The organism is Homoserinimonas sp. A520 (assembly GCF_054489245.1).
In genome coordinates this window covers 791602-833634 of record NZ_JBTMWX010000002.1, presented here as the reverse complement: position 1 = coordinate 833634, position 42033 = coordinate 791602, and the positions used below count along the sequence as shown (strand labels likewise).

At 63.7% G+C, this 42033-nt stretch carries 43 protein-coding genes and 1 pseudogene; 13 read left to right on the top strand and 31 right to left on the bottom strand.

Annotation, left to right across the window (positions count from 1 at the left end):
* Window positions 1–233: 233 nt before the first annotated feature.
* The 10 genes from aroB to ACX3PH_RS08580 form a co-directional block, all read right to left on the bottom strand.
* Window positions 234–1319 (bottom strand): 3-dehydroquinate synthase, encoded by a 1086-nt coding sequence (aroB, locus tag ACX3PH_RS08625; protein WP_459091418.1) that lies wholly within the window; start codon window positions 1317–1319, stop codon window positions 234–236.
* 46 nt (window positions 1320–1365) lie between these two features.
* Window positions 1366–1899, bottom strand: a complete 534-nt coding sequence (locus ACX3PH_RS08620) for a shikimate kinase (protein ID WP_459091416.1) — start codon at window positions 1897–1899, stop codon at window positions 1366–1368.
* Window positions 1900–1906: 7 nt separating this feature from the next.
* Window positions 1907–3115, bottom strand: coding sequence for a chorismate synthase (gene aroC, locus ACX3PH_RS08615; RefSeq protein ID WP_459091414.1), 1209 nt, complete (start codon window positions 3113–3115; stop codon window positions 1907–1909).
* A gap of 30 nt (window positions 3116–3145) precedes the next feature.
* Window positions 3146–4015, bottom strand: coding sequence for a shikimate dehydrogenase family protein (locus ACX3PH_RS08610; protein ID WP_459091412.1), 870 nt, complete (start codon window positions 4013–4015; stop codon window positions 3146–3148).
* 4 nt (window positions 4016–4019) lie between these two features.
* A complete protein-coding gene (mltG, locus tag ACX3PH_RS08605) occupies window positions 4020–5414 on the bottom strand; it encodes an endolytic transglycosylase MltG (protein ID WP_459091410.1) in 1395 nt (464 codons plus the stop codon).
* A 2-nt stretch (window positions 5415–5416) separates the two neighbouring features.
* On the bottom strand, window positions 5417–5881 hold the full coding sequence (ruvX, locus tag ACX3PH_RS08600) for a Holliday junction resolvase RuvX (RefSeq protein WP_459091408.1): 465 nt from the start codon (window positions 5879–5881) through the stop codon (window positions 5417–5419).
* Window position 5882: 1 nt separating this feature from the next.
* Window positions 5883–8537: an alanine--tRNA ligase gene (gene alaS / locus ACX3PH_RS08595; protein WP_459091406.1), complete on the bottom strand. Its 2655-nt coding sequence runs from the start codon at window positions 8535–8537 to the stop codon at window positions 5883–5885.
* Window positions 8538–8603: 66 nt separating this feature from the next.
* Window positions 8604–8834 (bottom strand): hypothetical protein, encoded by a 231-nt coding sequence (locus ACX3PH_RS08590; RefSeq protein WP_459091404.1) that lies wholly within the window; start codon window positions 8832–8834, stop codon window positions 8604–8606.
* A gap of 146 nt (window positions 8835–8980) precedes the next feature.
* Window positions 8981–9610, bottom strand: a complete 630-nt coding sequence (gene rpsD / locus ACX3PH_RS08585) for a 30S ribosomal protein S4 (RefSeq protein ID WP_459091402.1) — start codon at window positions 9608–9610, stop codon at window positions 8981–8983.
* A gap of 211 nt (window positions 9611–9821) precedes the next feature.
* Entirely contained in the window at window positions 9822–11153 is a 1332-nt protein-coding gene (locus ACX3PH_RS08580) for a replication-associated recombination protein A (protein WP_459091400.1), read from the bottom strand.
* A gap of 138 nt (window positions 11154–11291) precedes the next feature.
* Here ACX3PH_RS08580 and ACX3PH_RS08575 point away from each other — a divergent pair, with 138 nt between their 5' ends.
* The 3 genes and pseudogenes from ACX3PH_RS08575 to ACX3PH_RS08565 all read left to right on the top strand — a co-directional run.
* Complete coding sequence (locus tag ACX3PH_RS08575; RefSeq protein WP_459091399.1) at window positions 11292–12086, top strand: peptidylprolyl isomerase; 795 nt, start codon at window positions 11292–11294, stop codon at window positions 12084–12086.
* A gap of 79 nt (window positions 12087–12165) precedes the next feature.
* On the top strand, window positions 12166–13398 hold the full coding sequence (locus ACX3PH_RS08570; RefSeq protein WP_459091397.1) for a DUF349 domain-containing protein: 1233 nt from the start codon (window positions 12166–12168) through the stop codon (window positions 13396–13398).
* A 94-nt stretch (window positions 13399–13492) separates the two neighbouring features.
* A pseudogene (locus ACX3PH_RS08565) lies at window positions 13493–13885 on the top strand (type IV toxin-antitoxin system AbiEi family antitoxin); the annotation flags it as partial.
* A 162-nt stretch (window positions 13886–14047) separates the two neighbouring features.
* On the opposite strand, the gene ACX3PH_RS08560 reads toward ACX3PH_RS08565, so the two are convergent.
* The 13 genes from ACX3PH_RS08560 to ACX3PH_RS08500 form a co-directional block, all read right to left on the bottom strand.
* Window positions 14048–16294 carry a RelA/SpoT family protein gene (locus ACX3PH_RS08560; protein ID WP_459091395.1) on the bottom strand — a complete coding sequence of 749 codons (2247 nt, stop codon included), beginning with the start codon at window positions 16292–16294 and terminating at the stop codon, window positions 14048–14050.
* Between the two features lie 56 nt (window positions 16295–16350).
* Complete coding sequence (gene secF / locus ACX3PH_RS08555; protein WP_459091393.1) at window positions 16351–17334, bottom strand: protein translocase subunit SecF; 984 nt, start codon at window positions 17332–17334, stop codon at window positions 16351–16353.
* 5 nt (window positions 17335–17339) lie between these two features.
* On the bottom strand, window positions 17340–19079 hold the full coding sequence (gene secD, locus ACX3PH_RS08550) for a protein translocase subunit SecD (protein WP_459091391.1): 1740 nt from the start codon (window positions 19077–19079) through the stop codon (window positions 17340–17342).
* 116 nt (window positions 19080–19195) lie between these two features.
* Window positions 19196–19606 carry a preprotein translocase subunit YajC gene (yajC, locus tag ACX3PH_RS08545; protein WP_459091389.1) on the bottom strand — a complete coding sequence of 137 codons (411 nt, stop codon included), beginning with the start codon at window positions 19604–19606 and terminating at the stop codon, window positions 19196–19198.
* Window positions 19607–19676: 70 nt separating this feature from the next.
* Window positions 19677–20723 (bottom strand): Holliday junction branch migration DNA helicase RuvB, encoded by a 1047-nt coding sequence (gene ruvB, locus ACX3PH_RS08540; protein ID WP_459091387.1) that lies wholly within the window; start codon window positions 20721–20723, stop codon window positions 19677–19679.
* Window positions 20720–21343, bottom strand: coding sequence for a Holliday junction branch migration protein RuvA (gene ruvA / locus ACX3PH_RS08535; RefSeq protein ID WP_459091384.1), 624 nt, complete (start codon window positions 21341–21343; stop codon window positions 20720–20722). The genes ruvB and ruvA overlap by 4 nt, the downstream gene beginning before the upstream one ends.
* Window positions 21340–21930: a crossover junction endodeoxyribonuclease RuvC gene (gene ruvC / locus ACX3PH_RS08530; protein ID WP_459091382.1), complete on the bottom strand. Its 591-nt coding sequence runs from the start codon at window positions 21928–21930 to the stop codon at window positions 21340–21342. The genes ruvA and ruvC overlap by 4 nt, the downstream gene beginning before the upstream one ends.
* A gap of 12 nt (window positions 21931–21942) precedes the next feature.
* The gene (locus ACX3PH_RS08525; protein WP_459091381.1) at window positions 21943–22701 is read right to left on the bottom strand and encodes a YebC/PmpR family DNA-binding transcriptional regulator; all 759 of its coding nucleotides are present in this window, start codon (window positions 22699–22701) and stop codon (window positions 21943–21945) included.
* Window positions 22702–22752: 51 nt separating this feature from the next.
* Entirely contained in the window at window positions 22753–23379 is a 627-nt protein-coding gene (pdxT, locus tag ACX3PH_RS08520; protein WP_459091379.1) for a pyridoxal 5'-phosphate synthase glutaminase subunit PdxT, read from the bottom strand.
* Window positions 23369–24298 carry a pyridoxal 5'-phosphate synthase lyase subunit PdxS gene (pdxS, locus tag ACX3PH_RS08515; RefSeq protein ID WP_459091378.1) on the bottom strand — a complete coding sequence of 310 codons (930 nt, stop codon included), beginning with the start codon at window positions 24296–24298 and terminating at the stop codon, window positions 23369–23371. The genes pdxT and pdxS overlap by 11 nt, the downstream gene beginning before the upstream one ends.
* Before the next feature lie 60 nt (window positions 24299–24358).
* Entirely contained in the window at window positions 24359–24910 is a 552-nt protein-coding gene (locus tag ACX3PH_RS08510; RefSeq protein ID WP_459091377.1) for an HIT family protein, read from the bottom strand.
* A gap of 1 nt (window position 24911) precedes the next feature.
* Window positions 24912–26900, bottom strand: a complete 1989-nt coding sequence (gene thrS / locus ACX3PH_RS08505; RefSeq protein WP_459091375.1) for a threonine--tRNA ligase — start codon at window positions 26898–26900, stop codon at window positions 24912–24914.
* Between the two features lie 40 nt (window positions 26901–26940).
* On the bottom strand, window positions 26941–27204 hold the full coding sequence (locus ACX3PH_RS08500) for a hypothetical protein (RefSeq protein WP_459091373.1): 264 nt from the start codon (window positions 27202–27204) through the stop codon (window positions 26941–26943).
* Between the two features lie 248 nt (window positions 27205–27452).
* Between ACX3PH_RS08500 and ACX3PH_RS08495 the strand changes: the two genes are divergently transcribed.
* Complete coding sequence (locus ACX3PH_RS08495; protein WP_459091371.1) at window positions 27453–28622, top strand: tyrosine-type recombinase/integrase; 1170 nt, start codon at window positions 27453–27455, stop codon at window positions 28620–28622.
* Between the two features lie 712 nt (window positions 28623–29334).
* Here the strand turns inward: ACX3PH_RS08495 and ACX3PH_RS08490 are convergent.
* A complete protein-coding gene (locus tag ACX3PH_RS08490) occupies window positions 29335–30420 on the bottom strand; it encodes a hypothetical protein (protein ID WP_459091369.1) in 1086 nt (361 codons plus the stop codon).
* A gap of 117 nt (window positions 30421–30537) precedes the next feature.
* Between ACX3PH_RS08490 and ACX3PH_RS08485 the strand changes: the two genes are divergently transcribed.
* On the top strand, window positions 30538–31356 hold the full coding sequence (locus ACX3PH_RS08485) for a hypothetical protein (RefSeq protein ID WP_459091367.1): 819 nt from the start codon (window positions 30538–30540) through the stop codon (window positions 31354–31356).
* A gap of 312 nt (window positions 31357–31668) precedes the next feature.
* On the opposite strand, the gene ACX3PH_RS08480 is transcribed toward ACX3PH_RS08485, so the two are convergent.
* The 4 genes from ACX3PH_RS08480 to ACX3PH_RS08465 form a co-directional block, all read right to left on the bottom strand.
* Window positions 31669–31980 carry a hypothetical protein gene (locus tag ACX3PH_RS08480; protein ID WP_459091365.1) on the bottom strand — a complete coding sequence of 104 codons (312 nt, stop codon included), beginning with the start codon at window positions 31978–31980 and terminating at the stop codon, window positions 31669–31671.
* 106 nt (window positions 31981–32086) lie between these two features.
* Window positions 32087–32569: a hypothetical protein gene (locus tag ACX3PH_RS08475; protein WP_459091363.1), complete on the bottom strand. Its 483-nt coding sequence runs from the start codon at window positions 32567–32569 to the stop codon at window positions 32087–32089.
* A complete protein-coding gene (locus ACX3PH_RS08470; RefSeq protein ID WP_459091361.1) occupies window positions 32566–32949 on the bottom strand; it encodes a helix-turn-helix domain-containing protein in 384 nt (127 codons plus the stop codon). The genes ACX3PH_RS08475 and ACX3PH_RS08470 overlap by 4 nt, the downstream gene beginning before the upstream one ends.
* Window positions 32950–32969: 20 nt before the next feature.
* The gene (locus ACX3PH_RS08465) at window positions 32970–33473 is read right to left on the bottom strand and encodes a hypothetical protein (protein ID WP_459091359.1); all 504 of its coding nucleotides are present in this window, start codon (window positions 33471–33473) and stop codon (window positions 32970–32972) included.
* 1163 nt (window positions 33474–34636) lie between these two features.
* Here ACX3PH_RS08465 and ACX3PH_RS08460 point away from each other — a divergent pair.
* The 4 genes from ACX3PH_RS08460 (at window position 34637) to ACX3PH_RS08445 (ending at window position 37276) form a co-directional block, all read left to right on the top strand.
* Window positions 34637–35212, top strand: a complete 576-nt coding sequence (locus tag ACX3PH_RS08460; protein ID WP_459091357.1) for an RNA polymerase sigma factor — start codon at window positions 34637–34639, stop codon at window positions 35210–35212.
* Window positions 35212–36003, top strand: a complete 792-nt coding sequence (locus ACX3PH_RS08455; RefSeq protein WP_459091355.1) for a hypothetical protein — start codon at window positions 35212–35214, stop codon at window positions 36001–36003. The genes ACX3PH_RS08460 and ACX3PH_RS08455 overlap by 1 nt, the downstream gene beginning before the upstream one ends.
* A 195-nt stretch (window positions 36004–36198) precedes the next feature.
* Window positions 36199–36549, top strand: a complete 351-nt coding sequence (locus tag ACX3PH_RS08450; protein ID WP_459091353.1) for a hypothetical protein — start codon at window positions 36199–36201, stop codon at window positions 36547–36549.
* A 118-nt stretch (window positions 36550–36667) separates the two neighbouring features.
* Window positions 36668–37276: an RNA polymerase sigma factor gene (locus tag ACX3PH_RS08445; RefSeq protein WP_459091351.1), complete on the top strand. Its 609-nt coding sequence runs from the start codon at window positions 36668–36670 to the stop codon at window positions 37274–37276.
* A 482-nt stretch (window positions 37277–37758) separates the two neighbouring features.
* On the opposite strand, the gene ACX3PH_RS08440 is transcribed toward ACX3PH_RS08445, so the two are convergent.
* Window positions 37759–38016 (bottom strand): hypothetical protein, encoded by a 258-nt coding sequence (locus ACX3PH_RS08440; protein WP_459091349.1) that lies wholly within the window; start codon window positions 38014–38016, stop codon window positions 37759–37761.
* 369 nt (window positions 38017–38385) lie between these two features.
* Here ACX3PH_RS08440 and ACX3PH_RS08435 point away from each other — a divergent pair, with 369 nt between their 5' ends.
* The 4 genes from ACX3PH_RS08435 (at window position 38386) to ACX3PH_RS08420 (ending at window position 39722) form a co-directional block, all read left to right on the top strand.
* The gene (locus tag ACX3PH_RS08435) at window positions 38386–38547 is read left to right on the top strand and encodes a hypothetical protein (RefSeq protein ID WP_459091347.1); all 162 of its coding nucleotides are present in this window, start codon (window positions 38386–38388) and stop codon (window positions 38545–38547) included.
* Window positions 38544–38909 (top strand): hypothetical protein, encoded by a 366-nt coding sequence (locus ACX3PH_RS08430; protein WP_459091345.1) that lies wholly within the window; start codon window positions 38544–38546, stop codon window positions 38907–38909. Before ACX3PH_RS08435 ends, ACX3PH_RS08430 begins: the two co-directional genes overlap by 4 nt.
* A gap of 266 nt (window positions 38910–39175) precedes the next feature.
* On the top strand, window positions 39176–39484 hold the full coding sequence (locus ACX3PH_RS08425) for a thioredoxin domain-containing protein (RefSeq protein WP_459091343.1): 309 nt from the start codon (window positions 39176–39178) through the stop codon (window positions 39482–39484).
* A 25-nt stretch (window positions 39485–39509) separates the two neighbouring features.
* On the top strand, window positions 39510–39722 hold the full coding sequence (locus ACX3PH_RS08420; RefSeq protein WP_459091340.1) for a hypothetical protein: 213 nt from the start codon (window positions 39510–39512) through the stop codon (window positions 39720–39722).
* A gap of 180 nt (window positions 39723–39902) precedes the next feature.
* Here the strand turns inward: ACX3PH_RS08420 and ACX3PH_RS08415 are convergent, their stop codons facing one another.
* Complete coding sequence (locus tag ACX3PH_RS08415; protein ID WP_459091338.1) at window positions 39903–40979, bottom strand: COG1361 family protein; 1077 nt, start codon at window positions 40977–40979, stop codon at window positions 39903–39905.
* A gap of 55 nt (window positions 40980–41034) precedes the next feature.
* The gene (locus ACX3PH_RS08410; RefSeq protein WP_459091336.1) at window positions 41035–41556 is read right to left on the bottom strand and encodes a hypothetical protein; all 522 of its coding nucleotides are present in this window, start codon (window positions 41554–41556) and stop codon (window positions 41035–41037) included.
* Window positions 41557–42033 lie beyond the last annotated feature (477 nt).

Below are 42033 nucleotides of genomic sequence, written 5' to 3'. Positions count from 1 at the left end.
TGGCCAACAGTTCCTCTTCGGGCAGGCCGGCCAGGGTCGCCGAATCCCGCGGCAGTAAGGCGGCGGCCGCCGCGATGCTGCTGAGGGAATCGGTGAACTGGGACATGCCACTATTCTCTCACATTCGAAGATTTATTCTAGCGAATGTGAGTACTTCTTCTCCACAGATTTGCTGTGGATAAAGGGAAGCGAGCGGGTTGTGGAGGAGAAGACGACGGAGTGGGCGCGGGCGCTCAGACGCCGATCTCCTGGTAGGCCGCGAAGAGGAGGCTCTGGTCGGGCCCCGCCAGCACTGTCGGCTTCGCGAGGTCGTCCAGCACGATGAACCGGAGCAGGTCTCCCCTGGCCTTCTTGTCGCGCTTCATGACGCTGAGGAGCGTGTTCCACCGGCCAACCGGGTAGGTGGTCGGCAGCTGGAGGGACTCCAGGATGCTCCGATGCCGGTCAACGACCTCGTCAGACAGCCGCCCGGTCAGCCGAGCCAGTTCTGCGGCGTACATCATGCCCACCGCGACCGCTGCACCGTGGCGCCACTGGTAGCGCTCGGAATATTCGATGGCATGGCCGAGAGTGTGACCGTAATTCAGGATTTCACGGGCGCCGTGGTCCCGGAAATCCTCACTGACCACTTTCGCCTTCACGCCGATCGACAATTCGATCACCCTGAGGAACTCGTCGCTGTTGGCGTCGGTCACCGTGTCGACATCCCGCTCGATCAGGTCCAGGATTTCGGGCTCAGCGATGAAGCCGCACTTGGCGATCTCGCCGAAGCCGGCCAGAATCTCCATCCGGCTGATCCCGTCGAGCGTGTCGAGGTCGACGAGTACGCCCACCGGCGCGTGGAAGGCTCCGACCAGGTTCTTCCCCTCATTGGTGTTGATGCCGGTTTTCCCCCCAATGGCGGCGTCAACCATGCCGAGCGGCGTTGTGGGCACCTGAATGACCCGGATGCCACGAAGCCAGGTGGCAGCGACGAACCCCGCAAGGTCAGTGGTCGCGCCGCCGCCGAGGCCGATGATCACATCCGACCTGGTGAAGTCGGACTGCCCCAGCACCTGCCAGCAGAAGGAGGCGACTTCGATTCGCTTCCCCGCCTCAGCATCCGGGATCTCGGCGAGGAGTGCCTCGTAGTGTTCGTTCAGCGACTCCCGCACTTCGGCGGCACGCGCAGCGAGCGTTGGTGGGTGGACGATCAGGACCTTTCGAGCATCCGGCCCGATCAATTCGGCGAGCTGGGACAGGATGCCACGGCCGATCAGCACGTCGTAGTCTTGCGCTCCCCCGGCCGTCGTTCCCGCCACGGTGATGGTTTTCGTCATCGGTCTGTCATTCCTGTCATCTCGGCCCCTGTAATCTTTGCGTTCGTCATACGTGTGTTTGCATGTCCGCGTTCGCCCACTCCGCGACCTCGTGGGCGATCGCCGTGATGGGCCTCGCCGATGTGTCCCAGGTTTTGTTCGCCAGCGCTTCGTAGATACTGCGCCGTGAGTCGACGAGGCGTTTCCAGGCAGCCAGCCGATCCTCGGTGATGTCGGCAGCGAGCAACGGACGAGCGCTCTGACCGCCGATTCGCCGCGCTGCAGCCTCCGCAGTGACCATGAGCAGGGCGACCCGGTGGGAGCGCAATGCCTGTTGCGTTCCTTCGTCCATCACGGCCCCGCCGCCCAGCGACACGACGCCGTCCGTCTCCAGCGACCGGGCGACCACTGCCCGCTCGATCCGGCGGAACGCCGCCTCGCCGCTGGTCTCGAAAATGCCGGCGATCGGTCCATGTTCGGCCACGATCGCGCTATCGGTGTCAACGAACCCTAGCTGCAGGTATTTGGCGATTTTCCGGCCAATACGCGATTTTCCGGCTGCCGGCGGGCCGATCAGTACGACAACGGGACGGGGCGACATGGTGCGGTTACGCGAACGGGCCGGTCGAACCGGTCGTCTTCACGGCATCCGGAATGGCTGCCAGGTATCCGTCGAGGTTGCGTGCCGTCTCGGCAACGGAGTCTCCGCCGAATTTTTCCAGCACCGCGTTGGCCAACACGAGCGCCACCATGGCCTCTGCCACAACGCCGGCTGCAGGAACAGCGCAGACGTCTGACCGCTGGTGGTGAGCCTCCGCCGCCGTTCCGGTTGCCACGTCAACGGTGCGCAAAGCACGCGGAACCGTCGCGATCGGCTTCATGCCTGCGCGCACCCGAAGCACGGTGCCGGTGCTCATACCGCCCTCGGTGCCACCCGCCTTGTCCGTTGACCGCATGATCCCCCCTTCGCTCTGGAAGAGTTCATCGTGCGCCTCTGAGCCGCGCCTGGTCGTGGTGAGGAACCCGTCCCCCACCTCGACGCCCTTGATTGCCTGGATGCCCATGAGCGCCGCTGCCAGCTGAGAATCGAGCCGTCGGTCCCAGTGGGTGTACGAACCGAGGCCGGGCGGCAGGCCGTAGGCAAGCACCTCCACGACCCCACCGAGGGTGTCGCCGTCGTCGTGCGCCTGATCGATTTCGGCAACCATGGCCGTCGTCGTGGCCGCATCGAAGCAGCGCACCGCATTGGCGTCCAGGGCCGTGACGTCGGCTGCGGTGGGCAGGCGGGCGCCTTCCGGGACCCGCACGGTACCGATTGCCAGGGTGTGACTGACCAGGCGGATGCCCAACTGGATCAGGAACTGGCGCGCCACAGCCCCCAGGGCGACTCGTGCCGCTGTCTCCCGGGCGCTCGCACGCTCCAGGACGTTGCGCGCCTCATCGAACCCGTACTTCTGCATGCCGACCAGGTCGGCGTGGCCGGGGCGAGGCCTGGTAAGCGCCGCTCCGCGCCCCTTGGGCAGCGTTTCGGGGTCGACCGGGGACGCGCTCATGACATCGACCCAGCGTGGCCACTCGGTGTTGCCGATGCGAAGGGCGATCGGGCTGCCCATGGTCGCCCCGAAGCGCACCCCTCCGGAGATGGTGAGTTCGTCTTCCTCGAACTTCATCCGAGCGCCGCGGCCGTAGCCGAGCTTGCGGCGGGCGAGGTCGGCCCTGATGTCGTCAATGGATACCGGAACGCCGGCAGGGAGCCCCTCGAGGATGGCCACCAATTCCGGGCCGTGCGACTCACCTGCGGTTAACCAACGAAGCATGTATGAATCCTCCCACAGGCGCGATGAGGCTCAATCCTGCGCGAGCGGCCCCATACTGGCTCGCATGGCTCCCAGCACCTTCTGCTCGTCAGGCAGTTCGGTTTCCGGGTCTCCGGTGACGAAGATGCGCACCTGGACGAGTGCCTGCTCGATCAGCAACTCGGCGCCCGAAATGACCGGGGCGGAGACGCTGGTCCAGGTCTGCGCCAGCGTGGTCGGCCACGGGTCGTAGGCGACATCGAACAGGACCGATCCGCGCCGAACGTCCTCGGGAAACATCACGTTGACCACTGCACCGTTCGGGATGGTGCTGATCACAGCATCCGGATGCCCGACATCAGCCGTGACGTCGGAGAACGACCACAACTGCACGTCCATGTCCAGCTCGGCTGCCAGGTGTTCGAGAGCCGTCGCCTTCGACGGGGTGCGAAGCCAGAACCGGGCGGAGGCGGCACCCAGCCGGGCCGCCGCAACCAGGGCGGACGCCGCAGTCGCACCGCCGCCCAGGATCACGACATGGTCCAGCCGGTCAATGTGACTCGCCGTGAAGGCCCTGGTCATGCCGGCTACGTCGGTGTTGAACCCGCGACGGGTCCCACCGTCGAGAAGAACGGTGTTCACCACGCCGGTCAACTCAGCGACCTCGTCGAGGGTGTCGAGAAGCGGGATCACCTCGCGTTTCAGCGGCATTGTCAGCGAGACGCCCCGCCATTGCTGGTCCCGGGTGTCCAGGAACTCGGCCAGCCGGTCGCCGGTCAGCTCGATCGCCTGATACTCCCAGGGAAGCCCGAGCGTGTCGTAAGCGGCCGATTGCAGCCGCGGAGACAGTGAATGGGTGATGGGGCTGCCCAGTACCGCGAGCTGCCTCGGCGTCCCGCTGAAACCAGTTTGGATACTCACGGGCCTAGTCGCAGTTCGGGCTCTGGGTCTCGCGGCACCACTTGCGCAGTTCCTCGACGGCCGCATTGTGTTGGGCATTCGTGTTGGTGAATTTGGTCTCCCCGGTCTCCAGGTTCACGGTGACGAAGTACAGCCAGTCTCCAGCGACTGGGTTCATCGCTGCTTCGATCGCCTGATCACCGGAAGCCCCGATCGGCCCGATAGGCAGCCCAGGATGCTTGTAGGTGTTGTACGGGTTGTCATCCGCGAGTTCTTCCTTCGACGTGAAGACGGAACTCTCCAGCCTCTCGCCGTGCTTCCAGGCGTAGCCGTAGTGCGAGGTGGAATCGAATTGGAGCAGCATGCCCTGGTCGACGCGGTTCTGGATGACTCGCGACACCTTGTAGAAGTCGTCCGGGTTGGAGCCGGCTTCTCGCTGGATCAACGATGCGATGGTCAGTACGCGGTGGCGGTCTTCCGCCGCAACACCGGCCGCGTCCAGGGACTGGAAGGTGCGCGCGACCAGCGTGTTGATGACGCTGGCCGTATCCACTCCGGGGTCGAAGGTGTAGCGGGCGGGGAAGAGGTAGCCTTCGAGGCTCGGCGCCTCGGCCGGAACACCGTAGGCAGCGGGGTCTGCCACTGCAGCCTCGTAGTCTTCGCGCGCCAGCCCGGTCCCCTCAATCAGCGCGTCGATCGTCTGGTCGACACTCCAGCCTTCCTTGATGAGAACGGATGCCTCGATCTTGTTGGCCGGGTCCTGAAGGGCTGCCAGCGCGGCTTTGGCGCTCATCTCCTGTTTGAGCTGGTAGTGCCCGGGGAAGAACACCACTTGGGGGTCCTGTGCCAGCAGCAACGTGTAGAACGCCTCGCTGGTACGCGTCACGCCCGCCTCTGTGAGCGCTGCCGAGATCTCTTGTCCACCGTCGCCGCTCTTGATCACCACGGTCGCCTCGCCGTGGCCAGGGCCCTCATAATCGATCGGCAGTTCCCAGCCCATGACTTTACGGATCTGGTCTTCGTAGTTGGCCCAGGCCCAGGATGTCGCCACTGCGGCACCGCCGAGCAGCACCACGACGATGCTGAGCGCGATTATCCAGCCCCTGCCTCGTCTTTTCTTCGGGGCACCCCTGCCATCGCGCCCGCCCGATCCTCGACGCGGCTTCGCTGCGGGTCGATCCGGCCGCGCAGCCGGCTGACTCGGCGGTGCTTCCGGTGCCCTGCGGCCTTCTGCCTCCCGCAATTGCCGGCGGCTCTGGGGCTGCTCCGTCCCCGCAGGAACCGGCTGCTGGTCAATCGGCTGCTGGTCAATCGGCTGCTGGCTGGGCGGCTGCTGGCTGGGCGGCTGCTGGCTGGGCGAGGGGTCGGCTGTGAAGATGTCGTCCCAGTTGTCACCGGGTCCGTTCGAATCTGGCGCCACGCTTATGATCCTTCGTCCGGGTCAGCGAGCTCTCCGGGGGGACTTCCCGCCGAGCGCTCGAAGTCGAGGGCATGCTGCAAAATTATCACTGCGGCGACCTGATCAATCACTGGGCGCGAACTCCTGGAGTTGCGTCCGGAGGCGCGCAAAGCCTGCTGGGCGGTCACCGTCGACAATCTCTCGTCAACAAGTCTTACCGGAACTTCCACCCTGGCCGCCAGTTGGGCCGCGAAGCCGACCGCATCATCCGTCGACGCCGTCCTGGCGCCGGACAGCGACAGCGGAAGGCCCACGACCACCTCCATCGCCTCCAGCTCGGCAGCCAGTCCGGCTATCGCCGCCAGGTCACCCTCGCCTCGGGACACCGTCACGACCGGGGTTGCCAACATCGCGTGGGGGTCGCAGCGCGCTACGCCGATGCGTGCCTTGCCGACGTCGACTCCGATGCGCACTCCGGGTCGGAGCACCTCAGCCCCTCAGTGCGTCGCGGATGGCCGTCAGCGCTTCCGGAATGGCGTCAAGCCGTGACCCGCCGCCCTGCGCAAGGTCGTCCTTGCCGCCGCCACCACCGCCCAGGATGCCGGCAGCCGTCTTGGCCAATTGGCCCGCCTTGGCGCCCCGGTTTCGGGCCGGCTCGTTTGCTCCTACGATCACCGCGGGCTTGCCGTCGATGCTCGCGGCCAGGGCGACAACGCCCGCTTCTGGCAGCCTGCCCCGCACGGCGGTGACGAGCGACCGCAGGTCATCTGAGGAGTTCAGGATGCCGACGTCCTCCGTCACAACCGTGAGCTCGCCCATCCGCTGGGCACCCTGCACGAGCGCCGGTACGCGCTCGGAAAGCGCGGCAGACTCGTATTCGGCGATCTTCTTCTCCGCGGTCTTCAGGCTCGCCATCAGGTCGGCGATCCTCTCCGGGAGTTGTTCCCGCGGCGTCTTCAGGTTTGCGGTCAGCTGGGACACGATCGCCCGCTCGGTCGCGAGATCGCGGAAGGCGTCCATGCCGACGAGCGCCTCAACCCGTCTGTTCGCTGAGCCGACGGATGATTCGCTCACCAGGTTGACCAGGCCGACTTCCGCACTGCGCGAGACGTGCGTGCCGGCACACAGTTCCCGTGACCACGGACCGCCGATGTCGACGACCCGGACCGTCGTGCCGTACTTCTCCCCGAACAACGCCATGGCGCCGAGGGCCTTGGCCTCATCCAGCGGCATGATGCGCGTCTCGACCTCGAGGTTCTGCCGGATCGCGTTGTTGGTGATCTCCTCGATCTCGCTGCGGGTGGCAGGCGACAACGCCTGGTTCCAGCTGAAGTCGAGCCGCATGAAGCCGGCCTTGTTGTACGAACCGGACTGGTGGGCATCCGGCCCCAGCACTTCACGCAAAGCCGCGTGGATCAGGTGCGTAGCCGAGTGCGCCTGGGTTGCCCCGCGACGCCACTTCGGGTCGACCACCGTTGTTGCTTGGTCACCAACCGCGACCTCACCGCTGGTCACCTGAACCCGATGGCTCACCAGACCCTTGACCGGTCGTTGCACGTCGAGTACCTCGAGGTCGAAGCCGGGGCCGACGATCGTGCCGGCATCCGCCTCCTGGCCACCGGATTCCGCGTAGAGCGAGGTCTCAGCGAGGATCACCTCGGCGATGTCGCCGGCAGCTGCACGATCCACCGATAGTCCGTCGACGATGAGGCCGAGAACGCGGCTCTCGGTCTGCAGGTACTCGTACCCGGTGAAAACGGTCTCACCCTTGGCGCGGAACTCGCCATACACCGAGAGGTCGGCGAGCAGCGTCTTCTTCGACTTGGCGTCGAGCTTCGCCTTGGTTCGCTGCTCCTGCATGAGCGTGTCGAAGGCGCCGCGGTCGACGGTCAGACCGGCCTCCTCCGCCATTTCCAGCGTGAGGTCGATCGGGAAGCCGAAAGTGTCGTGCAGCAGGAACGCCGTGTCTCCGGCCAGTTCAGCCGCTCCGGCCTTCTTCGTGTCCGCCACCGCGACATCCAGGATCGTCGTCCCGGTGGCGAGCGTCGCCAGGAACGTCTCTTCCTCGGCATAGGCGAGGCGGGAGATCCGGCCATAGTCGTGACCGACTTCCGGGTACGACGATTTCATGGCGTCCCGGGATGCGGGGAACAGTTCGGCGAAAACAGGCTCGTCAACGCCCAGCAGCCGCATCGCACGGACGCTGCGGCGGAGCAGCCGGCGCAGGATGTAGCCACGGCCCTCATTGGACGGCCTCACGCCGTCAGCCATCAGCATCAGGGCGGATCGCACATGGTCGGCAACCACACGCATCCGCACGTCGTCGCCGTGGTCTGCACCGTACTTGCGGCCGGAGAGTTCAGCGGCACGGTCCAGGACGGGGCGCACCTGGTCTATCTCGTAAAGATTGTCGACTCCCTGCTTGACGAACGCGACCCGTTCGAGGCCCATACCGGTGTCGATGTTCTTCTTCGGGAGTTCGCGCACGACACGGAAGTCGGTCTTGCTCTTCACGTCGTCGAGCAGGTACTGCATGAACACCAGGTTCCAGATCTCCAGGTACCGGGTGTCGTCCACTGCGGGGCCGCCGTCCGGACCGTACTGGGGGCCACGATCGAAATAGATCTCCGAGCAGGGGCCACCGGGGCCGGACTGGCCGGTGTGCCAGTAGTTGTCCGCAGCGCCGAGCCGCTGGATCCGTTCATCCGGCAGCCCGGCTATCTTCTTCCAGAGCGCTGCCGCCTCGTCGTCATCCTCGTAGACGGTGACCCAGAGGTCCTTCTCCGCGAAGCCGTAACCGCCGTCGGCCTCGCTCGAGGTGAGCAGCTCCCAGGCGTAGGCGATGGCCTGCTCCTTGAAGTAGTCGCCGAAGGAGAAGTTGCCGTTCATCTGGAAGAACGTGCCGTGCCTGGTGGTCTTGCCGACCTCCTCGATGTCGAGGGTGCGGATGCACTTCTGCACGCTGGTGGCGCGCGGGTACGGAGCCGGGATGAGACCGGAGAGGTACGGGATGAAGGGAACCATGCCGGCGATCGTGAACAGCAGCGTCGGGTCGTCGCTCACCAACGAGGCTGAGGGGACGACGGTATGGCCCCGCCCAGCGAAGAAGTCGAGCCAGCGTTGACGAATTTCAGCGGTTTGCATGGAGTCCTGTAGTGGTGGACCGGGCAGCGCCCGGTCGCAATGATCGGTTGGTTGCGGGAGAAGCGGTCAGTCCTGCACGCGCTTGGAGAGGTCGGCGATGGTCTCCTCCGCCTCGGCCACCGCTGCACGCAGCTCAGCCTCGCGGGACTTGTAGCCGTCGATAACGGCCCCGGTGAATTCGCGGGCAACCGAGTCGACGTCCTCGAAGAATTGCCGGCCCTCCGGAGTCTTGTTGATCTGGTGGGCGGCGACGAAGCCGATCCCGGCACCGAGAATCAGCAACAGTAGGTTCTTCATGAACGTGCTCCTCATTGGTCTGGTGGATGCTGAAAGCTTACTTGCCGAGCGCTACTCGCCCGAAGCGGGCGGAGATGCGCCGCCCGGGGACGCGAAAAGCGGGCCACCATCCGGTGACCCGCTTTCGGCTCAAGTGTTGCGAAACCCTAGCGGGCTGCGTAGTACTCGACGACGAGCTGCACTTCACAGGTCACCGGGACCTCGGCGCGCTTCGGGCGACGCGCGAGGCGCACCTGCAGCTTGTCGAGCTCAACCTCGAGGTAGCTCGGGGTCTTGGGCAGGAGGTCGACGTGACCGCCGGCTGCCGCAACCTGGAACGGCTCCATGCCCTCGCTGCGGGCGTGGACCGCGACCAACTGGCCGGGCTTGACACGGAACGACGGGCGGTCGACACGCTGGCCGTCGACGATGATGTGACGGTGCACGATCATCTGGCGGGCCTGCGCGGTGGTCCGGGCGATGGCGGCGCGGACCAGGATGGCGTCGAGGCGCATCTCGAGCAGCTCGACCAGGTTCTCACCGGTCAGGCCCTCGGCGCGACGAGCCTCCTGGAAGACGATCTTCAGCTGCGCTTCGCGGATGCCGTACTGGGCACGCAGGCGCTGCTTCTCGCGCAGGCGGACAGCGTAGTCACTGTCGGTCTTGCGCTTGGTGCGGCCGTGCTCTCCCGGAGGATACGGGCGCTTCTCGAAGCCCTTGGCGGCCTTCGGGGTGAGCGGGATGCCCAGTGCCCGCGACAGGCGGGTCTTGCTACGTGTACGTGACTTGGTAGACACGGTTTCCTTTCAACATGCTTTCATCGGTCTTCTGACAGGGATTCGCGCACGCGGATGCGACCCGCGAAAAATAGAAGAGGGATGGTGTCGCGGGCCGGTTCGGCTAAAGAACCTGGTTCCCGGGAAACACAATGCCCCTGGGAACGCTGCCCTTGAGCATTGGAGTTGCTGCAGCCGTGCGCAACTCCCGCTCTAGACGGAGTAAATAGTATCACTTGCCCCGGATGATTCGCCGCAGCTTCTCCCACCGGGCTGAGATCTCCCGCTCATGCCCGCGCTCCTGCGGACGGTAGTACTGGCGGTCCCGGAGTTCGTCCGGGAGATGCTGTTGCTCCGCGACACCCAACTCGGAATCGTGCGGGTAGATGTAGCCCTTTCCGTGGCCGAGTTTCTTCGCCCCCGCGTAGTGGGCGTCACGCAGCGGTTTGGGGACGCGTCCGAAGTTGCCTGCCCGGACATCCGCAATCGCTTCACCGATCGCCAGGTAGGAGGCGTTCGACTTCGGCGCTGTCGCCAGGTAGACGACTGCCTGGGCGAGGGGTATCCGGCCTTCCGGCATGCCGATCAGCTGCACGGCCTGGGCCGCGGCGCTGGCGATGACCATCGCCTGCGGGTCGGCCATGCCGATGTCCTCCGATGCACTGATGATGATGCGCCTGGCGATGAACCGCGGGTCCTCCCCCGCTTCGATCATCCTGGCCAGGTAATGCAACGCGGCGTCCACGTCGGAGCCACGGATCGACTTGATGAAGGCGCTGATCACGTCGTAGTGCTCATCGCCATTGCGGTCGTAACGCAACAGGGCGCGGTCGACCGCCAGCGCGACGGTTTCTGCGGTGATCACTGGACGGGCGGAACCAGCGACCGAGGTGGCGGATGCTGCAGCGGCTTCGAGGGCCGTCAACGCCCGGCGCGCATCACCGGACGACAGCCGGATCACATCCGCACGCGCCTTCGGATCGAGGTCGACCTTGCCGTCGAGGCCCCGCGGGTCGGAGACGGCGCGGTCGATCAGGATGCCGAGGTCGTCATCGCTCAACTGCTGAAGCGTCAACAGCAGCGAACGGGACAGCAGCGGCGAGATCACCGAGAACGACGGGTTCTCGGTTGTCGCCGCGACGAGGATCACCCACCCGTTCTCCACCCCAGGCAGAAGCGCGTCCTGCTGCGCCTTCGAGAACCGGTGGATCTCGTCCAGGAAGAGAACGGTGGAGACCCCGTAGAGGTCGCGGGACGACAGTGCCGCCTCCATGACCTCCCGTACATCCTTGACCCCCGCGTTGACAGCCGACAGCTCGACGAACTTTCGCCCTGAGCTGTGGGCGATGGCCTGCGCCAGGGTCGTCTTGCCCGTTCCCGGCGGGCCCCAAAGGATCACGGAGACGGATCCCTGAGTGTCCGAATCGGCGGATGCCAGGCTCACCAGCGGGGAGCCAGGACCCAGCAGGTGCTTCTGTCCGGCGACCTCGTCGAGGCTGCGCGGGCGCATCCGAACGGCGAGTGGGGTCGCGCCGCCGCGTAAACCAAGCTGCCCGTCCACCATGCGCTCAATGCTACGGCCACCGCCAGACACCCCCGTGTTGTCAGGTCGGCTAAAGTTCTTGGGGGCAGCAGGCACCCTGCCAGCCAGGCGCTATCGACCACGCAGTATCGACGACCACGCACTATCGACGGAGGACAAGTGGCACCGAGCAAGACAGCCGAACGCGATGCACGTGCGGCACGGGACCGCCTCCGCCGCTACAACGCCAGGCAGGCGGTGTTCTCGCACACCGTTCGCCGCCGTGTTCGGGACAACGTCATCTGGGTCGTCATCGCCGTCCTCGTCATCACCCTGGCCACCGTGACCCAGGTTCTGTACTTCACCGCCGGCCCGGGGGCCCCTGAGCCTGCGCCGGTCGAGTCGGCTGATCCGGTCGATCCGGTCGAGGAGGGCTCGAATGCCGAGGCCGTGCCCGACCCGTCTCTCGCCGAGGCGCGGACCTGGACCGGCGAACTCACTCTCAATGACGTCGCCCTGGGCATCCAGCTCGACGGCGCAGCAGCACCGCAGGCGGTCTCCGCTTTCATTGGCGACGTGCAGAGCGGTTACTTCCCCGGCAAGACCTGCCACCGCCTCACCGATAACGGCTTCTTCGTCCTCCAGTGCGGCTCGATCGACGGTACCGGTTCAGGGGACCCTGACTACAGCTACGGCCCGATCGAGAACGCGCCGGCCGACAACGTGTACCCGGCCGGGACGATCGCCATGGCGCGCGCCGGCGGCGATGCCTTCAGCAACGGCCACCAATTCTTCATCGTGTACGAGGACACCACCATTCAGGCGGATGCTGCCGGCGGCTACACGGTGATCGGGCAGGTGACCTCCGGGCTCGACCAGCTCATCGAGCAGATCGCCAGCAAGGGCGTGGCCGATGGGGCGCACGATGGCGCACCGGTGGTTTCGACGACGATCACCGGCGTCAGCGTGGAATAAGGAATTGTGGAATAGGCGGGTGCAATAGGCTGGGCACCGGCCATCAGCAGCAATCGGCTCCGGTAAACAAGGTGAGACTGTGACTACGAACAACCAGGAATCATGGGGCCGCGTCGATTCGACCGGCACCGTCTTTGTACGCGACGGCGACGTGGAACGCGAGGTCGGGCAATTCCCCGACGGCACGCCGGAAGAGGCATTGGCGTACTTCCAGCGGAAGTACACCGACCTTGCCGGACAGGTGACCCTGCTCGAACAGCGCATCAAGCGTGGAACGCCCGCCGCCGACATCGCTTCAACAGTGGATGCCCTCCGCAAGACGCTGGAAACCGCGAACGCTGTTGGCGACCTGGCATCGCTGCGTGCCCGCCTGGATGCGCTCGGCGGCGCGGTTGGCGAACTCACCGAGAAGCAGCTCGCCGAGAACAAGGCGGCGCTCGACGAAGCGGTAGCGGAGCGCACCGCGCTGGTTGTCGAAGCGGAGAAACTCGCCGCACGGGATCCGGCGAAAGCCCAGTGGAAGTCGGTCAGCGCCGAATTGGACGACATTTTCGCCCGCTGGCAGAAACACCAGCAGGATGGCCCACGGCTGCCGAAGGCGGAGGGCAATGAACTGTGGAAGCGGTTCAGGGCCGCACGCACCACGATCGAGACGCACCGCAAGGCGTTCTTTGCTGAGCTCGACGCCACGCACAAGCAGGCGCGCAACCAGAAGCAGGAACTGGTCGAGAAAGCCGAGGCGCTCGTCCCCCAGGGTGTTGCCGGAATCCCCGCCTACCGCTCCCTTCTGGAGGCGTGGAAGGCGTCCGGGCGCGCCGGCAAGAAGTTCGATGACGCGCTCTGGGCCAAGTTCAAGGCAGCCGGTGACGCCCTGTACTCGGCGAAGTCGGAGGTGGACGCCAAGGACAACGAGGAGTTCGCTGCCAACCTGGACCTGAAGCTCGCGCTGCTGGCCGAAGCCGAGCCGCTCCTGACCGAGACCGACCGGTCCAAGGCACGGAACGCGCTCGCTTCAATCCAGACTCGCTGGGACCAGGTCGGCAAGGTGCCGCGCGACAAAGTGAAGTCGGTCGAGGACCGCCTGCGCAAGGTCGAGACCGCGGTGCGCAAACTTGACGATGAGCATTGGCAGAAGAACAATCCGGAGCGTCAGGCGCGCTCGGAGGGGCTGGCCAGCCAGCTTCACGACGCAATAGCGAAGCTGGAGGAGGAACTCGCCGCAGCCCGCGCGAGTGGAGACGCCAAGCGCATCGCAGAGGCCCAGGAAGCCCTTGACGCACGCAAGGCCTGGCTGGGAGCGATCGGCTCCTGACCCGGCACCTGCTCACAGGCGCGACCGGCAGCCGGTTTCCCACAAATCGCAGGCTGGAGCTTCTCGCCGCTCAGAGGCAGCCCACCATGGGTGCATGACACCTCGCCTGCCCGCCGTGCTCTCCCCCGCCGACCTGCCGATCGCGGAATTGTCTGCCGCGAGGCTCGATGGCGACCTCTTCGCCATTGCGGACTGCTTCAGCCCAGTCGACCTTCCCGAGCAATCAGCCGATCGTGCGCAGGCGGCTGCGCAGCAGCTCTCCGGAAGAGTGATCGTGGAACGGCTGTCCGCAGCGTGGGTGTTCGGTGTGATGGACTCACCGCCCAGCGAGCACCAGTTCTGTTCAGCAGCGGATGCCCGGGCAAAGCCGTCCACGCTCCGCAGGCTCGTCGTTCGTGAGGTCGTGATCGATGACAATGAGATCGTTGTGCTCGGCGGAGTTCGCGTGACCTCACCACTGCGCACCGCCTGCGACCTGGTCAGGTCAAGTTCCGGGTTCGATGTGCCCCTGCAATTGATGGTGCTGCGGCTCCTCGGCCTGGCCGGGGCATCCGTCGAGGATTGCGTCACCCTTCTGGATCGGCGCCGTAATCTCCCGGGGAAGGTGCGAACACTGGATCGCTTGCGGTCCCTGGCGTTGCCTGCGGTATCAGCCGTTGCTGACGCGGTAGACGTCGTAGACGGCGTCGATTCTCCGCACCGCGTTGAGCACCCTGTCCAGGTGGGTGGTGTCTCCCATCTCGAAGACGAACTTGCTGAGCGCCAGGCGGTCGGATGACGTGGTGATGGTCGCCGAGAGGATGTTGACGTGGTGCTCGGACAACACGCGCGTGATGTCGGAGAGCAGTCCGGAGCGATCGAGCGCTTCCACCTGAATCTGAACCAGGAAGACGCTGGTCGACGTTGGCGCCCACTCGACCTCGATGATCCGCTCGGGCTCCTTCATCAACTCAGCCACGTTGATGCACGAAGCCTGGTGCACGGAGACGCCGGATCCGCGCGTGACGAAGCCGACGATGTCATCACCGGGGACCGGCGTGCAGCACTTGGCCAGCTTCACCAGGATGTCGGGTGCTCCCTTGACCAGCACGCCGGAACCGCTGTCGTTCTGGCGGCGGCGGCGGCCTTTGGCCGGGATGGGGATGTCGGAGTCCTCGTTCTCCGAGTGCAGCGAAGCAACGACCTTCTCCAGTACCGACTGGGTGGACACATGGCCTTCGCCAACGGCCGCGTACAGGGCGGTGACGTCTTCGTAACGGAGGAGCGCGGCAACCTCGTTCAGCGAGTCCTGGCCCATGAGCTTCTGCAGCGGGAGGTTCTGCTTGCGCATGGCCCGGGCAATGGAGTCCTTGCCCTGCTCCACCGCCTCATCACGGCGCTCCTTCGTGAACCACTGTCGGATCTTGTTGCGTGCCCGAGTGCTCTTCACGAAGGTGAGCCAGCCCTGGCTCGGCCCGGCATCCGGGTTCTTCGAGGTGAAGACCTCGACGACGTCACCGCTGCTGAGTTGGCTTTCGAGCGGGACGAGGCGCCCGTTCACCTTTGCCCCCATGGTGCGATGGCCGACCTCGGTGTGCACCGCGTACGCGAAGTCCACCGGTGTCGCGCCGCCCGGAAGGCCGATCACCTTGCCCTGCGGGGTGAATACGTAGACCTCCTTGGCGCCGATCTCGTAGCGTAGCGAGTCAAGGAACTCCCCCGGATCCGAGGTCTCGGCCTGCCAATCGGAGATATGGGCGAGCCAGGCCATGTCGGTGTCACTGCCCAGCGGCTTGAGGACACCCTTGCCGCTCACCCGCTCCTTGTACTTCCAGTGGGCCGCCACGCCGAACTCCGCACGGCGGTGCATCTCTTCGGTGCGGATCTGGATCTCCACGGCGCGGCCGTTCGGCCCGATGACGGAGGTGTGGAGTGACTGGTAGAGATTGAACTTCGGGGTGGCGATGTAGTCCTTGAACCGGCCGGGAATCGGCGTCCACCTGGCGTGGATAGACCCGAGCACCGCATAGCAGTCGCGAACCGAGCCCACCAGCACCCGGATGCCCACCAGGTCGTAAATTTCGTCGAACTCGCGTCCGCGGAGCACCATCTTCTGGTAGATCGAGTAGTACTGCTTGGGCCTACCGGCCACTTTGCCCTTGATCTTCGCGGCCTTCAGGTCTTCACGAACAGCGTCGATCACCTGCTGGAGGAACTCGTCGCGTTGTGGGGTGCGCTGCTTGACCAGGTTCTCGATCTCGAGGTACAGCTTGGGATGCAGTACGGCGAATGAGAGGTCTTCCAGCTCCCATTTGATGGTCTGGATGCCGAGGCGGTGCGCGAGCGGAGCATAGATCTCCAGGGTCTCCCGAGCCTTGCGCGCCGCGGACTCGGAGTCGACGAAGCCCCAGGTGCGGGCATTGTGAAGGCGGTCTGCGAGCTTGATCAGAAGCACGCGGATGTCTTTGGACATCGCGACGACCATCTTGCGCACTGTCTCCGACTGCGCACTGTCTCCGTACTTCAGTTTGTCCAGCTTGGTGACGCCGTCGACCAGCATCGCGATCTCGTCGCCGAACTCGTCGCGCAGCATGTCGAGCGAGTAGTCGGTGTCTTCCACGGTGTCGTGCAGCAGCGCGGCGGCCAGCGTCTTGGGGCCGATGCCGAGTTCGGCAAGGATCTGTGCCACCGCAACCGGGTGGGTGATGTACGGTTCGCCGCTGCGGCGAAGCTGTCCGCGGTGCGCCTCTTCTGCGCGCGCGTATGCACGCTCGATCACGTCGAGGTCGGCCTTGGGGTCGTTCGCGCGGACCTTCTTGAGCAGGATGTCCATGCCGCCGGACGGCTGAGCCCTGGAGAAGATCCGGGGAATCAGGCTCCGCCTGGCGACCGGGCTTGGCGACGTGACCTCTGTCATATCCCCTCCTCCGGCTTGCTCACTCCAGAATACCGTGGCAAGGGTGGAGGTCTGACCTACTCGGCGCTGGCAGTGCGAAGCGCGAGTGCGCGCGCGGTCTGCTTCTTGATCTCCGGCTCGTTCTCCCTCAAATGGGCATAGATCGGGGCACCGATGAAGATGGTCGACGTGGTACCCAGGATGATGCCGACCAACAGTGCCAGCGAGATGTCCCGCAGGGTGTCGGCGCCGAGCACGAACGATCCGATGAACAGGATGGCGGCAACCGGCAACGCGGCGACGACACCGGTATTGATGGAACGCACCAGCGTCTGGTTGACGGCCAGGTTGACCGCTTCTCCGAAGGTCTGACGGGACTCTGGCCCGAGTTCCGCAGTATTCTCGCGGACCTTGTCGAACACCACGACAGTGTCATAAAGGGCGAAGCCGAGGATTGTCAGGAAGCCGATGATCGCGCCGGGCGTCACCTCGAATCCGGTTGCCGCGTAGACACCGGCGGTGATCACCAGGACGTTGATGAGCGACAGGAGTGCGGCGATGGACATCTTCCAGGTGCGGAAGTACATCGCCATCATGATGACGGCGAGTGCGAGGAATACGACGAGGGCGCGCACGGCCTGGGCCGTGATGTCGGCGCCCCAACTGGGTCCGATGAAGGAGGCGGTCACGTCGGCAGCTGGGATGTCGTAGGCCGCGGCGAGGGCCTGGGCGACGCTGTTGGTCTCGTCGTCGGTGAGCTTGTCGGTCTGAATGCGCAGGCCACTCGCCCCCACGGACGTCACATGGGCGACCTGCTCGGGGACCACGCTTTGCACGGCATCGATCGCCGGCTGCTGTTCGGGATTGGCGGCCTCAGTGATCTGGAACTGGGAGCCGCCCCGGAACTCGATGCCGAAGTTGAACCCGTTGATGATCGGAATCACGATGGAGATCGCCATTCCGATGATGGCGATGGTGTACCAGATGCGGTACTTGCCGACGAAGTCGTACGACCGCTTGCCGGTGTAGAGGTCGTTTCCGAACTGAGTGAGATTGGCCATCAGGACTACTTCCCCCTGGAGGATGCGTTCGAGCTGGACTTGGCCGCGGATTCCGCAGCCTTTCGCTCAGCAATGGTCTGTCGGCGCACCGCTTCTCGCGACGCACCCACGAGCTTCGGCGATTTGGCAATGGGTGCGCGGAACTGGGCGCGCCCTCGGTAGACCGCTCCCAGGGCGTGTGGATCTAGCCCGCTCAGCTTGTGGCCGTTCGAGAAGAACGGGGTGGTTGCGAGCAGTTGCAGCATCGGGTGCGTGAAGACCACCACCACGAGCACGTCGATCACCGTCGTGATCCCCAGGGTGAGGGCGAAGCCCCGGACGTTTCCGATCGCCAGTACGAAGAGCACGATGGCCGACAGGAGGTTGACACCCTTGGCCGCCAGGATGGTGCGGAGCGCCCGCTTCCAACCGGCTTCGACCGCGCCCACCAGGCTCTTGCCGTCACGCAGTTCATCACGGATGCGCTCGAAGTAGACGATGAAGGAGTCGGCGGTGAAACCGATCGCCACGATAAGGCCGGCGACCCCGGCCAGTGACAATCGGAACCCCATTCGCCACGACATGATGGCTATCACCAGATAGGTCAGTACGGCGGCCACGACGAGCGACGCGACCGTGACGGAGCCCAGCAGGCGGTACTGGAACAGCGAGTAGATGACCACCAGGAACATTCCGATGAGTCCGGCGATGATCCCGCTCGAGAGCTGCGTGTCACCCAGCGTTGCCGAGATCACTTCTCTGCTCTGCACCTCGAAGCCGATCGGCAGCGCGCCGAACTTCAGTTGGTCGGCGAGTGTCTTCGCGCTGTCCTGGGTGAAGTTTCCGCTGATCTCTGCCTTGCCATCGGTGATGGCAGCATTGGTGGTCGGGGCGGTGATGACCTGTCCATCCAGCACGATCGCGAACTGGTTGCGAACACCCTCGAGCGTGATCAGCCTGCGAGTGACGTCGGCGAACGCCTCGGCGCCTTCATCATCGAAGTGCATGTTGACAGCCCACTGGCCGGTGGTGACGCCCTGGCTGTTCATGGCCAGCCCGTGACTGGCATCCGAGATGTTTGCGCCGCGGACCTCGACCGGACCAAGGATGAACTTCTGTGTGCGCGTGTCATCACAGGTGATGAGCGGTTCCGCTTCCGGAGCCACGTTCGCGCCGGCTTCGTCGAGGCTGTCGCAATCGAACTTGGTGAAATCGTCGAAGAGCTTCTCGGTGATCCAGCTCGGGTCGCTCGCGTCAGTCGGGCTGGCGGTCGGTGTCGAGTTCAGGGTCGGTTCTGGAGTCTCCTCAGCACCGGGTTCGGGGGTAGCGGTCGAATCCTCGCCGTCCTCCCCCATCTCGGTGGTCGTCGCGGCGTCGGTGTAGAGAACCGGGCGGAACTCGAGCTTGGCCGAAGACTCCAGCCGGTCGAGGGTCTCCTTGTCGGGGACGCCCGGCAGGGAGACAGTGATGTTCTGGGTTCCCTGCGTTGCGATTTCAGCCTCAGCCACACCACTCGCATCGATTCTCTGGCGGATGATCGACACGGCTTGGTTCAGCTGTTCTTCCGTGACCGTCTGCCCACTCTCGAGCTGCGGCGCAAGCACGATCTGCGTGCCTCCCTGAAGGTCGAGCGCCAGCTTGGGGGCCCAGGAGGCACCGCTGCCCCAGAGGATTCCCGCACCGTTGATGGCGATGAGACCGACGATGATGACCAGCAACCAGGTCAGTGCACGCCAAGCCTTCTTGACCGGGGTCGATCTTGCCACCTGGTTACTCAGCTTTCTTCACGTCGGTTGCACCGCGCAGGCGCAGACTCTCTCGGGCCACATTCATTGGAGAACTTTTGGCGGCAGGTGCCGCCGGACTCACAACAGGTTAGTGGTTACTCGCGGTCTTTCTTCGCACCCTTGCGAGCCGGCTTCACCGGCTCCTCCTCGATGCGCTCCCCGAACTCGGGGGCTGTGGTGTCTTCGGGAAGAGCCTCGATGACGGCGTCGTCCTCGGCCGAGACCTCGGCATCATCGGCGATCACTTCTTCTTCGACTGCCTTGAGGATCGTCTGGCGGTGGATGCGAAGCACGGTACCTGGGGTGGTTTCGATGAGTGCGATGTTGTTCTCATCGTCAATCGAGATGATTGTTCCGTAGAGACCGTAGTTGGTCATGATCTCCGTGCCGGGGAGCATTTTCTCCTGGAGTTCGGCAGCCTCAGTGCGACGCTTCTTCGCAGTGCGGAACTGCATGAAGACGAACAGGCCCAGGGCGACGACGACGATAATAAGAAACGGATCCATGACGGGACCTTCCAAAGCTTGAGGGGGATCCAGTCGGCGGGCAGCGCTGTGCACAACTGGCAAGGTTCAACTATAGATCATCGGTGAACAAGCTATCCGTGTGGCGAACGAGCCCGAAATGCTTCCAGGCCAGGCTCGTCGCGACTCGGCCACGTGGCGTCCGCGTGATCATGCCGATCCGCACCAGGAATGGCTCCACCACGGATTCGATGGTCTCCGCCTCCTCACCGACCGACACCGCGAGCGTGTTCAGGCCGACCGGTCCGCCGTCGAATCGGGTGAGAATGATGTCCATGACCGCGCGGTCAAGGCGATCCAGTCCCAACTCGTCCACGTCATAGAGTTCCAGCGCCGCGTGAACAGCGGTCAGGCCGTCGTCTCCGTGGACGAGGGAATAGTCCCGCACCCTGCGCAGCAAGCGGTTGGCGATTCGAGGTGTTCCCCGGCATCGCCCGGCTATCTCAGCGAGTGCCGACCTGTCGATGGGCAGCTCGAGCAGCGCAGCTGCACGCTGCAGCACCATCTCCAGTTCCGGCTCCGAATAGAACTCGAGGTTCGCGGTGAAGCCGAAGCGATCGCGCAGGGGGTTTGGCAGAAGCCCTGAGCGCGTCGTTGCACCGACGAGGGTGAATGGTGCCAGGTCCAGTGGGATGGATGTTGCGCCAGCGCCCTTGCCGACCATGATGTCGATCCGGAAGTCCTCCATCGCCAGGTAGAGCATCTCTTCGGCAGCGCGGGCCATCCGGTGGATCTCGTCGATGAAGAGGATCTCCCCCGGCACGAGGGAAGAGAGCACGGCTGCCAGGTCGCCGGCGTGCTGGATTGCCGGGCCACTGGACATGCGAAGCGGCCGGCCGCTCTCCTGGGCCACGATCATGGCGAGTGTGGTCTTGCCGAGGCCGGGAGGCCCTGCCAGCAGGATGTGATCGGGGGTACGATTCTGCATCTCGGCTGCCCGCAGCAGCAACTCGAGTTGTGCCCGCACCTTGGACTGTCCCACGAATTCGGCCAGCGACTTGGGCCGAAGGGCACCTTCGAAGGCGAGCTCGGCTTCGGATTCGGGAGTCGGGCGCACCACCGCGACGGCCGGATCGTCCTGGAATTCCGAGGGTGTCATGGCGTCTTCACCTCGCCGCGCTGAGCCGGGCCCAACTGGGCCAGGGCCAGGCGCAGCAGTGCGGGTACCGCATCACGCTCCGCCGGCGAGGCGGCGGTGATGGCGTCGTCCACTGCCTGCGTTGCGACCCTCTCCGACCAGCCGAGGCTGACCAGGGCTGCGAGCACGCTGGACCCGGTGGAAGTGTCGGATGCGGTTCCCTGAGGGCTTGAGACTGCCGCGACGTGGAGCTTCCCAGCGAGGGAAAGCACAATGAGCTTGGCGGTCTTCGGGCCGATCCCGGATACCTTCCGGAATGCGCCGTCATCCTCAGTGGCGACGGCGGTAGCGATCTGCTGCGGGGACATCGCGGCGAGAACGCCCATCGCCGACTTCGGGCCGACACCGGTCACCCCACGGAGCAGGTCGAACACTGTCAGTTCCTCGGCCTCCCGGAACCCGTAGAGTGCCAGGTCGTCTTCCCGCACGATGAGCGCCGTGTACAGACGGGCTTCGGCTCCCAGCTGAACGGACAACGCGTGCTGCGGTGTGACGGTGATCGACAGGCCGACGCCACCCACTTCGACGGCGACCGTGGAGCCGACCGCGGCCAATACCGGGCCGCGCACAGAGGAGATCATGGCTCCACCCTACGAGCGGCCGCCGACTTCGGAGCCTTACGCTCCGCGGCGCGCCACGCCCGTTGTGCCGGGGTCAGGGACGAGTTCGCGGAGGGGCCAGCCTGCGCCGTCCCCAAATTCCAGCCGTGGCAGATGGCGAGTGCAAGAGCATCCGATGCGTCGGCAGGAGTCGGCGGCGTGGCCAGTCCGAGAATCCGCGCGACCATTGTTGCAACCTGCTTCTTGTCGGCCGATCCGTAGCCGGTGACCGAGGCCTTCACCTCGGAAGGCGTATGCAGCCCGACGGCCAGCTCCTGCCTCGCGGCCAGCAACAGGACCACCCCGCTGGCCTGCGCCGTCCCCATCACCGTTCTCAGGTTCTGCTGGGCGAATACCCGCTCCAGTGCGACGGCGTCAGGACGGTACTCGGCAAGGAGGCTTTCCAGTCCGGCACCGAGTCCCAGGAGCCGTTTCTCCAGGTCGAGTTCCGGATCCGAGCGGATGACGCTCACGTGCACCAGCCGCGCCTTGCGGTTCGGTTCGACGTCGATGACACCGACACCGCAGCGGGTGAGGCCGGGGTCGACTCCGAGCACTCGGAGTGTCATGGGTGAAGTCGCCTAGTCCTCGTCAAGCTGGGCCTGGACTTCGGGTGAAACCTCGTAATTGGCGAAGATGTTCTGCACGTCGTCCAGGTCTTCGAAGGCGTCGATCAGCTTGAAGACCTTCCGGGCGGTCTCCAGGTCGAGCTCGACGTGCAGGTTCGGCACGAACTCGGCCTCGGCGGAGTCGTAGTCGATCCCCGCCTCCTGCAGGGCGGTGCGGGCAGCCACCAGGTCCGTCGGCTCAGTGATCACTTCAAAGCCGGCTCCGCGGTCGATGACTTCCTCAGCACCGGCATCGAGAACAGCCATCAGGATGTCGTCCTCGGTCACCGTGTCGGTCTTGCTGATCGAGATGACGCCCTTGCGGTTGAAGTTGTATGCGACGCTGCCGGGGTCGGCCATGGTGCCGCCGTTGCGGGTCATCGTCGTGCGCACCTCTGCAGCGGCGCGATTCTTGTTGTCGGTGAGGCACTCGACCAACAGCGCGACGCCACCCTGGGCGTAGCCCTCATACATGATGGTCAGGTATTCGACGGACTCGCCGGACAGCCCGGCGCCGCGCTTGACGGCACGGTCGATGTTGTCGTTCGGAACCGAGGTCTTCTTGGCCTTCTGGATCGCATCAACGAGGGTCGGATTGCCCGACAGGTCGGCCCCGCCCATCTTCGCAGCGACCTCGATGTTCTTGATCAGCTTCGCGAACGCCTTGGCGCGCCGCGAATCAGTGATGGCCTTCTTGTGCTTGGTGGTTGCCCATTTGGAGTGACCTGACATGGATCACATTCTACCCAGCCGGCAACGACGGGCCGGCGCATGGCGGTGCGATCAGCTGCGCCGGCGCACCTTGTCGAGGAAGTACTCGTGGAACCGAGTTTCGCCGGTCATCTCGGGATGGAATGAGGTGGCGAGCAGGTTTCCGCTCTCGGCGGCCACCACGCGCCCGTCGTCGAGGGTGGCGAGTGCTGTCACGCCTGCCCCGAGCACCTCCACCACTGGTGCGCGGATGAAGACGGCATGCACCGGGGTGTCCCCCACCGCCGGCACGTCCAGGTCCACCTCGAACGATTCGACCTGCGACCCGAAAGCGTTCCTGCGCACTTCGATGTCGAGACCGCCCAGCGTCTGCTGCCCGTCGATTCCATCAAGGATGCGATCGGCCAGCATGATCATTCCGGCGCAGGTTCCGTAAACCGGCAGACCATCACTGATCGCGGCACGCAACGGGCCGGCCAGGCCGAAGGTCCTGGACAGCTTGTCCATGACGCTGGACTCGCCGCCGGGAATCACCAGCCCGGCCACCTCAGCCAGTTCCTCCGGCCGTCGTACTGGGCGTGCATCCGCCCCCAGGGAACGCAGCACGGCGATGTGCTCGCGAAAGTCTCCCTGGAGCGCGAGCACACCGATCGTCCCGGGTACTGCTGCAGTCGTGTTCGTAGTGGGACTACCAGCCACGCTCGGCGAGCCGGTGCGGTGCGGCCAGGTCGGACACGTTGATTCCGACCATCGCCTCTCCGAGACCGCGTGAAGCCTCGGCGATCACCGCCGGGTCGTCGTAGAAGGTCGTCGCCTTGACGATTGCCGCTGCGCGCTGTGCCGGGTTGCCCGACTTGAAGATTCCCGAACCGACGAACACGCCGTCGGCTCCGAGCTGCATCATCAACGCCGCGTCGGCCGGGGTCGCAACCCCGCCAGCGGTGAACAGCACGACCGGCAGGGTGCCGGTCTTGGCGACCTCGAGAACGAGTTCGTACGGTGCCTGGAGGTCCTTGGCCGCGACATACAGCTCGTCGGTGCTGAGGGAGCCGAGGCGGGCGATCTCGCGCTTGATGGTGCGGATGTGCTTGGTAGCCTCAGAGACATCGCCGGTGCCGGCCTCACCCTTCGAGCGGATCATCGCAGCGCCCTCGTTGATGCGGCGCAGCGCCTCACCGAGGTTCGTCGCCCCGCAGACGAACGGGATGGTGAACGGCCACTTGTCGATGTGGTTGACGTAGTCGGCCGGGCTGAGAACCTCTGACTCGTCGATGTAGTCGACGCCGAGCGACTGCAGAATCTGTGCTTCGACGAAGTGGCCGATGCGGGCCTTCGCCATGACCGGGATCGAGACGGTGGCGATGATGCCGTCGATGAGGTCGGGGTCGCTCATGCGGGCGACGCCGCCCTGCGAGCGGATGTCGGCTGGGACGCGCTCCAGGGCCATGACGGCGACGGCGCCCGCGTCTTCGGCGATTTTCGCCTGCTCAGCGTTGACGACGTCCATGATGACGCCACCCTTGAGCATTTCGGCGAGGCCGCGCTTGACGCGGTTGGAGCCGACCGTGTTGGTCTCGGCAGCGGTGGTGCCGTTGTCGGGTGAAGTGCTTGTGGTCATGCTGCTGATTCTACCTTCGTCGTGTGGTGGGGTTCTGCGGTGGGAAAGGGGCTTGCGGCTCTAGCGGGGCCAGGCCTGGGCGATCTCGTCGCGCACTTCTCCCAGCAACCTCGGCACGGCTTTCGTGCGGGCCACGATGGGGAAGAAGTTCGAGTCGAGCGCCCACCGCGGCACGATGTGCTGGTGCAGGTGTTCAGCGATCCCTGCGCCGGCGATCCTGCCCTGATTCATGCCGAGGTTGAAGCCGTCACACGAGGATACCTGTCGCAGCACGCGCATCGCCGTCTGGGTGAGGCTACCAATCTCGGCAATCTCTTCGCTGGTCGCCTCGTCATACATTGCAACATGGCGGTATGGGCAGACCAAAAGGTGACCCGAGTTGTACGGGAACAGGTTGAGCAGCACGTAGGCGTGCTCACCCCTGGCAACGATCAGCGCATCCTCGTCGGCTTTGGACGGTGCGAGGCAGAACGGGCAGGCATCCTCTTCCGGCTGCTGGCCTTCCTGGATGTAGACCAGCCGATGCGGTGTCCACAACCGCTGGAACGCGTCGGGTACCGCGGCAAAGTCGGCACCGTCTTCGACCGCGATGCCGGTCTCCGGGTCGATCACCTCAGACCTGCGCCTTCGTCTCGATGGATTCGCGGATGCGCGCGATCGCGTCGGCCACCGGGATCCCGTTCTCCTGGGTTCCGTCCCGGAACCGGAAACTGACCGCCCCGGCTGCGCGGTCGTCTTCGCCTGCGATGAGCTGGTAAGGCACCTTGGCCTTGGTGTGGGTACGGATCTTCTTCGGCATCCGGTCACTGGAATGATCCACTTCGGCCCGCACGCCGACAGTCTTCAGCTGGTCGATCACGTCATCGAGGTATGGGCCGTACTCTTCGGCGACCGGAATCCCGACAACCTGCACCGGCGACAGCCACACCGGGAAGGCGCCGGCATAGTGCTCCAGCAGGATGGCGAAGAAACGCTCGATCGATCCGAAAAGTGCACGGTGGATCATGATCGGACGCTGCCTGGACCCATCGCGGTCGGTGAACTCGAGGTCGAAACGTTCCGGCAGGTTCGGATCGACCTGGACCGTGGACAGCTGCCACTCGCGTCCGATCGCGTCGCGAGTCTTGAGGTCGATCTTGGGCCCGTAGAACGCGGCCTCGCCTGGAACCTCGGTGAGCTTCAGCCCACTGCGCAGGGCGACCTGGCGCAGGGCATCCGTGGAGCTGTCCCAGAACTCCTCCGAACCGATCCACTTGTCCTTGTGGTCGTCTTTCATCGACAGTTCGAGCTCGAACTCGGTCAGGCCGAAATCTCGCAACATGGAGACAACGAATTCGAGGACCTTCGCGACCTCATCCTGCAGCTGGTCAGGGGTCACGAAGAGGTGCGAGTCGTCCTGGGTGAAGCCACGCACCCTGGTCAGTCCGTGCAGGGCACCGGAGAGTTCGTTGCGATACACCGTGCCGTTCTCGGCGAGTCGCATCGGCAGGTCGCGATAGCTGCGTCCACGCTCCTTGTAGATCAAGATGTGCATCGGGCAGTTCATCGGCTTGAGGTAGTAGTCAGAGCCCTGCCGGGTCACGTTGCCCTCGGCGTCCCGTATCTCGTCCATGTGGATGGGAGGGAACATGCCGTCCTTGTAGGTGACCAAGTGATTGGACTGCAGGAACAGGTCAGCCTTGCTGATGTGCGGGGTGTAGACGTAGGTATATCCAGCCTCGCGATGACGCCGCAGGGCGTGCTGCTCGATCTCCTGGCGGATGATCCCGCCGCGAGGGTGCCAGACCGAGAGCCCGGAACCGATCTCCTCCGGGAAGGAGAAGAGGTCGAGCTCCTTGCCCAGCTTGCGGTGATCGCGGCGGGCGGCTTCCTCCATCCGCTCCTGATACGTACGCAGCTCGTCCTTGCTGGGCCAGGCCGTTCCGTAGATGCGCTGGAGCTGCTGGTTCTTCTCCGAGCCGCGCCAATAGGCGGCAGCCACCCTGGTGAGGGCGTATCCGTTGCCGATCATCCTCGTGTTCGGGAGGTGCGGTCCGCGGCACAGGTCTTTCCAGAGCGTTTCGCCGATCTTGGGGTCGACGTTGTCGTAGATGGTGAGCTCGGCACCGCCGACCTCGACCGACTCGTTGCTTGTACTGAGCTCCGTCGAAGTGTCGCCAGTCTGGTCGGTCGCACCTTTGAGCCCGATCAGTTCAAGCTTGTATGGCTCCTTCGCCAGTTCCGCCCGCGCCTCGTCCTCGGTCACGACGCGACGCTGGAAACGCTGGCCCTGCTTGATGATGCGCTGCATCGCCTTGTCGATCGCCTTCAGGTCTTCCGGCGTGAATGGCTCTTCCACGTCGAAGTCGTAGTAGAAGCCGTCGACGATCGGGGGGCCGATGCCGAGCTTCGCGGTCGGGTTGATCGCCTGCACCGCCTGGGCGGCAACGTGCGCTGCGGAGTGCCGCAGGATGTCCAGCCCGTCCGGAGAATTGATGCTCACCGGCTCGACGGCATCCGTCTCGGAGACGGTCGTCGCCAGGTCTCGAAGCTCCCCGTTGACGCGGATCGCGACAATGTCGCGGTCGGTGAATAGGTCGAATCCGGTTTGCTGGCTGCTCATTCACCCAACTTTAGCGGCGCTTGCGCCGGGGGCGGACGCGTCAGTCGCTGCCGAACTTCCGTCGCTTGATCGCGCCGATGATCACCGACACCAGGCCGAGGCCGAAAAAGGTGGCGCCCAGGATGACGCTGAGGGTCTGCCAGACGCTGGACCCCTGCACGTTGCCGGTGGTCGGAATGGTGGATCCGACGATGAAGATGACGATTCCGATGATCCCGAGCACCAGCATAACGATGCCCCAGGCCAGCCATCCGCTGCCTGAGGAACGTTTCTGCATGCTCTCGATGCCGGCCATGCGAGTCATTAAACTCCTATATGGCCAGAATGGGAGTGGGAACAGAAAGGGCCCAGACCGGAGTCTGAGCCCTTTCATCTGCTGTGGGCGATACTGGGATCGAACCAGTATCGTGTATGCTGATATAAGATCCAGAACGCGATGCTTGCCCTTGTTTTCATTGATTGAACGGGATCTCCGATAAGGTCAGGAGTGGTCAAGAAGTACCACGAAACCCCATAACGAGTACCACGCTAGTACCACGACAAGGAGAACCCATGGCTCGCGAGTCCTTCGGAATCATCGACACCCTGCCAAGCGGGAATCTCCGCGCCCGATACACCGCGCCCGACGGGAAGCGTCACTCCGCACCTGCAACCTTCAGGACACGGGGCGCGGCTCGCCACTGGCTGGCCGAGCGCAAGGTCGAGATTGCATCGGGCAAGTGGGTGCATCCCGACGTAGTCGCCGCAAAGCAGGCTGAGCGGACGGTCACGCTTGAAGAATACGCCGGCAAGTGGGTCACGACCCGTACGAATAGTCGGGGCGAGCCGCTGCGCACGCGCACACGCGAAGAGTACGAGCGGATGCTGCGGTCGCCTGGAGCGAAGGGCGCCGACAGCAAGGGTGGGCCTCTCGCCGAACTCCTCCCCCTAACCCTCAGTGCCATAACTCCGGCCAAAGTGCGTCAGTGGCGCGCTGGCCAACTCGCGACTGGCAAGGCCACGCAGACGAGCCGTGCTTACGGCCTGCTGAACTCGATCATGGCGACCGCAGTTCAGGATGGCATCGCCGACGTAAACCCCTGCCAGGTCAAAGGCGGGCAGAGCACGAACACCGGGAAGAGCGTCATTCCCCCGACGGACGAGGAACTCGAGGTTATCCTGTCGACCATCAAGCCCGAGTATCGGGCTCTCGTCATCGTCGCCGCCATCGGGGGCCTCCGCTTCGGTGAGGCGACCGAGCTGCGAGCAAAGAACGTGAAGGTCGAACGCAGCGAGAGTGGCGCTGTCTCGGCCGTCCGGCTGACCATCGCCGAGGCCGTCGTGAAGACGAGTGCCGGGAGGGTCGTGGGCGGCACCAAGAGCGCGGCAGGAGTCCGCACCCTCTCGATCTTCGGAATAGACGCCGAGATCATCGCCGACCACATGCGGGACAAGATCGGCGCCGCATTGCTCTTCCCATCCGCTGATGGTGTTCGTCACCTAAGCCAGAGCACCTTCTGGCGCCACTGGCATAAGGCAGTCGTTGCTGCGGGCCGTGAAGACCTGCCATTCCACGGCCTCAGGCACTACGCCGGCACTCGTTACGCCCAGGTCGGCGCGACCGTGAAGGAAACAATGGCCCGCCTCGGTCACTCTTCCGAGAAGGCTGCGATGCGTTACCAGCACAGCGGCAACCGCGACGACGAACTAGCAGCGCGCATGAGCCGCCGCACGACCGCATAGACGGCGAACGGGCCTAAAGTCGCTGCCAGTCCCCCGCTGTCCGTGGCGTACACATTCCACACATTCTGAAGCTCCGACGAATGTGTACCGCCATATCCCCGGAATCAGGCGGTTGTGCACGGATTCTTAGGTTGTGGCGGTACACATTCTCTCGCCGCTTCAAATCAAGATTCATGTCCACCCGTACGCGCGTAGGTCAATCATTCACAGATGCACGAGTGTGCTGTACACATTCATGCACTCTCTCGTTCGGCATTCGAGCGCTCGGATATAAAAGTTTCTTTAACCCACCAGGTACACCGAAATTGGGCACAAATGAGGCCAATAACCCTGATAACTCCGGCGAAACCGTGTACCTACACCTGCTGCCTCATGTAGGTACAACGACCAGGTACACGCTGGCCTACGTATCGCTTCTCCAGACCGCAATCGTCCCGTTCCGGCTTCGGCGAACTGAGCAGCCGCCGGCACACTCCGATGAAGACAATCCTTTCAAGACAAACAAGGCTTGTCTTTATTGCGTTCCGAACAAGCGTTGTCTTCGTTCGCCCAACGAGGTGACGGGCCAGTGGCGTTACGACCAGGCCGTCGAGGAGTTGTCGATCCTTTCGCGCTTGCCAATGTTGGCGTCGGGCACCCGCCGTATCTGTCCACCCGCGAGTGTGTGGCGCAACGCTGGGGACGTTCTATGAGGGTCGTCGCCAAGTGTCGGCTACATGTCGGGCTTCGTCGTGTCGTCATCCGAGTAGGCAGCTCGCGACTCGTTGTCCCTGCGTTCTCGCTCAGCTAGGAGTCGCGCGTTTTTCTCCTGTGATCTGAGATATTCCGCTGAGCGGTATTCCGGGTCGTACGTCTCAGCAGACCTCGCGTCACTCCGGAGCGGCGAGAGGTTGAAGTCCGCGGACGATAGCCTGATCGCTGTATCGACGACGAAATGGTAGCTCGCCCGATAGTGATCGTCGGTGAGATCTTCAAATCGGACGCGAACGTGTGGTCCTCGCCCGGCATGCGACATGTCGGTGTGCACGGGCGCAACGGCATCGAAGTAGGCGTATCTACTGAGGTCGACTCCGATCGAAGCCAGACGCAATCGCTCGTCGAGCGATTTAACCCAAGACGTCAGTTCATCGAGTGGTTTCTCCCAGCCCCAGTTCTCCACCGAGTGGAAGTGGGACGCCCGAGGCTCCACATTGAAGATCGTTTTCCACCCGTCGACGCTCTTGCGATTGGCGTAGTCATCAACGACGACGTCGAAGGCCGACCTGAGGTAAGTCATTGCGCCTGTCAGATCGCTTGCCTTGTGTAATGACTCGGCCATCTCGATGAAGCCGCGTGCGTCCTCGTTCGGGATGAAGACGAGCATCGACACAAGATCGAGCTCGGTGCCGAAGCCGTGTCGGACAAGCTCGTACACGATCGTCACGGCGACGTCCTGGTGCCGACGCAGAGTCTCGTCACGCACTTGATTGCCATGGTGTTTGAAGCCGACGCGTGCGTTGTTCAGGGCGATCGCCGCCGATCTCAGACCTGTCAACTCGTTAGGCGACCCAAGTTTCGCTACTACGGCGTCGAAGAGCTTGTCGAAATCGCTCTTTGCTTTCACGTCGGCTCGCACGTGCTCACCGACTGCGCCCAGTGCGGACTCGACAACGTCTTGCATCGCGTTGATCGCGAGGGTGTTGATAGGGGATGGCTGCTTGACCAGCTCTGCGGCGTTGAGTAGTTGATATCGAATCAGGCTAAGACGCTCACCTTCGGCAGTCGTCATTCCCGCACCGATGGGTTCGGTTGAGCTCATGTCGTTTACCGTAGCCGACGATCCGTCATAGTTCGGGTTCTTCGCCGCCGCCCGACTCGAACCTCGTCGTCAGGTCACCTCTTGCCCCAAGCGTGGCGACTAGTCCATTCTCAGATCATGCACTCCACTGTCACCCGAGTGACGCGAGACGTCGCCCTTGTCGTCGCCGGCTTTGCGGCCCTGGCCTTAGTCGGGTGCGCGAGCGGGCAGATCTCGCCGCACGACGAGGCATCCCACGCGGCAGCTCGGTCAGCGGTCGCCGATCTGTCCAGGGACTTGTACCGCCACGGCACTGACGTCATCGACGACTACGCGCGCTGGGCGGACACGGACACCAGGCGCGGAGGCGTCGAGCTCATCGGGTACGAGGCATACCCGAACGCCGTGCACGGCGACCCGTTCGGCGCACTTCAGTTCCGCGCCACGGTGGAGTTCGCGCGAGGCGGCGATCCGTACGTCGCGTGCTTCGAGTCGGAGTTCGACTTCTGGGGCGTCGCGACCGGGGACAGCGGCGTCTGGGACGATGACGCGGCATTGGCCCACGACATCGAATGCCCTCCCGACGCTCGGCGCATTCCTCCGCCCGTTGACGCACGCACGGTGCACGTTGTGCCCGAGGGCACGGAGGCGCTCGTGCTCGAGGTGCTCACGAACGCACCGCTGGCGGCATCCGCCGACGACATCGTCGCTCAGATACTCGAACGAATGCCGCATCCCCAGGGCGAGCGCGAGGCGCCGTTCGAGCCTCGAGCACTGGTGGTCGGCGGCGACATCGGTTTCGCGATGGGTGACGCCGACGACTGTTTGCTGGTGAAGCGTGACTCAGAAGGTGTGGTCATACTCAACGTGCCTGACATCCTCTTGAAGCCGGGCGAGCTTGGCTGCAACCCCGACACCGCACTGCGGCCGGGCGACCAGCTCCGCTCGCCGCACTGACAGGTGCACCGGGTCGCCAAATCCGTCTTGGGGAACCCGTAGGTCTCGCCTGGGTCGTTCACGCCTCGGGCGGTGCTTATCTGAATACGGTGCCTCACGCCCCCGTGGGGCGCCAAGCTTCATTCTCTTGCGCATTCGGGTTGCACAAGAGAGTGAAGCCCAAACTTCAGGCTCGGCGTAGGCTGCCCCGCATGGACGATACGCTTGGGTCCGTCGACACCCCGAACTGCCCCGAGTGCCTCGCACGACTGATCGCCGGTGGCACCGAGGAGCACCCTTACTGATTCTGCCCGCAGTGCCAGGTCGCGCGGCTCAGCTAGATACCCGCGAAATTCCGAACACTGCAGCCAGGAGCCACCCGGCCACAAGCCACACGACAACCGGTGTGAAGCCGAGGACCACGGCCCAGATCGCGTGCTTACGCCGCAACCCGCCCATCCGGTTCGCCATGTATATCCCGATGAATCCGAAGATGATCGCCAGCAGTCCCGGAATGAAAGCGAGCAGCAACATCAGGGTTGCCGACGGTGTCAACAATCCGATGACCGCAGCCACGACGCCGAGGATGAGTCCGGCGAGCGCGAGCGCGTTCGTTGGAGGTGCGATTTGCCTTGGAGCTGTCATGGTCGAATCATGGCAGGTTGTCGCACGCCTGACATAGCATCAACAGCTGCAGAGGCCGGCTGCTCGATACGAAGTGCATCATGGCCGGTCAGTCGAGCCGCTCGAGCTACAAATCACCGCGCGAAATCTCGGGACCATCGCCAAGTTCCATCGTGATTTCTCCCCGCTGGAAGACTGGCAGGAGCAATGATTGGCCCGACACCTTCGCGGACATCGTCATCACTGCCTCACGGATGAACGGGTACAGCTGCATTAGGGCCACGTTGTTGACGAACTCTTGCACCGTCGGCTTTTCAATCGCCAGCGTTTCGCCTGATTCATATTCGGCCGCAACGTCAACGACGATGTCAACTGACGCATCCTGCACATGCAAGCGAAGACGAACGCCCAGTTGTGGTCCAACGTGTCGAATCCGGACGTCCCACGAAGCATCTAGCGATACCTCAGTGGAGTCGTCCTCACCGGAATCATCAACGAGGGTTTCCTCCTCGCGCAGCCGCGAGGACACTTCATAAAACGTGATGCCGGAAAGATTGACTTGTTCAACCATCTCCTGGATGGACACCGTCTTCAGGGTCTCGTTCTTCACGACACACTTCTCCACCCAGTCCGAGGCGCCGCCGATGCCTTGCGGGTGCTGAACTGCAGGACGCCCTGAGCCGCCCAACCCTCAACTCCGGCGAGGTCGGAAGCGTTGGTCTCCACGACATGCGTCACAAGTGCACCCACCCCGAGCGCATAGCGGCGGAGCGTGGAAAGCTTTGGGTCATTGTCGTAGCGCTCGAACGATGAGATCGTAGCCTGCGTCACTCCCAGCTTTTCTGCCAACTGCGTCTGCGACAATCCAGCCACTTCTCGCATCCGGATCAATTGTTCCAAGAGGTCGGCATCACTGTCTGCCAGGAGCCTCGCAAGGCGCTCTGTCTCAGTCTCCGAGCCAAGATCCAACGCATCGGTAATAGAAGCCATAGACCGCAGTCTATAGCTGATTAGTCATTCTGCAATCCCCAAGACTCCGGGTGACCACTGAAGTACCGCTGTGACGCAACCTGTATCTCAGTATCCTGCGCTTCCGTAGTTGTCTTCTTGTGAATATGCAGTCCGACAATCGTCGAGCCGTTGGCGCGACGAAGCCTCTTCGGTTCAACGTGGTATGCCCGAACCCGAAGCTCGAGCGCTTCATCGAAGTCCGGACCGAATTCGAAACGCCACCGGATCTCGAACATTTCGAATCGGGTCTCGGTTTCCATCGGACCTTTTACGTTGTCGACGGGCCTGAGCCGGCCGTTCTGCGCCCGAATAATCCGTGAACGAAACTCTCCGATAAATCGGTCACGGTCGACGTCGCCGATGCCCTCAGAGGCCAAGATCGATCGGAAGGCGGAGATTAGGCTTGGTTCGTCGTCCAACTGATACCAGTGGTAAGCAATCGGTGCGCTCAGTGGGTCGCAACAGATCGATCGTGATCCTGATCGGTCGAGCTCGGACGCCATTTCTCCATACTAGGGAGTTGCACCTACATGGCGGCGATGGCAGTGCCTGGCCACGAGCGCAGGGCCTATCTACCGAATGTCATCGCAGCGTGGAGCCGCAGCGCCGAATAAGCAGTGTTGGCCGTCCGATCCCCACCCACGGTGAACACTCCGTCGCGCTCGCTGAAACTGCCACGAGGTCCCCAGTCGTAGGTCGGCGACTGCTTGTACTCCACGAGCCAGTCGATCTCACCATCCGGGCCTTCCCCTGGGCCCGGATACGCGCGAAACGGAAGACCCTCAAATTCACCCTGAACGCCAGGGCTGCTATTGAAGGGTGCCATGCCCGCCTCTATCTGCGGGCCACCGCCCAGCAACAGGGTCAAGCAAGAGAATTACACCAATGACCCGACGGCGGTGACCTCATGCCCAAGAACCAGCTCATCAGCCCCTGCGCGAACGCATCAGTGACCGGTCAAAGCCTCCGTACGCGCGTGCGTGCGCCGCGCCTGTAGGCGAAAACCGGATGGATGTCGAACGTTCGACACGGGGCCATCACGTGCGCGCGCGTCGCGCGTATAAGCGAATTCCAACGTCGATCAGTCGACGCCCGTCCCGCGCGCGCATGACGCGCGTGTAAGCGAATCACACCCATGTTCGAGCCCAGGTCGACCTGCGGGGACTACCGCTCCTACAGGGTTAGACGCCGATCCTCCGGCTTGCGAAGCGGACCCGACTCGATGTCACAGCCAGTGCACTTGATCAGATACTCACCCTGACCCAACCGCTGATCGGTATTCCGGGTAGCCACAGCAGGGGAACCACACGTAGGGCAAGAGATATTCACGGCAGAACCTTTCATCGCACCCACAGCGAACCTGAGAGTGACTCCACCGTAGACCCGAGCACAGACAACCCCGAGGCCTGAGCCTCATCCACAAGCGTCCAGGCGACCCCCTGGACCGTCACCTACCTTCTGGTGGACTTTGGTGGCGAGAACGATGTCATCGCGGCGGATCTCATTGAGTGCCAGGCCGACGACTTCCTCGCGAGCCGGCACCGTTGTCAAACCGGGGGCGGTCCCCTGTACCCGATAATCGCAGCTATCCCCACTTAGACGCGCACTGAATCTCAGACCTATGAATGTGGGACGATTCGGGTCCGAGCGGACACTCTTTAGTGTGATGGATTTTTCCGAGAACATCGAGGCCGCGTTGTGGGAGCGCACGGGCCGCGACGATGGCGACGCGTTTGGCCTCCTGTTCGATCTTCATCGCGATCGCGTCTACCGGCGGGCGCTCGGGTTGATGGTGAACACGCACGATGCGGAGGATGTTGCGGCGGCTGCGTTCTTCGAGCTGTGGCGTAAGCGCCGAACGGTGCGGCCGGTCCAAGGATCGGTCCTTCCGTGGCTGCTCGTAACGACCGTCAATCTGTCGCGTAATGCTCAGCGGTCGAGTTCGCGGTACCAGCAGGTTCTTAGGACGATGCCGCGGACCGAAGCCGTTGCAGCGCCCGACGCAGAGTCGGTCGAGACTAAGAGACGCCTCAGGGACTCGCTGCAGCGCCTTTCTCCTGTCGACGGTGCCCTGTTCATACTGACCGCGGTCGAGGGCCTGCCGCTGGCCGAGGCCGCCGAGGCCGTGGGACTCAAACCGTCTAGTGCGCGGATGCGACTCCACCGCGCTCGGGTGCGACTCCGCGTCGATCTTCATGACCTCAATCCGACCATTCAGCCTGCCGTTGAAGGGAACTACTGATGAGCATCACCGAGATGGACGCCGAATTCGCCCGAGGCGTACGAGCTGAGCTCGCCGCGATCGGCACCAAGGACAGCCGCCTGCAGCGACACCAGCGTCGCGCCCGCGCTGTCGCAATGAGCATCAGCGCAGTCGTCTTGCTCGGCGCCACCACCGGCGCCGCCGTCATCATCAACAACCTTCCTGGGACGACCACCGTCGCACCTCTGGGGAACATAGTCACTGCCACACACACCGGCACCGCGAGCATCGACCTCAGTCCCGCCCCGGCCAACGCGACCGTCGTCGTCATCGATCTGACCTGCGTCAGCGATACCGGCAGGGTCTCCCTGCTTACCGTCCCGAGCGCGGGCTCCGAAGGACCTGGCGGGGTTGAGGTGAACTGCACGAGCAACGTGGGACGGACCATCCACATCGAGGATGGCCTGCTTCCGACAGCCGGCACCACCTCAATCACGATCACCGCGGACCCGGGCACAACCTGGAACGCCACGGCCCAGTACGCCACCTCAGCGACAACGGACTGGGGAGTCAACCCCAACGGACAGACCTACGGTGTCCCCAACGTCAACGGTGTCCCCGACCTCACCGCCGCCCAAGCAACAAATGGGGAACAGGGCTACGTCTACGCCGAAGAGCTCTTGGCTATGGATCACGAGGGCTTCATCGACGTTTACGCATCCGACGGCACCACAGTCGTTGGCCAGTTCCCGATCGGCATCGTCGCCAACATCCCAGTGGGCGACACCAAGAACCCACAGGGCGCGACGACCGGGACCGTCGGCGAATGACGGAACCACGCCCCGACGCAATCAGCCTGGGAACTACCCATTCGATCGACGTCACCTGGGCACTCAGCACGGCATCCAGCGGGCAGGACCCGCATGGTCCTCGTATCTAGCCTGCCTCGAGTGCGGGGCCCACTGAAGAAGCTCGCCGCCGACAATGCGCGCCGTGCTCGCCGCAGCTCGCTCCTACGTGAACGCATGAGCACAGTGAATGGCGCAACGGTACCGGAGATCGTTGACGACTTGCGCCTGGTGCTCGGCTCGAAGCTCGTGGCATACATCGCCGGTGTCTCGGAGACTCGCACGGTCCGAGAGTGGGCCGAGGCTGCTCGCCGGCCGACACCTGCGGCCGAGGATCGGCTGCGCCTCGCACACCGGATTGTGGCGCTGATTGGGAAGAGCGAGGGTGAGAGCATCGTGCCCACCTGGTTCCAGGGCATGAACCCTCAGCTCGGGGATCGCTCACCGGCGCGCGTGCTGCACGAGGATAGCTTCGACGAGGCGGGTGCGCGTGTCCTCGCCGCGGCGAACGCCTTTGTCGGAGCCTGACTGCGATCATCCGGCTCCCTGTCGCTGCCGCCATCACCGGTAGTGGCTCAGTTGATGAGAGGTCAAGGACTTTCCGCTGAATCTGAGACGATTTCCCGTGCTGTGACATTAATTGGTTATGGAGCGACAAATCTCGGGCAGTTCTATTCCCGGGTCAGGAGACCCACCTGATTTGGTTGACGACGGTGACCTGCTCGCCCTAATCACCCTCGGTGACACTAGGGCTTTCGCGCAGTTGTACGAACGCCATGTGGCGGCCATCTACGCGTATGCAGCCCGATTGCTGCAATCCCGCGAGGAAGTTGAGGACTCGGTACAGGAAACATTCGTTGCTGCCTGGGAGAAGTTGCCTGACATACCTCTTGTCGGCAGCTCCACACTGCCCTGGTTACTTGTCACCTGCCGATACAAGGCTTTCAATCGAGGCCGAAGTTCCAACCGTCGGCAACGGCACGAAAGACCGCTTGTCGATGAATGGGATAAGTCCATGGCGCCATCCATTACGGATCAGGTCGAAGCTACTGAACTCATGAGCCTGCTTGCCTCTGCCGTTGAGAGGCTCTCCGAGATCGACCGGCTCGTGTACGAGCTTTGCATCCTCGACGGCTTTACATACGACGAGGCGGCTCGTGCACTCGGCGCAACTACGGGAGTTGTTCGGAACAGACTTTCCCGCCTCCGGCTCCGCCTGCGAAACGAACTCAAAGTATTGAGAGGGACACGATGAAAGGCCAAGGAGTTACCAGCCTTCCCGCCGCCGAGGACCTACGCCTCATGCTGAGCGACGTTCTCCTAACCATCGACGGCAGGAGGCAGCGCAAGACGCGACTGCATCGAATTGTGACTTTCGGGACCATCGGCATTCTTGCACTCGGAACTACCGCAGGTGCAATAGTGGTCACCCAAGCGACGCAGGCGCAGATGAATATGGTGGACTGCTACCGAAGCCCCGACTTGAACTCGGAGTACTTTTCGTCCGTCTACTTGCCCGCCAACGAAGCTGCAGAAGTCGTCACGCCAGTGGACGATCGAACGGCCCTCGCCATCGACATGTGCGCCGCCGGCTGGCGCATAGGAACCTTTGAAGCAGAGCCTGCAGAAAGACAACCTGGGCAGACCTTCTCGATACCGGAATTGGTCGCATGCGAACTTCGTGACAGTCGCATCGCAGTCTTTCCATCGGAGAGGCCCGCTAAGGAGCAGTGCCTCTCACTCGGCCTCGCAGTGCCGCAATAGCCGTTCTGCGACCGCCACACCCACGGGTTCAGACGGAACGGACGTGGAGTGGATGCTCGATTCCGGGTCCGCTGAGGCCCGGGAGGCGATGGCCGTGAAGGGAAAGTGCCAACCGGGCAACAGCCCGCCGCTGACCGTCACGATGGATGAGAAGGTCGCGACACTGCCGTTCTCGTGTAGTGCGGGAGCCGCTACCTGGGTCAGCGACACAACGGACGCGAGTGCTTGCATGATGATTGAGTTGAGCACTACGTTGCAACTGTTGTTGGTGCTATCTCGGTAGCTTGCGTGGTAGCAGAGACGATAGCCTGAAATTCCTTATAAACACAGGCAACGTAGCACGAGAGATAGCCTAAGAAGTAGCACGAAAGCTAGCATCAGTGACAATACGAACCGTAGCTACTTCGATAGCGACGGTTCTCATTGACAAGAGTGCAACGGTGGCAGTGATCGTGGTTATTTCCCGTGTCGTGCGCGTGCCAGCATCTTCAATGGCTACCCTCTCAACGAACGCTGAATCCAGCTGAGACGGCACACGTAAAAACGGCTGCGAAGAACCCGCCAAGGACGAGCGAACGCGTTGTCGATGTCGAGCAGTCCATGGCTGTCATTGAGAAGGGCCAACAGCTTGCCGGCCACTATCCGAGCACTGAAGATCTCGGCCGAGCCCGCCGTGTGCTCACCGGGGAGCTGACCCCGGAACGAGCGCGGGCGGAGATGCATGTCGCGCTACGCGAGATCGCCGCGGAAGACCGGCCATGAACGGGGACGTTCACCGCAGCGCGCACGGCCAAGCCGTCGCTGCTGCGATCCCCGAGATCCTCGGCCGCCTACGCACAGTGCTGGGACGTGACGTTGTGGCGGTGCTCGTCAAGCGGACGCCGCGCGCCGTGACCCGGTGGGTGGCTGGTGAGGTCCAGCCGCCTGCGCGGGAGGAAGACCTGCTCCGCGACGCGTTCGAAATCACCCAGCTGCTCAGCGAGGTGGAAACGAACGAGGTCATCCGGGCCTGGTTCATGGGGATGAACCCCCAGCTCGGGGACGAGTCTCCAGTCGAGACCCTGCGCGAGGGGCGCGTCCGCGACGTGATGGCAGCGGCGCGGGCGTTCGTGGATGCCGGCTGAGCCGCGCCTGGTCGACGCCGAGAAGCGGAGGTGACCACGGCCGAAGGAGAGCGCGTTGTACGTGCGTGGTTCATTCGGTGGCAATCCTTGGCTTGGCGGCGGCCGCCTCGGTCGAGTCCTCCGTTCTCCCCCTCGCGATCACTGCGATCGAAGCCAGTGCAATCCGCATGGTTGGGTCGGCTTGGCTCATTCGAAACTGCCTCCGCGCGCGAACTGCGCTGCTGGGCATTACCTGAGTCGATCATCGACGAGGCAAAATAGAGGTTATGGAAATCCAAGTGCTCCACATCGAAGACTGCCCCAACTGGCAGGAAGCTGGGGCCCTCGTCACTTCGGCCCTCAAATCACTCGGGCGCGACGACGTTGAAGTGAGTTATCAACTTATCGAAGACCCTGATGCTGCGAACAGAACCGGGTTCGCGGGTTCACCGACGATCGTGGTCAACGGATCCGACTTGTTCCCTTCCGATGGCCGCACAAGCGATCTCGCATGCCGGATCTATTTCACCCCACAGGGCCTGGCAGGGCTCCCCACGCAGGCGCAAATCGTCGAATCCCTGGCTGCGTCAATGTGACGACAGCCTGTGCCAATGCACCTGCTTGGTCGTACTCTCACGCGACGCAAACTGCACGCGCTGGGCGACACCTACATCTGTCGACGATGAGGAAAGCGAAGGCAAGGCCATCGTCCCCACCTGGCTCCAGGGCATGAACCCTCAGTTCGGGGATCGCTCCCCGGCGCGCGCGCTGCACGAGGACAGCTTCGACGCGGCGCGCGTCTTGGCCGCCGCGAACGCCTTCGTCGGCGCCTGATGCCGGGCACGGGCTCGCCTTCCCCGGCGCTACTGCAGGCTGGGGAGAAGCCAGTTCTGCGCAAGACCTCCGAGCGGGCTGAACGCTGAGCCCTTCGTCCGCTTGATGTTCTGGCGCGTGCCGATGTCAGATCGGGCTTCGTGCAGACCCGGGCTACCCTCTCAACTCGAGAGAATGACGTCAATGCCGCCGACGTTTGGAAGTATTCTTGGCGGTGAGCCGTCGTTGTCGTAGGGCTAGTATGGCGGTCGCGGCGGCAATGATCAGTACCGCACCGATTCCGAACATGAGCATGAGAGTGTTACTGCTGTCGGGCGTGACCGTTTCTCCGGCGCCTGCTTCTGGGAAGGTGATGTCAGCTGTCGCTTCGTGCTCGATGAGCCCGCTCTTGAGCTTGAGCGTTGCGGACCATGGTCCGTTGGGAACGTCTTTGTCCATGGTCACCGTGACGTTGCCCGTCTTTCCTGGCGCGATGGTCGATGACTCATCGAGGGAGAAGGGTCCCGCAGTCAAGCCGCCTGGACCGCCTTCGAGAATCAGTTCACCAGAGATGTCAACAGCCCGTCCGCCGGTATTCGTCACGGTCGCTACCAGTTCTGGATCCCCATCGGCATTGCGGTTCGCCGTCAGTGACTCGATGGTGAAGTCGGCGGGTGGACCGTTTCCCGGGCCGACAGAAAGGTAGACACGGACGCCAGCCCTGCTGGCGCTGACTATGTTGCTTCCTTCGGCCGACTCGGAGCGTACTTCCGCCCAAATAGCGGCGTATTGCTCGCCCTCCGGAGCATCCTGGGGTACCGCAATGGTCACCAGCACGTCTGCACTTTCACCCGGGGCCATGTCCAGTTGCGGACGATCCACGGAAATCCACGTGGTCAACTCATTTTGTGCGGCGCCATCTTCGCCATGGAATGCATTGCCCTCGATTTTGGCGGCGCCAGCGTATACCTGGACCGAATGATTCGACGTGGTGTTGTTCTGAACCTGAACGCGGCGCTCAATAGTCGTTCCGGGGGGCAGGTTGTCGATGATGTAGGAACGCGCGCGTGGGTTGTCCTGGGTTGCTGCTGGAACATCGAGGAGGCGGATGCCAATGCCGCTCTCGTCAGCTGCGGCGCTGAACACTGACGCGTCGGCCAATGCAGGCTGCGCCAGCGCTGAGGCTGGTACCGCCGGGAGCAGGAACAGGAAGATCAGGCCGAGCGCGGCAGAAAGTTTATGGGACACGTGGTTTGTCAGTTCCTTAGGAATCGGCACTGGGAACACACTAGCGGGGACACTCGTTTCGAGTGCCCCCGCTAACGCTCCAGACTTACAGGACCGAGTGGGTCAGCGTCGCCGTGTAGTCGTTTGCGGCCAAGGCGTCCGAGGGGACGGCCAAGCTGACAGCGCCATCCCAGGTAGCGGTGTTGTTGCCGGTAACGGCGCTGGCGACCTGAACGTTGCCGGACCCGCCGGTTGCGTCCGACTTGGTGGCCGTCGCGGTGCCGGTGACGACCGCAACCGTGGGCGCGTAGCTGACGTTGGTCGCAGCGATCGTCAAGGTTGGGTCCGCCGTGGACGCGAAGGCGGTGATCGAGATGGAGGCGGTCCAACCGACGGTATCCGCAGTTTCATCGGTGACGGCGACGCCGGTGAGCGTCCCCGTGGCGGTGGCGCCCGGCTGCACGCCAGTCAAGGCGAGGCTTGCTGGTGCGGTGACGCTGAGGACTCCGCCCTGAACCTCCACGGTGGTGTTTGTGGTGTCGGTCGCAGCCGAGGCAGGGAACGCGACGGTCGCGGTCAGGGCGGCGGCGCCGACGAAAGCGAGGGTGATACGAGTGATATTGCGCATGATGTACTTTCTGATCTGTGGATGGATGAAATGCCAGCGGAAGCCAGCTGTCAGAGCGACGCAACCGTAAATTGCGACCGCCCGGCGACAATGTGCACTCGACGCCAGAAAAGCGAACCCGCACCTCGGGGATAAGGGCACGCCGGCGTCAAGAAGTAATAATGAGGATTATGGATTCGATGAGCGCCTGAGCGCTTCGCCCACCTCATTCGAGTCTGCGGGGGCAAACGGCAGCGATGCGGGGCGACTATGGCCCACCAGCTACTCTCCGTTCAAGTCTGGTACGAGCGCCCTCCTATGCCTAGCCCCCACAAAGGGGTACAGGGCCGGGGTACGTAGCGCGGGGTCGTCGTCGCTCAAAGGACGGACTTCCACGCGCCGTCTCTGACCAATGCATTGGCGCGCCGGCGGGCGAGCCAGTCGTTCGTCTTCCTCAAAGGCGTAACGAACGCATCACCAGTGCCCGATTGGAATATC

Bases quoted from the DNA above. Each gene is read 5' to 3' on its own strand.
- ACX3PH_RS08440 (WP_459091349.1), bottom strand. From the start codon at position 38,016: ATGCAAGCACTCGCGTCCGTTGTGTCGCTGACCCAGGTAGCGGCTCCC.
- ACX3PH_RS08460 (WP_459091357.1), top strand. From the start codon at position 34,637: ATGGATTTTTCCGAGAACATCGAGGCCGCGTTGTGGGAGCGCACGGGC.
- ACX3PH_RS08425 (WP_459091343.1), top strand. From the start codon at position 39,176: ATGGAAATCCAAGTGCTCCACATCGAAGACTGCCCCAACTGGCAGGAA.
- ruvC (WP_459091382.1), bottom strand. From the start codon at position 21,930: ATGACACTCCGAGTGCTCGGAGTCGACCCCGGCCTCACCCGCTGCGGT.
- ACX3PH_RS08495 (WP_459091371.1), top strand. From the start codon at position 27,453: ATGGCTCGCGAGTCCTTCGGAATCATCGACACCCTGCCAAGCGGGAAT.
- ACX3PH_RS08455 (WP_459091355.1), top strand. From the start codon at position 35,212: ATGAGCATCACCGAGATGGACGCCGAATTCGCCCGAGGCGTACGAGCT.
- ACX3PH_RS08430 (WP_459091345.1), top strand. From the start codon at position 38,544: ATGAACGGGGACGTTCACCGCAGCGCGCACGGCCAAGCCGTCGCTGCT.
- ACX3PH_RS08480 (WP_459091365.1), bottom strand. From the start codon at position 31,980: ATGACAGCTCCAAGGCAAATCGCACCTCCAACGAACGCGCTCGCGCTC.
- ruvB (WP_459091387.1), bottom strand. From the start codon at position 20,723: ATGACACCCTCGGAATTCCAGGACGATCCGGCCGTCGCGGTGGTGCGC.
- ACX3PH_RS08590 (WP_459091404.1), bottom strand. From the start codon at position 8,834: ATGAAGAACCTACTGTTGCTGATTCTCGGTGCCGGGATCGGCTTCGTC.
- yajC (WP_459091389.1), bottom strand. From the start codon at position 19,606: ATGGATCCGTTTCTTATTATCGTCGTCGTCGCCCTGGGCCTGTTCGTC.
- thrS (WP_459091375.1), bottom strand. From the start codon at position 26,900: ATGAGCAGCCAGCAAACCGGATTCGACCTATTCACCGACCGCGACATT.
- ACX3PH_RS08500 (WP_459091373.1), bottom strand. From the start codon at position 27,204: ATGACTCGCATGGCCGGCATCGAGAGCATGCAGAAACGTTCCTCAGGC.
- alaS (WP_459091406.1), bottom strand. From the start codon at position 8,537: ATGCAAACCGCTGAAATTCGTCAACGCTGGCTCGACTTCTTCGCTGGG.
- ACX3PH_RS08525 (WP_459091381.1), bottom strand. From the start codon at position 22,701: ATGTCAGGTCACTCCAAATGGGCAACCACCAAGCACAAGAAGGCCATC.
- ACX3PH_RS08490 (WP_459091369.1), bottom strand. From the start codon at position 30,420: ATGAGCTCAACCGAACCCATCGGTGCGGGAATGACGACTGCCGAAGGT.
- ACX3PH_RS08445 (WP_459091351.1), top strand. From the start codon at position 36,668: ATGGAGCGACAAATCTCGGGCAGTTCTATTCCCGGGTCAGGAGACCCA.
- ACX3PH_RS08465 (WP_459091359.1), bottom strand. From the start codon at position 33,473: ATGGCGTCCGAGCTCGACCGATCAGGATCACGATCGATCTGTTGCGAC.
- ACX3PH_RS08435 (WP_459091347.1), top strand. From the start codon at position 38,386: ATGGCTGTCATTGAGAAGGGCCAACAGCTTGCCGGCCACTATCCGAGC.
- ACX3PH_RS08485 (WP_459091367.1), top strand. From the start codon at position 30,538: ATGCACTCCACTGTCACCCGAGTGACGCGAGACGTCGCCCTTGTCGTC.
- ACX3PH_RS08580 (WP_459091400.1), bottom strand. From the start codon at position 11,153: ATGGTGGACGGGCAGCTTGGTTTACGCGGCGGCGCGACCCCACTCGCC.
- ACX3PH_RS08470 (WP_459091361.1), bottom strand. From the start codon at position 32,949: ATGGCTTCTATTACCGATGCGTTGGATCTTGGCTCGGAGACTGAGACA.
- ACX3PH_RS08450 (WP_459091353.1), top strand. From the start codon at position 36,199: ATGAGCACAGTGAATGGCGCAACGGTACCGGAGATCGTTGACGACTTG.
- ruvA (WP_459091384.1), bottom strand. From the start codon at position 21,343: ATGATCTCCTCTGTGCGCGGCCCGGTATTGGCCGCGGTCGGCTCCACG.
- ACX3PH_RS08620 (WP_459091416.1), bottom strand. From the start codon at position 1,899: ATGTCGCCCCGTCCCGTTGTCGTACTGATCGGCCCGCCGGCAGCCGGA.
- secF (WP_459091393.1), bottom strand. From the start codon at position 17,334: ATGGCCAATCTCACTCAGTTCGGAAACGACCTCTACACCGGCAAGCGG.
- pdxS (WP_459091378.1), bottom strand. From the start codon at position 24,298: ATGACCACAAGCACTTCACCCGACAACGGCACCACCGCTGCCGAGACC.
- aroB (WP_459091418.1), bottom strand. From the start codon at position 1,319: ATGACGAAAACCATCACCGTGGCGGGAACGACGGCCGGGGGAGCGCAA.
- aroC (WP_459091414.1), bottom strand. From the start codon at position 3,115: ATGCTTCGTTGGTTAACCGCAGGTGAGTCGCACGGCCCGGAATTGGTG.
- ACX3PH_RS08560 (WP_459091395.1), bottom strand. From the start codon at position 16,294: ATGACAGAGGTCACGTCGCCAAGCCCGGTCGCCAGGCGGAGCCTGATT.
- ACX3PH_RS08410 (WP_459091336.1), bottom strand. From the start codon at position 41,556: ATGCGCAATATCACTCGTATCACCCTCGCTTTCGTCGGCGCCGCCGCC.